This is a genomic window from Dermatophilus congolensis (genome assembly GCF_900447215.1).
GTDB lineage: Bacteria > Actinomycetota > Actinomycetes > Actinomycetales > Dermatophilaceae > Dermatophilus > Dermatophilus congolensis_A.
Genome location: NZ_UFYA01000001.1, coordinates 1611316 through 1668986 on the forward strand (window position 1 = coordinate 1611316; position 57671 = coordinate 1668986).

The following is a 57671-nucleotide window of genomic DNA, read 5'->3' on the forward strand; positions in this document are numbered from 1 at the left end:
TGACCGCCATAAGGGTGTCCATTGTTTCGCCGGACTGGCTGATGGACACCACCAGGGTGTGTTCGTCAATGATGGGTTCGCTGTACCGGAATTCGTGGGCTAGTTCCACGGCGACGGGGATGCGGGTCCAGTGCTCGATTGCGTATTTGGCGGTGAGGCCGGAGTAGAAAGCGGTACCGCAAGCCACGATGACGACACGGTCCACGGCTGCGAGTTTTTCGGCAGCGACGTGCATTTCGTCCAGCGTGAGGGCGCCGTGTTCGTCGGTGCGACCGCGGAGAGTATCGGCGATGGCACGTGGCTGCTCTTCGATTTCTTTGAGCATGTAGGAGTCGTAGCCACCTTTTTCGGCCTGGGCTGCGTCCCACGTGACTTCGAAGCGTTTACCTTCGGCGGGTTGTCCGGAGAAGTCGATGACTTCGACCTTTTCTGGGGTGATAGTGACGATCTGGTCTTGGTCAACTTCCATTGCGAGCTTTGTGTGGCCCACGAAGGCAGCGACGTCAGAGCCGAGGAAGTTTTCGCCCTCGCCCAGACCGATCACTAGTGGAGAGTTGCGGCGGGCTGCGACGATCACGCCAGGGACGTCAGCGTGCTCAGCCAGCAGGGTGAATGCACCTTCTAGACGGTTGACGACCTGTTGCATCGCGGCGGTGAGGTCGTGGGTGTTCTCGTAGGCGCGGGCCAGGAGGTGCGCGGCGACCTCCGTGTCCGTTTCGGAGGCGAATTCGACACCTTCTTCGAGAAGTTCAGCTTTAAGGGAGTGGAAGTTCTCGATGATGCCGTTGTGGATGAGGGCGAGTTTTCCCTCTTTGCCACCCAGGTGGGGGTGGGCGTTTTCGTCGGTGGGGGCCCCGTGGGTTGCCCACCGTGTGTGCCCGATCGCCGTCGCAGAGGGAGGCAATGGGCTAGCTTCCAGTTCGGCTCGCAGGTTAGCGAGCTTTCCTGCTTTCTTCGCGGAGCTGATCACACCGTCGGTGACGAATGCCACCCCAGCCGAGTCATATCCGCGGTACTCGAGTCGGGCGAGTCCTTCCAAAACGACGTCGAGAGCTTTGCCATCGACGTCACGGCCCACATAGCCAACGATTCCACACATAGGGTCCAGCGTAGAGTGCGGGGGCGCCCACTGTTCGCAGGTCCATGATGTGCCTCGTGATCACCTCGCCAGTGGTTCACCACTTTGGTGGTGAAGAATGTTCGGGTGTCAACGCAAGTACCTGGCTCCAGGCCTGTCCCTTCCCCTTTCGTGGAAATCGCACGCGAGGACTGGGCACGCCTGTCGAGTACGTATTCCCTAGGCAGCCTCACTGATGAGGATGTGCGGCGTCTTCGTGGTGTCGGTGACCGGTTGGATCTGGCTGAAGTCGAAGAGATCTACCTACCGTTGTCGCGGCTGCTCAGTTTCTACGCCGAGGGAGCTGGAAACCTTCACCGAATCATGCAGGGGTTCCTCGGCCATAAGCCGGCACGAAACCCGTTCGTGATCGGTGTGGCTGGTTCTGTTGCTGTGGGCAAGTCAACGACAGCGCGGATTCTGCGCGAATTGCTGTCACGGTGGCCGAGCACCCCCAATGTCGAACTGGTCACCACCGATGGGTTTTTATACCCCAACGCGGTTCTACAAGAAAAAGGGCTCATGGACCGTAAGGGGTTCCCTGAGTCATACAATCAGGCCGCTCTCGTTCAATTCCTTGACCAGGTGAAATCGGGAGTAGAGACAGTACGCGCCCCGGTTTATTCACACCTGACTTACGACATCGTGGAAGACACGCATGTAGAAGTGCACCGGCCAGATGTCCTCATCGTGGAAGGACTCAATGTCCTGGCCCCACCAACAGCAGAAACACGTGTAGTGGTATCTGACTATTTCGATTTCTCCTTGTACGTAGACGCAGAGATCCCGCATTTAAAGAGCTGGTACATCAACCGCTTCTTGCGGCTTCGCGACACAGCATTCACCGACCCTGATTCCTTCTTCCGCCGGTACGCCAACCTGTCCAACGCTGAAGCGATCGCCACAGCCGGATCGATCTGGGACAGCATCAACGAACCAAATTTACGCGAAAACGTTCTGGGCACCCGCGAGCGCGCCACCCTCATCCTCACCAAAGGCGCTGACCACAAGGTAGAGCGGGTCCGGCTGCGCAAACTTTAGGTGCCTGCACAAGCTGCAGTCACAGTGGTTTCGGGTGCGCTAGCGCTGCTGCGAGCGCGCGTCCGCGGTGGTGGTTACCCGACTTTTTGGTTTTGCTCGATGTGAGCGTGACGGTGTTGACCGGCTAGGCGGGCACGAAGGTTAGCGGGCAGGGGAAGGACACCGCGGGCGCGCATGCGCAGCACGAGTGCGGCAACGAGGGTGACCGCGATGGTGATGGACCCGTTGCCCAGGGCTGAGTCGAAAGCGGCGTACACACCTAGGACGGCGATCACCCACATCGCGACGGTGTAGGTGCGCTCGCTGAACGGCACCAGGCCGAGCAGCACGAACACGGGGATCATGTACCAGGCGTGGACGACCGAGCCGCAGGCAACGAAGATGACGAATGCGGTGACGACGGACAAGGTTGGGCGCCGAGGGGCCAGCCACAGCGTGGTCCAGATCAGCCCGATCGCCATGATGGCCATGCCGCAGGCGCGTGCGGTATCTAGTGGTATTTGGGCTGTTTCTGCCGAACTTCCCAGGCCGAGCATGATGATCTGCCCGACGCTGCCAACGACGGTCGAAGGCGACAGGATTGATCGGGCCATAAGTGGCACTGACAGGCTTTCGACCCATCCCCATCCCAGGCCACACACGAAAGTGATGAGGGCAAACAAACCAATCGAAGCAGTGCCCACAGCGGCGGCAACTCGAATGTATTCGACCATGCCTGGTGCACCTGGGTCATGGGGGGCGCCACGCACTGGGCCGGTAGGTTCGTGGCGGTCTGCTTCGATGGCGGTGCGTTCCTCGCAGCTGGGTGTTCCGCCAGAGATTTCGTGAATACGTCGTGCCACTACTGCCCGACGGGCCAGGTATCCAGCCAACGCGACCATGGCCAGCAAAGCTGTCTGTTTATATCCGGCGGCCGCAGCGATCGTCAATGAGGAGATCCAGAACCGCCCATCAAATGCCAGCAGCATCGCGGCCACGATCAACGCGACCGCCATCGCGTCATTGTGGGCGCCTCCCACCAGGTGAATAAGGATGAGCGGGTTGGCGATGCCAATCCATCTGGCTGGCTCAACCGAGACTCCTACTCGCTCGGTCATACGCGGCAGCAGCGACGCGATCAACGCCATTGACATGAACGCGGGAACACGCATCGCGACCGCAGCGAAGTAGGCGTTGTCAAAAGAGAGCTCTACAACGAGTTGCTGGGTGCGTAGTGCTAGCGGACCGTAGGGCGCTGAGGTGAACAGCCACATCGGATCAACCTGGTCAGCAAACGGCCCAGGAACAGAGATGGGGCCGGTGCTGTACGGATCCATCCCTCGTGAGACCAATAAACCTTGCGCCGCATACGAATACGCATCCCTACTGAATAGCGGCGGCGCCACCAGCATCGGCAAAGACCACAGCCACCAGGTAGCTCGCGGCACCCCACCACGCACACCGTGACGTCCTGGACGCATCGCCACCCACGCCAACAGCAGTGAAGCCATCCCCAGCAGGACAGCTGCGGCAGCGACCGCGCGGCCCACACCGGTCTGCAACAGCCCCAAACCGATGAAGTACGGCAACTCAGAATCTGGTGGCAGTGACGCTGGTGTGAACGATCCCACCACGATAAGAACCGAGCCGAAAAGCCCCAGCCACACGGCGGGTACCGCGAATGCAGCCCGCGCATCGCTAACGAGGGCGCGCATGCTGCCACGCACACGCGTGCTCATTCCTCGGCGGGGCTGCTGTGTCTGCCCGTGGGCTTGAGTGGTTTGGCCCTGGCTCAACGGTTCATTCTTGGTCACCTGCAGATTCTCCCCACGTCCTGGCCGGGACGTTACGCCCCGAACCGGCGCTCGCGTTCGGCGTAGGAACGCAGTGCGCGCAGAAAATCGACTCGCCGGAAGTCGGGCCAGTACGCCTCACAGAAATAGAACTCGCTGTGGGTGCTCTGCCAGAGCAGGAACCCGCTGACTCGTTGTTCGCCAGACGTGCGGATAACGAGGTCTGGGTCGGGTTGGCCTGTGGTGTACAGGTGGTCGGCAATGTCTTCGGCCGAGACTGTTTGGGCGACGTCGTCGATCGTTCGTCCTTGTTCTGCTGCCTCTTTGAGCAGCGAACGAACTGCATCGGAGATTTCACGTTTACCGCCGTAGCCAACAGCAACGTTGACGAACATGCCCTCCACGTTGTCGGTGCGAGAAGCTGCGGTGGATAAGCGTTCCACGGTGGCTGGTGGCAGTACGTCTTTAGCGCCAACGATTTTGATGCGCCACCGCCCTGAATCAGCCAGCGTGTCTACGGCGTCTTCGATGATCCCCAGCAGTGGTTCCAGCTCTTCTGGGGAGCGATTCAGGTTGTCTGTGGATAGCAGCCATAAAGTCACGATCTCCACGCCAGCTTCTTCGCTCCATTGCAAGAACGGCGCGATGTTTTCTGCTCCGGCGCGGTGCCCGATGAAAGCTTCGGCGCCTTTAGCGCGGGCCCAGCGGCGATTACCGTCGAGCATGACTCCCACGTGCCTGGGCACCGTGGCGTTAGCTAGTTCACGCAACAGTCGTTTCTCGTACAAGCCGTACAGGAATGACGACAATCCCATCTCAACCTCGTGACTCTCGAGGACACTTTGTTGACGGTTTCACTGGGATCGCCCGTCCTTGCTCGGCTGGCTCTGCTCGGCAGCCGCATCTGAACCGTTTCCGTCCGTGTCCGCAAATGTCTTCGTCGTGACAGTGATAGCAGATTGCTGGGTGTCCTCTTCAAAGACCGCGTGATCAGCGTTGCGTAGATGCTTCAGCATGCTCCGCATCAAAACCCACAAAGCAACAGACATCAGGAACAGCGCAAAGAACCCGCCCAGACCGGCGGAGATGGATTGATTGGCGCCCTGCATCAGCGCTCCTTCACATCGTCGATGAGAGGAGCCGACGGGCGGCGCGAGGAGTCAGAGCCCATCGCGTCAGCCTGCGCCGGTTCCGGAAGCCCAGCGAATACATCGTCCTCAACCTCCGGAAGCACCGTGGTGTGAACGTATGAGATCGCCATTTCGAAATCTTCCCACGGCCACACCTCCCGCTCGATCTCTTGCGGTATCCCGAACCAAAAACCGTCAGGGTCGACCTGGGTGGCATGGGCTCGGAGGGCTTCATCACGTGCATCGAACCAGTCAGCAACGGGCACCCGAGTAGTGACGGCGCGGAACGCATCATCACCACGAGCAGCTCGTTTTTCTATCCATTCCTCGAACGGTGACTGACCTGTGTGTTCTTTCATCGCCGTGTGCAGGGCCTGCAACCGATCCATGCTCAGGGTTTGGTTGTAGTACAGCTTCAGCGGCTGCCATGGCGGCCCTGCCTGCGGGAACTGTTCTGGATCCCCTGCGGCACGGAACGCAGCCACTGACACATCGTGAGTACGCACGTGGTCCGGATGCGGGTAGCCACCGTTTTCGTCATAGGTGGTCACCACGTGCGGGCGATGCTGCCGAATCAACCGCACCAGCGCCTCCACGCACACCTGCATAGGCATGGTGGCAAAGCAGCCTTCAGGCAGCGGGGGCAGCGGGTCACCTTCAGGCAGACCTGAGTCAATAAACCCAAGCCAGGCATGATCCACCCCTAATGCTTCTTGTGCTTTTGCCATCTCGGTGCGCCGCAACCCCACCAGGTCACGTTCCACCTCGGGGTCGCCTTGTAGCCGAGGGTTAAGCACTGACCCTCTCTCACCACCAGTACATGAAACAACCAGCACGTTCGCGCCCTCATGGGCATACATGGCCGTAGCTGCGGCGCCTTTACTCGACTCGTCGTCGGGGTGAGCGTGTACCGCCATCAGCCGATAGCCGTGCCGGTCGCCCGTCGATCCTGTTCTAGCGTTCGATCCCATCCGATTGCCCGCCTGCCTTACGTACTTGGTCATGTTCCCACCCGTGACAGCGTGAACACCCACGCCACCTGGCCACACATGCATTGCCGCACCGTGATAGTGCCCAACGTCACACGAACCATCATTATCCGCCACTTGGCATGCGTTCACCCGCGGCCCGCCGGGGCCAGGGGACTAGGCTGGGCTTGTGGTAGAACAACCCGACTCCTCCCTGGCAGCACACACACGTGAGGTCAACGACGCCGCCGAGGCAGAAGCCGAACGTGGCCGCTCCGTCGGCCAGTACTGGAAGTCGATCTCCCCTATCCGACGGAAAGTGGTTGCCGGGGCGGCAGCTGCTGTTGTTGTGGGATCTGCTGTCGCGACATGGTTTGGGTTAGCAGCCTCTACCGACTGGCCACTACAGCGCGACTTGGCCTATGACGTTCACGACGCCAGTTCTGTCACCGTCCGTTTCGAAGTCACAAAGCCACCAGAAATGACCGCGGTATGTGAAGTTGTGGCCCAAGAAGTCGGTAAGGCCGTGGTCGGGCGCGAAAACGTCACCATCCCCGCAGCTGAAGAACGCACCACGCAACACCAAACCACCGTACGTACCACCACTACCGCGGTCATCGGTTTGGTTAAAACATGTCGGCCAGTCGACCGGTAACTACGCCCCTTTTCTCACACGTGAACTGGACAAAATATCTCGATTCCGAAACAGTACTCGTCTATACTTGCTGTCTCGACGCCCACCGAGGGTGTCTCGGGCCGCACGACGAAGCCGACTCAGCACTGCAGTAACAGGCATCACCCAACCGGCCCTATGCCCTTCCGAACCTGGCGCCTCCCGACGCGTCCGGGCGTACGCGCCGGTCGATATCGACGCCACGGATGACAGGCCCCGCCTCACACCGGGGACGGCATCACAGACCACTCTCGGAAGGGCTTTTTCGCACACGAAGGTCCCGCACCGCGCAGCCACGGCACTGCCGAACAAGCCTGGGCGGGCCCTGACACAGAACGTCCACCAATGCACACCGATCGCACAGCGATCGACGACCACAGCGGCACCGGCCCCGCCGGTACTGCGCACGAGGAGTATTCGTGTCCGACATCAACCAGTCTTCGTCTCCGTTCCTCACACAGGACGCCTACGACCGTCTCCAGGCGGAGCTGGAAGAGCTCTCCACGACAGGCCGTTCCGAAATCTCCAAGCGGATCGAAGCCGCCCGCGACGAAGGCGACCTGAAAGAAAACGGCGGCTACCACGCGGCTAAAGAAGAACAGGGCAAGATGGAAGCCCGCATCCGCCAGCTCACCTCCCTTCTCGAAAACGCCACGGTCGGGGCTCCCCCAGCCGACGACGGCATCGTCGAACCAGGCATGATCGTTGTCGTTGACATGTTTGGCGACGAGGTGGAGTTCCTCCTAGGCAACCGCGAAATCGCAGACTCAGCCCTGGAATACGACGTCTACTCCGACCGCTCCCCCCTCGGAGCAGCCATCATCGGTAAGAAGGTCGGCGATGAGGCCTCCTACACCGCCCCCAACGGCAAAGAAATTTCCGTCAAAATCCTCAAAGCCACCCCATTCACTGGCTGAACCAAGTACCCCCAGTGAGGGGCTGTCCCGGCGCCCATCAAGGCCGCCGAGACAGCCCTTCACTCTTTCCCACCCAAAAACATTCAGTGACAACAACCCTGGGCACCTCTTTTACCTGCCGCACCTACATGGCAGACTCCCTGCATGTTCGAGTCTTTCTTCGCCCGTCCAGTGACTGTCGTCTCTGCTGAACACGCCCTACCCGGACGCACCAGCCCACTGCCTGACATCCCCGAACACAACGTAGTTACCGGCACCTCAATGCACGCGTTCCCCGCCGGAGCCGAAGTGATCTACCTAGCAATGGGGTGTTTCTGGGGCGTAGAACGAATTTTCTGGAAACTCCCCGGAGTCATCACCACAGCTGTCGGGTACGCCGGAGGCTACACACCCAACCCCACCTACGAAGAAACCTGCACTGGGCGCACCGGCCATACAGAAACAGTCCTCGTGGCCTACGACCCCACAGCTACAACACCGATAGAACTCCTCACGGTGTTCTGGGAAAACCACAACCCCACCACTGCCAACCGGCAAGGTAACGACGTCGGAACCCAATACCGATCCGCTATCTACTGGACCACCGAAGAACAACGCAACGCCGCCCTACGCACCCGCGCAGCCTTCCAGCACGAGCTAGACCGCGCAGACGCCGGCCTAGCCACCACCGAAATCCGCCCCTTTGCTTCCGCCAACAATGGCAACGCCCCCGCACCTATCGACGACCCTCACGACTACCCAGACACCGGTTTCGATGGCCCAGCAGGCCCCTTCTACTACGCCGAGGAATACCACCAGCAGTACCTGCACAAAAACCCTGCGGGCTACTGCAACCACGGCCCTAACGGATTCACCTGCCGCGTCGAAGACTAAACCCCACCAACACCCGTGAGGGGGCAGCCAAGCTATTGGCCTACCCCCTCACCCAACACACACAGCCTTCAGCGAGAAACCGGCAGCGCCTCGTGCGCTACCCCCCAGTCCTTCACCGCTTGCGCTTCAGCAGCCCAATCCCGGCAGCCAGGCACCTCCCCCACCTCCAAATGCGCCGCCCGATCTGGAACCACCGCAAACAAATAATGCGGAGTCTGCTGCTTACGGGCACGCGCATTCATCAAAAACCGGAACGGAAGCAACACCGCCGCACGCAACACCCCACGGATCCCCGGCACAAAATCCTTCCCCAACCCGAACACGAACTCCCGCCCGTGGTACGGCACCACACCCTGACTGATCAGACACAACTCGTGGTCCAAAAAACGGTTCCGGAACGGCCGCATCGCCAGCTCGTGAATATCCCGATCAGCACGCAACACCCCCACCCGCGCCGCAAACGTGCTGGTAGTTGACATCACGTTCACCCACAAGTCCTCCCCCACCTGCTCATCTGGCTGAGCCCTCCACGCACGCGGCATCGCATACCGAGCCCGCGCAGCCGCATCCGTTGCCACCGGCGGACGCTTACCCGTCAACGCAAACGACGACACCTTCGGCAACTCCTCTGCCGCTCGCGCCAACACCACAAACGCATCCTGCGTCAACAGGTAGTCATCCTCAATAAAAGCGATCACATCCCCATCGGACAACGCCAACCGGTCCGGCAAATCCAAAGCAAACCGGTAACTGCCCAACAACCCCACCGGACCACCGTCAGTGAACATAACCCGCCCATGGCGTTCCATCACCTCTAGCCGCGGCTGAGGAATAGGCCCATCGTTAGCGAACACGACCTCAACATCCACACCCGCGTCCCGCGCGAACGACGCCGCCCGCACAAACGAAGCAACCACCACATCCTTACTGAAATAGCTCGGACGCTCCTTATCGTTCTCGCCGCCATATGACCGCAGAACCAGGCATAACCTCATCGAAAGCTCCCTTACACACACGCCCTCGTCCATCCGATAAGCGCCAATCACCGGAAGGCTACGTCCTGTGCCTGCGCTCAAGCTCGACACATACCCTTACCCAGGCCTGACTTCAGTCAGAATTCAGTCAACAAACCCCTGCAACCACGCAGACTCATTCGTCAACCGATCGAGCAACCCAGTCAAAGCAACCGACAACCGGTTCTCCCCCGCCTCACGACCATCACGATCCCAATGCGCCGAAGCCGTAGCCGCCTGAGCTTGCCTAGCCAACGCTGTTTCTCCAGCCAACCTCACCGCAAACAGCCCGACTCGCCCATCCAACGACTCCCTACCAGCCGCAGCGATCTCGGCAGCGGCGGTACGCACCGCAGCCCGAGTGCCAGCCGGGTCCTCCTCCAAAGCCTGTACAAACGCAGCCCTATCCAACGCGACACGTCGCCGCGCTACCCCCACCACATCACGGCCTTGAATATCTGCCTCATCAAAAGCGACCACGCCGCTAGGTGGTACAGAAACCCCCGGGATAGCAGCAAGGCCAGCCGAAATCGCCTGAACAAGCTCACTGACCTTCGGGTTATCAGCGAAAGCAGACAGCGATTTGGCCGCCGAGTCGCTCGAGGCAGTACTACGTCCCAGCACTGCCTCTACCTCTGCCTCAGGAACAGCGGAAGTACCTACTGCCACAGCAGCTGCACCCACCGCCTCCGGCTGTACGGGAACCACGCTGAAGAACCCTACCGGTGGATCTGCCCCATACGCCGCCGCCAATTTCCCTGCCTGCCGGGCCTGCATCCGAACGGCATCAATAACAGATGCCTCCCCCATCGGCGCTAGCTCCTCCTGCACAGGAGCCTGTCCAACAACAGGTTGAGGCACCTCTACATCTGGCGTAATCGCCACACCCGCCGTGCCATACATCCCCGCCTGCACCACTCCATCAACCTTGCTGACAAGATGCTCCATCGCATCAGCAGCGGCCTCCAAGTCAGGAGAAAGGAGTAGCGTGACCCGTTCACCAGCTGCAGTTCGACTCAAGCTCATGGTGAGCCCCGGCACCGGCCCCTGCACCGTTGAAGTATTCGACACCGCGCTCCACGCAAGCCCCGGCGTATTCGACATCACCAAGGTTTCTGTGCGCGGGGCAAACCAGTCGAGCCCACCCAAGGCCTCACTACCTGGACCAGCACCAGCCGACAATGAGACGCGCGGCATCCCCGCCGCCGACTCGACCACCAAATGCACGTATCCATCCGCGACAGTGCGAGCCGAGGTCTCCACCGGCAGTCCGGCAGCATCAGCTAGACCGTTCATCACCCCAGCCAGATTCTCAATAGTCACCGGTGGTGGAACCGTTGCTGAAACCTGACCTGAATTCTGCGCACCAGTGGCATCACCTTGCCCACCAGGCATGGTCATACCAACCGTCAACGGTTGCCCACCAGAAAGATCAAACGACGCGGGCACTCCCATGCGGCTAATCGCCACCTCCCCCCGCGCAACCTCAATAACGTTGAGCTCCAGCGACAACGGCGTGGTCAAAATGTCAAGGTCAGGCCATGTTGAAGAAATTCCGCCCTCGGCAACTGGACCAGTAGGCCCTGAAGAGCCTTCCGGCACCGGCTCAGCAGGCCACGGCGTGTTCACCCGCACCAACGCCGGATCTGATGAGGCCACATGCACCGGAATGAACGGGGCAGTAGCCAACGAAGCTGCTGAATCTGTTGCCGCCTGCACCTGGCTCTGCAAAGCCTGCAAATCACTCACCCCGGTCTGCGACGCCTCAGCAATAAGCTGCGCTGGACCAGTCACCCCCGAAGCTGATGCTGTAGCCATGACCGCTGCATAGAACGATGCCGGCGGCCCAGCAGTAATCGCTGTTACTGCTGTGGCGACTTCATGCTGCAGAGCCATCTCTCGAGCGTTCTGCTTCACAGATGCCGCGACATGTTCGAGGAGGTCAGCTGCCCTCGGGATCGACGTGCTGGCCGATACATCAAGGTCAGACAATTCCTGGGGCAGTGCCGGAATAGCTGTATCTCCCAGGTACGCCTCAGCACTCGCAACCGTAGCGATCGCGGTAATCGTGCGCGTCACCTCAGGCAAAGTTTTCGAAACTGCTTCTAGGTGCCCAGCAACCGTCCCACCGATGTGGGCCTGCCGCCCGGAAGGCCAGACAATTTTCGGCACAGGCTGGGGTGATTCTTCGCCTGCATCAGGCTGTTCCGAAGCTTCACCAGGAACAAGAGCCAGGGCAGAGCTTCTGTTACGTTCCACAACGCTGTGCCCATCCAGCTCCACGTAAACGGTGCCATCTGGCTGAATTCGACTAATCGCCCCTGTTGTTCGTGTCAGCGTGGTCATCGAATCAAGTGTTTCTTGGGTGAGGTCAACGCCTGGGCGTGCTGTGGCGTTGGCTGCTGCGATAGTGCGGGCTGCCAAATTCGCTAAATCGATATCCGACACAGCAGCGTCAACTTCTAAAGCACGAGAAGCAGCCAATCCCGTTCGAATGGCATCAAGGCGTTCCATGAGGACTGCACGTTCAGCCCTCTGGGCCTGGTCGTTCAAGAGTGCGCGCCGACGATTGCTGCTTTCCTCATTTCGGCTCCGGGCCGCTACGGCGTCAGCATTTTCTGTTTCCTGCGCTGCCGCAGAGTTGCCCGTCTCATCGATCACCGAGGCGACGCCTTCATAGGTCGCCCGATTAACAGCGGCGCGAGCCTGCGCGGCGCGGGCAGCAGCGGTGCGTTCATCATCAGGGCCGCTACGTGTGGAGTCTGGGACACGATCGGCGCGATCAGCAGCGTGTCGGCGCTCGTCTCGACGCGCCGCAACTGAAGGCATCTTCTCGATTGCTTCAGCCACCGATACTCCCTGCATATTGCGAACCCGGGCGCGAGCGAGATCGATATCAGAAGCACTTGGCCCCTCGCCCATACGACGTGGGTATCCACCGAGATAGGTGTCCGCTGAAGGCGGGAGGGCTGCTGAAGTCGTCATCGCACTCATCCATGAGTTGTCGTGGCCGGGATCAGATTCAGACGCGAAGCGACGAACTTATCCCCTCTACAGCTTCCTCATCGACCAAGGTAGGGCGTGCTGTAGCTGATCTACCGATTAGCTACAGCACGCCCTACCTTGGTAAGCACAGTTGGCGTGGACAAGATTCAGTAAGAGCTCACTGCCCCAGCGGCAGCATGTTGCTCGGTAATCCACTACGCAGCTCGCTCAATTGAGCGCATATCTGGCTGGCTGCTTGATCGCGTGCATCTTTGTCAGTGTGAGCTGCGCATTGGTCATAAATCACCGCGGTGAGCACCTGCATCACTGCTGCCGGAGTAACTGCGCAAGACTCTTCTAGCGCTGGCACTGTGTCACGGTGTGTTGGGTCGCTGGCAGCCACGCTCGTCGCCAACTCCCACACATCCTGCACACAGGCGAGCGCCTGATCGTAGGGCAAGGATGCCCAGCGTGTGATCAGGCGCTCGAGTTCACCGCGCACGGACTCCGGAACGGGGTCGTGGGGTGGATGGTTCATGTCAGTCGCGGCTTTGCAGCTGAGCGATCAGGCGCAGCAGTTCGAGGTAGAGCCAGATCACCGTGACCATGAGGCCGTGTGCCAAGAGCCAGGAGTACTTCTGCGGCACCTGGGCTGCGACGGCGCGGTCGATGGAGTCGAAATCCATGGCCAGCGAGTACGCAGCCAGCCCCACGGCGATCAGGGAAACCCCGATCGCGATTGGGGAGCCGAAGGTGAGTAGACCTGCACCTCCGTTAGCTTTGAATGCCCAGGCTGCGATGAGGTTGATGACCCCGAAGATCATGTAGCCGAGAATGGCCATGCCGAAGATGCGGCGGGCGCGGTCAGTGACCTTCACAAAACCGGTTTTCCAGCCGATGAACATCGCTGCGAATACGGCCAGAGTGGCGACGATCGCGGTCGAGACGACCCCGCTATAGGCGAAAGCGAAGGTGCGAGTGACGACACCGACGAGAAGCCCTTCAAAGGCTGCGTAGGCGATGATGAGCGGGACGCTAACGTTCTGCTTCATCGCGATAATGATGCCTAGAACGAGAGTGACCACGATAGAACCAAGCATCGCGACGCCGCTGAGCTTGACTGGCAGCAGGAAGAACGCCGCTGCGCCGACCGACAGCAGAATGCCGAACAGCAGCAACGACTTCATCACTACGTCGTCAACGGTGAGTTTGTGGCTGGCGGCCGGGGATGCCGCGGGCGTGTCGTACAACGTCTGAAGATCATCAGGCGTCATTTGCCCGTACTGTGGCTGGCTGCCGAATTGTCCGAACGAGCTCGGGGATGCGGGTCCGCGGTTACCGAAGCCGGCGTACCCGCCTCGGCTCACATCCTTGTCGATGCGGTCGAAGATCGGGTTACTCATGTAAAGGGTCCCTTCGTATGAGGTGCGTGGGTGAGGGGCGCAAGGACTGCTCCGGTCTTGTCTGTGATGCGCCGGGCAACTCCTTGTGTTGTGTCAACGTCTTTATTGGATGTTGTGTTCCCTGACATAAGCAGCGATTGAACGAGGTTTTGTGCGTATGTCTTTGGGTGCGAAACGAGGCTCTTCCGGTAGTGGAAGAGCCTCGCGACGATGTACCCCCGGCGGGACTCGAACCCGCACTGAAGCCATTTTAAGTGGCCTGCCTCTGCCGTTGGGCTACGGGGGCGTTTGCGTGTCCTCAGATGACCTTAACTGGAGTTGGCACTTCCGTCTCGTGTCATCGCAGAAGACTGGCAGCGATTCCGTCAAGAATGTCGTGTTCGCTGGTGATCACGTGGCTGATCCCGGACCGCTCACTGATTCGTTCCACGATGCGGGACCACTCAAGTGCACCAGCGACGATGACATCGACACGGCCAGGGTGCATGAATGGCATCATAGCGCGCTCTTCCCGGGTAGCGGTGATGAGGGCATGGCAAGAAGCCAGGGTTTGTTCGACGCTCAGACTGTGCAAGTGGATAGCTTCGGAATCGTATTTTGTTAGCCCGAGAGCATGAGCTGTGACGGTGGTGATGGTGCCAGCCAGCCCAATGACAGAGCCAATACCTTCGAGCCCTACCTCATCGTCGACTGTGTCCAGCAGCGCATCGACATCTTTCGTCGCAGCAGCTATCTCTTCGGATGTTGTTGCGACAGAACGGAAATGACGTTCGGTCATGCGGACACAGCCCATGTTGACGCTGGTCTGCTTCACGGCGCGGGTGGCATTTTCGCCCTCGCCACCGCGAACAAATTCCGTTGATCCCCCACCCAGATCCACCACGAGGAAAGGTGCTCGCGCTCCAGTCGCTGCCACTTCACCGGTAGACCCGAGGAAAGAAAGAGCGGCTTCTTCAGTGCCGCTAAGCACCTCAGGAGTGACATTTCGTTCGCCGAAAGCTTCATGGACCCCGGCAACAAATTCAGCGGCATTGCTAGCATCCCGGGTAGCTGAAGTCGCCACAAAGCGGATTGCCTCAACCCCGAGAACCTCACACTGCCGGGCATACTCATGCACCATCGTCAAGGTTCGCTGCATCGCCTCAGGCGCAATCATTCCTGTGGCATCCACGCCATGCCCTAGGCGCACCACTTCCATCCGGCGCACCACGTCAGTCATGTTGACGCTGTCGTCTTCACCGATGCTGCCATCAGCGACCAGCAGACGGATTGAGTTAGTTCCGCAGTCGATTCCCGCAACACGCATGGCTTCCTCCTCGGAGCTTGGTCACTGCTGCTGATCTTCAGCGACAGGTACGCAAGGCCCTGTCGGCCACATGTCCTTCAATGCATCGATTGCTTCATCTCCGAACGGGTTTACCCCTGGCCCGGCACTCAATGAATGCCCCACCAACACATGAAGACACTTCACACGTTCAGGCATTCCACCAGCAGCGATCCCTTCAATTTCAGGAACGTGCCCCAGCCGAGAACGCCGAGCGAGGTAATCCTCATAAGCAGCCCGGTACGCCGCTGCCAGTTCAGGATCTTCGCCCAGGCGCTCGGTCATCTCAGCCATGACACCGTTGGCCTCAAGGGTGCCAATTGCGCCAGTAAGAGTGGGGCAGGTGGCATAGAAGGTAGTGGGGAAAGGCGTACCATCAGGCAGTCGCGGCATGGTCGCCACTACATTCGGGTGTCCGCAGGGGCAGCGAGAAGCTACCCCCACAACACCACGCGGCAACCTGCCCAACTGAGACTCAATCGCGGCGATGTCTTCAGGGCTAGCCTGCTCCACACCAAGCTCGGCAAGCACCTGCGCACTGGGGGTGGGCAGTCCAGGCGCATGTGACAAAGAAACATCGGGGGTGGTTGGGTCGCTGGTGTTCACGCTACTCCGGTTCAAAATCGTGGAACGCCGCCACGCGGCTGGTAAGGCTTTACGGCCTCCGAGAGCCTACCGTGAGTGGCTGCGACCTCAGTAGCCATGGTTAGCGTTCTCACGTCCTGGATCTCGAACCGTGCTGCTCGAAGACCCGGTCCCTGCCTTACCTGTCGGGGTTCCAGCCGGGTCAGTGCGAGTGGCCACCCCGGGAGAAATCGGCGCTAGCGGCGCATTTGCGTCCTTAGGTGAGAGCGAATCACTGGCATCCATGGATGCCCAGACTCGGTCGTACCAGCTACCGCCACCTGATTCATCTGGCCGCACAACAGCGCCAGCACCTGTGGTCTCTTTCGTAGTCAGCCCCTCAGCACCAAGCACGATGTAACGCGTCTCTCCTGGCTTCACAAACTTGAGGCGTTCACGTGCCTGTTGTTCTACGTATGTCTGGTCATCCCAACGCTTGAGCTCTCCCTGCAGAGTATTGATGTTCTTCTGCCGGTCAGAGGCTTCCTGCTGTAGAGAAGCTAACTGTGCTTTCTGCGCAACGTATGCCCGGACAGTAGGCACCAGCATGAGCAAAAGCATCACAACCGTCGCAGCCAGCACAGCCACTCGTTTGGTTGATGAGCGGCCCAGCCGTCGCGTGGAAGAAACGTAGGTGCTCGGCCCTGCTCCTGCGGCGCGTGGGCGTGAAGGGTCACGGTGCCCTGCTGCGGGACCGCTTCGCCCCATCGGACGCCGGGAGGAGGACACGCCAGAGGCGCGACGGGCAGAGGAGCCCGACGCGCCTCTGGGACGACGAGTCGCAGATGCCATAGGGGCAGGCTAATCGCCTAGGAAATGTCCGTCATCCCTTGAAACGCGGGAAAGCGCCGGCACCTGCGTAGACAGCAGCGTCATCGAGCAGCTCTTCAATGCGCAGCAACTGGTTGTATTTAGCAACTCGCTCCGAGCGTGCCGGTGCGCCAGTCTTGATCTGACCGCAGTTCGTTGCCACTGCAAGATCGGCGATGGTGGTGTCTTCGGTCTCACCAGAACGGTGACTCATCATGCAGCGGTAGCCGTTGCTCTGCGCCATTGCGACAGCGTCAAGGGTTTCGGTGAGCGATCCGATCTGGTTCACCTTAACCAGCAGGGCGTTAGCCGTGTTGGTGGCGATGCCTTTGGCAAGGCGTTCGGGGTTGGTGACGAACAGGTCATCACCAACGAGCTGGACCTTGTCGCCAAGCTCGTCAGTCATGTGTTTCCAGCCGTCCCAGTCTTCTTCGTTTAGCGGGTCCTCGATGGAAACCAGTGGGTAGTTGGCAACCAGGTCCGCGTAGTAGGCGACCATTTCTTCGGCGGACTTGCTGCCGCCTTCGAACTGGTATGTGCCGTCCTTGTAGAACTCGCTGGAGGCAACATCCAAGGCCAGAGCGATGTCGCTACCTGGGGTGTACCCAGCCTTCTTGATCGCCTCGACGATCAGGTCAAGCGCGGCAGCGTTGCTTTCGAGATTGGGGGCGAAGCCACCTTCGTCGCCAAGGCCAGTGGCCAGACCACGCTCTTTGAGGACGCTCTTAAGGGAGTGGTACACCTCAGCGCCCCAGCGCAAAGCTTCTTTGAAGCTGGAGGCGCCGATTGGGGCGATCATGAACTCCTGGATGTCGACGTTGGAGTCTGCGTGGGATCCGCCGTTGAGGATGTTCATCATCGGGACGGGAAGAACGTGGGCGTTGGGGCCGCCGACGTAACGGAACAGCGGTAGGCCAGCGGAGTCGGCGGCAGCACGTGCCACGGCCAGTGAGACGCCAAGGATGGCGTTGGCGCCGAGCTTGCCTTTGTTGTCGGTGCCGTCGAGGGCAATCATTTCGGCGTCGACGAGGCGCTGGTCAGAAGCGTCGTGGCCGAGCAAGCGAGGGGTGATGTCTTCGAGAACCGCGTCAACGGCTTCTTCGACACCTTTGCCCAGGTACCGGCTCTTGTCGCCGTCGCGGCGTTCCACTGCCTCGAAAGCTCCGGTGGAGGCGCCGCTAGGAACGGCTGCGCGGGAGGTGGTGCCGTCGTCGAGGAGGACCTCGACCTCGACCGTGGGGTTGCCGCGGGAGTCCAGAATCTCGCGTGCGCCGATTTCCTCGATGGTTGCCACAATCTCTCCTTCGATGGATGTTCGATTTGGCTGTAGATGATGTGCGGCCGCTGCGTCCGGGCCGTGTTGTGGTTCGCCACGGGTTTCCGGTTGTGTGGGCCGTTCTTTACTGACCCTAGTCGGTATCGGTGGATTCCAACGGGTCGGTTGGTCCCTGTTCCTGCCTGTCGCGCAACGATGTGGTGACGCGATTCACAGTAGCCAGCAGGGCTGTTCCTGGGTCCACACCAGCGTCGACCGCTTCGAGAACCAAGGCGAATAGGCGAGTGCCGTAATCGTCTTCGGGCTGGTCAGCTAGGGCAGATCGTACTGTGTTGAGGTGACCTGCCCTGCGGTGCCGGTTGGCGATCTTGGCTGCTCGTTCCAACGGTGCGAGGGATGCGGGGATGCCGTCAAGTGGTGAACGTCTCTCCGGTTTTTCGGCTGCTTTGATCGCATCCCAGTTCGCTTCGATGCGTGCTGGGTCATCGGTGTCGACATCGCCGAACACGTGAGGGTGACGGCGGCGAAGTTTGGTGATGGTGCGCTCGGCGATGTCGTCAATGGTGAATGGCTGATCGTGTTCATGGCCTAGGCGGGCATGAAAAACCACTTGGAAGAGCACGTCACCAAGTTCGTCGACAAGTTCTTCTCGGTCACCACTGTCAATGGCGTCGGCGAGTTCGTAGGCTTCTTCAACAACAAACTTGGCCAGTGAATTGTGTGTTTGTGCGGCATCCCATGGGCAACCGCCAGGTGAGCGGAGCCGGTCCATGACTTCAATGAGTCCGGCAATGCCTGTGAGTTGCTCGGCGTCAGTGGGGTGCTGCCGGCTACTGCTGGTGGAACCCATATGTTTTATCGCGGCTGCGGCATTGCCTGCTGTGCAGGTTGGATCCAGGCTGGTTGAGCCGGGAGGAAGCCACGTTTGGGGTCATAGCCGCCATAGCGGGGGCTGACGGAGATATCGGCGCTGGCGAAGGCTTTTTGGAGTTCTTGATTGATGGCCCCGCCTTGCTTTCCTTGGTTTTGGCCGAGTTTGCGACCGATGGCCTGCACCTGTTGCATCTGGATCGTGGTTTGGGAGACGTCAGGAAGTTGTTTGGCAAGGGCGGTGCGGATGACGTCTTCGCCAATCACTGCGCCGTGTTTTTTACCGACCTCAAGGACCATGGGTCGAAGGGCCAAGATTTGGACGATGTCGGCGCGTTTGATTTGGGCGCCAGCTCCGGCCTTAGTGAGGTCGGTCATGACATCGTCGATGTTTTTTTCACTGATCACGGTGCCGTTGGCGACTGCTGCCACGCCGGGTGATCCTGCGGTGTCGCAGCCGGCTAGCCCTAGGGCAGCAAGGCCTAGGGCGATAACCGCGGCGGCCTTGCCGCCACGCAGGCGGGCGGCGCGCATGAACGACGATGTGCTCTTCACGGTCTAACCTCTTTTGCTTTCGTGACTGGATTCGGCTGGGAGCTCCCGGAGTCCGTCGACAGTGGGCGGTGGTGCCCATGGTGTGGCGCGGACGTGTTGCCGGTTGCATGGTCGATCCGTTTCGCTCGTTACATCATGCCCTGAGACAGCGGCTTGTATCGAGGCGACTCCCGCATTGGTACGGCGGATTCTGCGCACAGGGCCTGGTTAGAAAAAGCGCTTTGGGTGTTTTTTATTGCTACGCAGACGGTGCCCTAGGTGACGGGCCACGTATACGCCTGCGATAGCCCCGGATAGGTGTGCCTGCCAGGAGACGCCCATCTGACTTGGTAGGAGGCCCCAGGCCAGCCCTCCGTAGATGCAGGCGACGATGATCCCCACGATTGTGGGAGCAAGTCGACGAGCTGAGAAACCGAAAACAATTAGGAAAGCGGCATAGCCGTAGATGAGACCGCTGGCGCCGACGTGGACTGTTCCAGCAGGCCCGAAGAGCCATACGCCTGCTCCGCCGAGAACGATGATGGAAGCGGTCACAGCGAAGAATTCGCTGGTGATGAGTGCCACAAGGATCCCGAGAGTGAGCAGGATGCCGGTGTTGGTTATGAGGTGGGCGAACCCAGCATGCAGGAATGGGCTCAGAAGAATGCCATACCAGTGGCTAAGACTGCGCGGCTGGATACCAAATTGGTCTAGGTCAGCTGCCGCAACCTGGTCAACGATTTCGCAGGCCCACATGAGCCCAACGAGAAGGCAGAGCTGTAGTAGCCGGGTGGCTAAGCAGGCAGGTGTGCGTTTGGGGCGCGTGGTAACGGCGCGGCTCATACCTTCCAGCCTGCCGTACGTGGTGGGGACGGCTAGGCGTTGTGGTTCTGGGTGCTGCGTTGGTCGGCTCGGCGCCATTCGCGACGGGCACGCCACATAACTAGGGCGGCGTCATGAGGGTTGAGCTGACGTTGGACGGTGTCGATGATGTCTTGCTGCATGGCATGGGTCCATGCGGTTTCTTCCGGGGTGAGCGGGGTGCGCCCCAAGGCGGAAGCGAAAACAGCGCGCCAGCCTTCTTGTCGGTGACCGAGGGTGTAATCCAGCAGGCTCCCGTATGCGGTGAACATAGGGGAATCGGGGTCAGGGTTACTCCAAGGACTGGTTGCGGTGACTTGTTCATCGTGGCGGCGGTATTTGAGTCCGGGCACAGCGGTGCGGACTAGGCGGTATCCGTTGGCGGCGGCGCGCAGCCAGAGTTCATAGTCTTCGGCGGGCACATCGGTGTATCCGCCGAGTGCGTCGAAGGCGCTGCGGCGCATTGTCACCGAGGGATGGACGAGCATGGATCCCAAGAGAAGGTGGAAGGGGGTGGCAGCGGCGGAGAACCGACCGGGCTGGTCTACGCCGGTGATATTTCCGGTGGCGTTGATGTGCAGGGAGGTAGTGAAAACGAAGTCAGCGTTTCGTAGGGCCAGGCGGCTGAGGCTCCATCGGCCCACCATGACGATGTCGTCGGCGTCCATGCGGGCGATGTACTCGCTGTCGCTGGCGCGGGCGAGTTCATTCAGGCTGTTAGCTACGCCGTGGCCGTGGTCGTGACGGTGAATGATGAAGCGGCTGTCGCGTTCAGCGGCGGCGGCGAGCAAGGCGGGCGTGGAGTCGCTGGATCCATCGTCCATGATGCGCACGTGTGCGTCGCGAGGCAGGGTGGCGGCCAGGCTGGAGAGCGCTGTGGGCAGGTAACGCTGACCGTTGCGGACTGGCATAAGGACTGTCAGACGAGGCATGTTCTTCGCATTCAGGTGAAGGGACGGTCGGCGAGCTAGGTGTACTCACTCACAACCCTACGATTTGAAAAAGCTTCTTACATAAGAACATTCACAACTGGTAGGGCAATTGCTGTACAGGAAACCGCGACCATCACGGGCAACGCGGCACCCTTAATACGCGACAACGCATACGTGACCAGCAAAACCAAAAGCTCTTTACCAACAACAACATAAGCTGCAGCCTCAATCGATTCGAGAGCAACCCAACCAATAAGGGGCGCACACGCCAACGCCATCACAGCCGGAACGATAGAGGCCCGCGGACGCTCGTAATAAATAGCCATGATCTGCAACGCCAACGAAATCGAATACGGAATAGTAGCCACCGCCAACGTGGGCACCGCAGCAAGAGTGACATTCCACGCATCGCCAAGAATGGGATCAAGAACCCAATCCACCAGCGCAAGAACCACGCCCACCGCTGCCGTAGTAGCCAGCACAGCCAGCAACGTAATCCGCCGAATAAGCGCCGGATGCTTAGCAGTATCCTTCTCCGCAGATATGCGCGCCCGTAGAAAGTTCGACGTCGCAGACGACAACGCTTCACCCGGGCTACGACCCATCGTCACAGCAGTGGAATACGTACCGAGGTTGCCGACCCCAGCGAAACCACCCACGAACACCCGCTCCAACTGGCCTTGCCCCCACCCCAAAGCACTGAGCGTAACCAGAGAACGCATTCCCTTACGGGGATGGCGCCCACCTTCCTGCGGAGTAATGTCGACCCGTGCGTGCGCACGATGCACCAAAAACAAGAACGTCGACTCTGTGGCAAGCAAATGCACCGCCATCGCCACCGAAGAACGCGTCAGCCACACCACCACGAACGACAAGGAAAGCCCCGCCACGGCAGCTAAGAGCTGATAGCGAGCAAGCTTGTGCCATTCCTGCAAGTACTGCAGCCGGGCAACCGGAACAATCCCAGCAGTAGTGATAAACGGCACCACCAAAAAAGGAACAAGCCCCAAAATGTAGCCACCCAGGTCTTGACCATTGGTGAACCACAAACCGACAAGCACCACAAGGATCGCGAACGACCCCAATAACGCCGAGCTATGGGCAGTGCGCCGAACAGAACGGACATGCCGCGGGTTAGAAACAGAAACGACAGCCTGATTACGCAAAGCACTCTCAGCGACAGCCTGATAAAGCGTGTAGGTGAGAGCAACCCAGCTGTACACACCGACAGCACCCGGATCAGTGAACGCAGCAAAAGCCACAATCACCACTGCGGAAGCAACACGCGGGAAAACCCGCTCCAGAGTTGCCCACGCCAGCTGGATCACCGTGTTCATGAGCGTGAAACAGCCTTATCGGTGCCTTCACTGGACTGGGTAGCCTGCGCAGATGCATCAGCATCTACCGCCGCTACATCAGCCTGATCGCTAAGCCTCACTCCAGCAACACTGGCGAGATACTGCATGATGCCCCGCACTGCTGCCCCCTCCCCCAAGTGCGACTGAGCAAACTCTCGCCCTGCCACGCCGAGCTCTGCAGCCCGCGCAGGGTCTGCAACAAGACCTTCGGCGGCCTCCAAAAGATCTGCAGCAGCACCCGGGACAACCACCACACCAGCGCCTGCCCGTTCAACAAGACCAGCAGCCGTCCCCAACGCATACACAGCCGCAACAACCGGCTTACCCGCATTGAAATACGTAGAAAGTTTGCTAGGTACAGCCATCTCGGCTACGCCTGGCTTCTCATTAAGAACAAGGACATCCGCAGCCGCCAAAGCCGCCCGGAAGTCCTCATCAGGCAACGGATCCACAAAAGAAATATTCGCGCAGTCCCCCGCCAGCTCTTCCAGCCGAGCCCGCTCACTACCATCACCAGTCAGCACAAACAACGCCCGCGACTGACGCGACTGAGCAACCTTGGCTGCCTCAACCACCACCTCCAGCCCCTGCTTGTTCCCCATCGCCCCCGAGTGCATAAACACTGGCCGATCACCCCAGCCCATCCGCTCCCGGAACCGCTGACCATCCTGGCTACTAGCGGCCTGCACATGTGACCAGTTCCCATGCACCGAAACCCGCTCAGCAGGCACACCCAACTCTGAAACCGCGAACGTACGGAACCGCTCCCCGATAGCCACCACACCATCAGCTGCCCGATACACCGCCCCCTCCAAGCCCTTAGCCACCCGCACCTTCCACGAACCCGCCGCATCTAGCTCAGCCATTCCCCGCGTGTACAGGTCCTGACTCCACAGCGCACTCGGCACACCCAACAGCTTGGCCTTGGCCACCACCGCCGCCGAAGCAAGCAGCGGCGGAGAAACCGTCAACACCACATCCGGGCGCCCCCACGAAGACCCCAACACCCCGGCAGCAAAGGACAGCTCCAACAAGATCCGCCCCACGCCAATACCCCCAGCTGGAACCACATGCCGCACCCGACGCACAGGCACGCCATCAATCACCTCATCCCGACGCCACCGACGAAACCCGGTGTAGTTACGCCACTGGGGGTAGTGCGGAATACCCGTGATCACTCGCGCATCATGCCCCTGGGCCCGCAACCCACGCGCCAACCCAGCCACATACGGCGCAATACCGGTCGGTTCGGGGTCATAGTTAACCGCGACCACGAGAATCTTCATGAACACTCCAGACGATGGATCTACATACTCAACAAACAGGAAAAAGGCAGCTCAGAGCGCTATATCTTCTACAGGACGCCGAAGAACATCCCGCTCCACGAGCAACGACTGCACCGCGTCAAACACAACCTGACGGCTCGTCTGCGCGAACAAGCTGTGATCAATCCGCTCATCAACCTGCAACCGGAATCGCCCATCTAACCGCGGTGTCCGCATAAACATCGGGCCACCCTTAGCCCGGAAAACAGCAGCCTCCGACAGCCCCAGAGCCAACACCGTGACCGTGCGACGATCCACCGGAGTCAACAACGCCGCCACCCGGTCCGTACGCCTATCTCCTCGCAGCAAACCCCGCAAACGAGGAAAACGAATCGCCATGTCATGCAAGAACTCGTGGAACCACATACGCATCCCACCACGAGAGCTAGCCGTATCCGAGGACTGCGCGTCATCTTCTTCTTCCGCGCCGTCTCCCGCCGCCGACAACACCTGCGAAAACGCGCCCTCTGAACGGTATGTCTTGGCATAAAACGCCTCGTCATAATTCGACGAATCCGGATCCCAATGCACCGGATTAACCGCAACCACCCCGTTAAAAGCCCCCTCCGAGGCGGCCGCGCGCAACACCGACCACGCCCCCGAACAGGCCCCCACACCAAACACATCAACCCCACCACGCTGACGCAGCCACGCAGCACCGTGAAGAACATCCTCCACACTCGTATCCGTGTACGGGAACGGCTCCCCCGGATACCTCACATCCGTGGTTTCCCCCAACTCACGACGATCCATCCGCAAACCAAGAACACCATGCGGCGCCAACGCTCGCGCCGCAGCCGTCCACGCATTGCCCGGCCCCCCGCGCAACTCACTGCCAATCGCCGTGTACAACACGGCACCATGCACCCCAGCCTCCGGCGAAGACGTCAACACACCCGGCAACAAATCCGGCCCGACCAGCACAATCGATTCCTCCACCACCCGACCCGAAGCATCCTCCCACCGCGCATCCCGCACCTGAGGAACCGGCAAAAACGGCCCCTCAACCCCCGAAGCCAACCGCCCCACCAACGCATCAGCATCCTCAACCCGCGTCTGCACAAAATGCGGAGAGCCCAGCGTCAACTGCAGCACAGCCTTCGGATCTGACTCCCGCACAATCTCAAAGCCATCACCCTCACCAGCACGACGAGGAGCCTTCAGCCCCTTCAACGAGGCCGCATGCCCCGCCAAGAAGTGATACCCACACAACTCCACACCCTCATCCACCACCTCCACCGGCGAAGCAAACTTCCGCAAATTCTGGTGCTGCCGCAAAAACGACGCCCCCGACACCGGCTCCCACAACACCACCGACCCCGTAACCGGCGTGACCACAACACCCTCTTCAGCAGCAGCAACCGCCTGCACATGGGCAAACGCCAACGCCCCACCCAAACGCCACCCCACCACACTCACCGGACGATCAGGCACCGCAGCCCCCGCCGCAGCTACCGCAGCCTCAACCTCCTCACCCCACACCGACACCAAATCCAAATCCGCAGGAACATCAGGGGATTCACCATCCCCACCCAAAAACAACGACACCGCCACAAACCCCGCATCCGCAGCACGCACCGCCAACGCCCGCAACCGCCGGAAAGGCACCGTCGTCTCACGACCAACCGAAGGAACCACCACCACTGCGCCCCGAGCCTGCCCCCCAGCTGGCTCATCCACCCGCGCTAACACCGGACGCCCCGACGTCGTCGTCAACCACGTCAACCGTGACGTACTGGACACCCGCCCATCATCGCCCACACTGTTCTCCCGAATCACCGCAGACTCCGGCACCACCGGTGAACCCGCGCGTACATCGACCACAGGGTCACACCCCTGAAGGAACGTGCTCATTGGTCTCCCCCTCTAAAAGGACACAATCACGACTGACACAGCACCCCAAGGCTCCCCCACCAGACCGCCGGGCACATGCCCCACAACACCGCAACACCCAGTCACAGCCCCAACGCAACACCCCACGTATGGACGTTCGACTTGGACAACACTAACAACGCCTCCCTCTCCCCCCGCCGACCGATGCACAGAACCACGAACCCACTCCCCACACGACGCGCCCCCGAGCAGCCCCCACGCACCCTGCCACTATGCAAGCCACAACGCCCTTAGCCTTGCCGTGGGCAGCGCTGCAACCAAGAATCAACACAACACAAAACACATCCGCCAGGCCCGCCGCACCACCCAGAACGGAGAGCCCCCATGACCACACAGTCGGTGCCCGCCCCCGACCACGACCCCACCATCTACCCCGAAGGCCTCCAACGCACCGCCCACACACGCACACCCGGCTGCCTCCGCAACCGCATCATCGCCCTAGGCACCCACATAGCCTGGAACTTCTGGGTGAACTGCCTATCCGCCTCCCCCCTCGTACCAGGGCGTCTACGCCGCATCATGCTCAACAAAGCAGGCATGAACATCAACACCAACGGCATCAGCCCCCACTGCCGCTTCACCAACTCCAACGTCTACGTAGGCCGCTACACCTACATCAACGAAGGCTTCTACGCAGACGCCCGCGGCGGCATCCACATCGGAGAACGCGTCGGCATCGGCCCACGCGTCATGATCATCACCTCCACCCATAAAATCGGCCCCGCCGAACAACGCACCGGATCCCACACCACCCGCAAAGTCATCATCGGCGACGGCGCCGCCATCGCCTCCGGTGCCCAAATCCACGCCGGCGTACGCATGGGACGCGGATCCATCGCCTCCGCAGGCGCCGTCCTCATGCGCCCCTGCCGCAACGGCGCCGTCGTCTCCGGCGTACCAGCCAAAGAAATCTACAACTACAACGACTAAGCACCACACCCCCGCAAACACCCAAAACCTATCCTGGACCCAAACCCCTCAACCACAACCCAAGGAGACCCCATGACCAAAAAAGCCCTCATCACCGGCATCACCGGCCAAGACGGCTCCTACCTCGCCGAACTCCTCCTATCCAAAGGCTACGAAGTCCACGGACTCATCCGCCGCGCATCCACCTTCAACACCGACCGCATCGACCACCTCTACCAAGACCCACACGAAGACTCAGCGCGCCTCAAACTCCACTACGCCGACCTCTCCGACGGCTCCCGACTCGTCACCCTCCTGGACACCATCCGCCCCCACGAGGTCTACAACCTCGCCGCCCAATCCCACGTCCGCGTCTCCTTCGACGAACCCGAATACACCGGAGACGTCACCGGAATCGGCACTACCCGCCTCCTCGAAGCCATCCGCATGATCGGCCTAGACTGCCGCTACTACCAAGCCTCCACCTCCGAAATGTTCGGAGCCACACCCCCACCCCAAAACGAAGAAACCGCCTTCTACCCCCGCTCCCCCTACGGCGCCGCCAAGGTCTACTCCTACTGGATGACCCGCAACTACCGCGAGGGCTACGGCATGTTCGCCACCAACGGCATCCTCTTCAACCACGAATCCCCTCGCCGCGGCGAAACCTTCGTCACCCGAAAAATCACCCGCGCCGTCGCCGCCATCACCCTCGGACTGCAAAAAGACCTCTACATGGGCAACATCGACGCTATCCGCGACTGGGGATACGCACCCGAATACGTCGAAGGCATGTGGCGCATGCTCCAAGCAGACCAGCCCGACGACTACGTCCTCGCCACCGGCACCCCCTGCACCGTCCGCGAATTCCTCGCCGCCGCCTTCACTCACGTCAACCTCGACTGGGAAAAATACGTCAAATTCGACGAACGCTACCTACGCCCCACCGAAGTCGACTCCCTCATCGGCGACGCCAGCAAAGCCCACAAAAACCTCGGATGGAAAGCCACCACACACGCCCACGACCTCGCCAAAATCATGGTCGACGCCGACATCGAACTCCTCAAACGCCCCCACGGCCACACCGGACCCATCGACGCCGGAAAGGCCAACTTCGGCGCATGAACACCCCCACAACCACCCGCAAACTCTCCACCTTCACAGGACGCGGCTACGACAAAGGCGCACACCCCCTCAAAATCGCCGCCTGGGTCACCATCGGCGACACCATCACCCGATCAATACTCTGCCCACCCAAACTCCGCGCCACCATCCTGCGCGCCTTCGGCGCCACCATCGCCCCCCACGTACTCATCCGCCACAACGTCCGCATCCACTGGCCCTGGAAACTCACCATCGGCGAACACACCTGGATCGGCGTCGGCGCCTGGATCCTCAACCTCGAACCCGTCACCATCGGCTCCAACGTCGTCATCAGCCAAGAAGCCATGCTCTGCACCGGCAGCCACCACGCCAACGACCCCGCCTTCGAATTCGACAACGCCCCCATCACCATCGAAAACGGCGCCTGGATCGCCACCCGCGCCACCATCCTGCGCGGCGTCACCATCGGCACCGACGCCACCATCGGCGCCACCACACTCGTCACCAAAAACGTCCCACCCAACACCCGCGTCCTGGCCCCACTACCAACCCACCACACACCACACACCACAGAAGAGAGCACCCGATGAAAATCATCCACGTCGTCGGACTCATCTCACCCCAAGGCGAATATGGCGGCCCCACCCGCGTAGCCATCGAACACGCAACCGCACTCACACACCTGGGCCACGAGGTCACCATCGCCGCCGGAACCCGCGGCTACGACACACCCCCCAACAACATCAACGGCGTCCCCACCAAACTCTTCCGCGCCCACACCCCCAGCCGACGCGGCTCCCTACGCGCACTAGCCGCCCCCGAACTCGCCATCTGGCTACACACTGCAGCCCAAAACGCCGACATCGTCCACATCCACCTCGGCCGCGACTTCGTCACCATGCCCGCAGCCCTGGCCATGCGCGGCACCAAAACGCCCTACGTCCTCCAAACCCACGGCATGGTCATGCCCACCCACAAAACCCCCATCCACGCCCTCGACAAAATCTCCACCCTCCCCGCCCTACGCCACGCCGCCCGCATCCTCTACCTCACCCCAGAAGAACGCGACGGCCTCATCAACCTCGACGCCAACATCAACATCGAATTCCTCCGAAACGGCATCCACACCCCCAAAACCCCTCCACCCCCACGCACAACCCCCCAAGAAGTCCTCTTCCTCGCCCGCATCCACGAACGCAAACGCCCCCTGGACTTCATCGAGGCCGCACGCCGACTCGCACCCCAATTCCCCCACATCACCTTCCGACTCATCGGACCAGACGAAGGACAAGGCACCGCAGTCCGCGACGCCATAGCCACATCCGGCCACTCCGACCGCATCATCTGGGACGGCCCCATACCCCCTGAAAACACCCGCGACGCCCTCACCAACGCCGACATCTACGTCCTACCCAGCGTCAACGAGCCCTACCCCATGAGCGTCCTGGAAGCCCTCGCCCTAGGCACCCCCACCATCATCACCAACACATGCGGCCTGGCCGAAACCATCACCAAAGGCAACGCCGGAACCGTCATCCATCCCGGCCCCGATCACCTCACCACCGCCCTACACCACCTCCTCACCGACACCACTGCTCGCACAAACGCAGCCGCCAGCGCACACGCAACCGCCCGCAACCACCTCGACATCACCACCGTCGCCACCCACCTCGAAAAGCTCTACACCACCATCACCCAGCCATAACACCCATCCCCAGCACCCATCACACCCCCGGTTGGCGACCACAACCACTCGTCATGGAGAATCAACCTCACCCCCCACCCACGACGACGGCCACGGAAACGGAGCCCACCCTTGTTCGTCCGCGAATACTTGAGCCTCCTCACACGCCGACCCCTCCTACACACCATCATCGGCGCCCTCGTGTTCGCCGCCGTCATGGCCCAAGGACTCATCACCCAACCCACTTACGGCGCAACCACCTCATTGCTGTTCGCAGCAACCGGCGGCAACTCAGCCACAGAACTCAACCAAGCCGCCACCTACCTCCAACGCGAAATGGCCTCCTACGTACGCGTCGCCACCTCGCCCAACGTCCTCAACCCCGTCATCCAACAACTCCACCTCACCGGCGAAACACCCGCCACCCTCGCCAAAAGCATCAACGTCACCAACCCCACCATGACCGTGATCCTCGACATCACTGTCACCCGCGAAAACCCCACCGAAGCAGCCAACATCGCCAACACCCTCACCCGACAACTAGCTGCCACCGTCCAAAAAACCGCCCCCACACAAAGTGACGGCCACCGCACCCAACAAACCATCTCCGCATCCCCCCTCGCCGAAGCTCAAGCCCCCGAAAAACCCACCGGCCTCACCTGGCCCCTGCGCACCGCCATCGCCATCGCCGCCGCGCTCATCACCGCATTCATCACCGCAATCCTCTTCGGCGGCCTCGACCAACGCATCCGCGTCACCAACGACCTACGCCGCATCCCCCACACCCGCCTCCTGAGCACCATCCCCCACCGCTCACTACGCAGCCTCCTACGCCGCACCCCCCAACTAGCCACACCCGAAACAACCAACCCCGCCTACGAACGCACCGCCGGCCTCCTCATCGGCGAACACACCACCAACCACGCCCCCATCACCCTCATCACCAGCCCCAACCCCACCACCAACACCTACCCCGCCGCCCTCGCCCTCGCCCAAGCTGCCCACCGCATCGGCGCCACCTCCGCCATCATCGACACCACCGCCCTGCCCCCAGCCACCATCACCACCCTCACCGCCACCGGCGATAACAACACCACACCCGAAATCACCATCACCACCCTCACCGCCACCGGCGAAACCACAACCACCACACCAGCAAAACTCACCGAACTGACCAACAACTACGAACTCATCCTCCTGGCCACACCCCCACACCCAGCCAGTGCACACAGCCAGCTCCTTGCCCCCACCGCCACCACCACCCTGCTCGTCGTCCCCCTCACCACCCACAAAAACGACCTCAACGCCACCCTCGCCGCACTCCACCCCAGCGACGAAAACCCCATCTACATCCTCGCTACCGACACCCCCGACCACCACTGACCCCCCACCCCACCGTGACGCCCGGCCCTATCAACCTCATCCACCTCGCCCTAACCGTCCTGACCCTCACAGGCATCGCCTCCATCCTCATCGCCACGCACCTACACAAACGCGGCCACGACGGACTCCACCTACGCACCTGGCTCGTCATCGACTTCGCCATCACCTACGTCATCTCCGGCCTCATCCACCTCACCGGCACTCTGTCCACCTCACGTGGCTTCTACGAAGCCGTACCCAACAATCCCTACAGCAACGACACCGGCCTCCTCCAAGCAGCCCTGACCACTCCCCTAGCCCTGACCGCACTGACCATCGGTCTGCTCATCCGCTGGCGCCGCACCGACACCCCCACCAACAGCGCCACCTACTCCATGGCCACATCCCACCCCGTCCTCACCCTCACCGCCGGACTCACCCTCACCGCCGCCGCAGCAGTCGGCAGCATCCGCATCCGCGGCCACCTGGCCAACAGCGCCGGAGAACGCGTCATCGGCGTCGACGGCGGCATGGCCCGCTACGCCTTCCTCGCCTCCTGGATGCCCTGGGGTGTTCTTCTCCTAGCGCTCTGGAGCATCACCCGACGCAAAAATCCCGCCGCAGACATGCACAACGCCCTCATCATGGCCGCCTGCACCGGCGTCATCGCCGTCAACTCCAGTTGGACCGGAGGCCGCGTCGACATCGTCGTCTTCTCCCTCCCCCTGCTCATCCTCGTCCTTCCCTGGATCCGAGGACTACGCACCCCACTACTCATCGCCGGAGCAGGCGGGGCTCTAGCCGTCATCTACAACCAAACCATCAGCCGAGCTGGCGTCACCAGCTTCGACATCCCCGCGCTCCTGGACTGGCAATGGGGCAGGTTCTCCATGGTGGCTTGGGCAGCCCGCTTCGCCACCGAACACAACTACCTCAACGGCGAAACCCTCATGTCCGGGTTCCTCACCGTGCCCGCAGCACTCCTACACTTCGCTGGCGTCCCCACCCAAACATGGCGCTCCATCGTCCAATACAGCGGCTGGTGGTTCTCCGGCAGCGAAGAACTCATCTTCACCGTGCCCGGCATGACCGCCGAACTATTCATCAACCACGGCTACATCGGTGTCGCCGCCGGTTACCTCATCCTCGGCCTAGTCACCTCACTCATTGCCGACACCTACCGGCACTGCCGCACCGAATTAGGCCGCGCCCTACTCATTTACATCGCCGCCATCCTGCTCTTCCAAACCGTCACTGCCCAGTCAGGAGCGACCACTCCCCTGGTCATCATGACCGGTGCTCCCCTCATCGGCCTGGCTATCCTCGAAACGTTCTGCCGCTGGTACGACACCACCCACATGCGCCTAGTCACCGACACTTATATCCCTGCTTCTGCTCTACCCCAGCGGGCACCGAACCAACCAGACGGAAACCATGGCTCACCCCACACGCACCCGAATCACGATCGCCATACTCCTGATCACGGCACTCATCGCCGCGATCACGATCTGGTACGCCCACCACGAACCACCCAACCCCACCCCGACACCTCCCAGTAACACCACACCCGGGGCAGGGAAACTCTCCGGAATCGCGATCCCCGGAAGCGAATTAGCCTACGTCCCCTCCGAACGCCTCGCCGCTGACCTCGACACCGTCAAAAACTCCGGCGCCACCTGGATCCGATTCGACATTCCCTGGACCCACGTCCAATGGGAACCCGAGGACTACCACTGGGACCCTTACGACCGCGTCGTTAACGAAGCCAATAGCCGTGGACTACGCATCCTCGCAGTTCTAGGAACCGTTGCTCCCCACCAAAGGCCACCTGGCAGTTCCTGGACAGCTGGCCTGACCACACCTGACCAACTCACTGGGTTCACCAACTACGCCGCCACTGCAGCTACCCGCTACGCAGGCAAAGTCCATGCCTGGGAAATCTGGAACGAACCCAACGTCGACCGCTCATGGGCTCCCCACCCTGACCCGGCAGCATACGCACCCGTACTCACCAAAACTGCTGACACACTCAGAGCTACCTGCCCTACATGCGTGATCATCGCCGGCGGCACCGGCGGAGCAGCACCAAGCTCACCAGATGTACCCACCATGGACTGGTGGCGTGCCCTGGCCACCTCCCCAGCCCTCACCCATGTCGATGGTGTCGCGCTGCACCCCTACTCAGATATGCGTAACGGCGCCTCCGGCGAGATGGAGTACGTCAAACCACTGCGGGAACTACTCGACACTCACGGACACACCAAACTCCAGATCTGGGGCACTGAAGTCGGTGTACCTACTGGCGAAGGACATGTCACCGACGACGAAGCCGCCCGGCTAATGCGCGAAGGCGCTCACGCCTGGAATGAATTGGCGTACGCCAATAAACTCGGCCCGCTGTTTTGGTACACCCTCCGCGACCGCCACAACGCTGGCCGCGAAGGAGCATTCGGTCTACTCACGCACGACGGAAATCCCAAAGGAACCCGCCAAACTTTCGAAGAGCTGCTCACGAAACACCTCTAGCCCCCCACTACGAGGTCACTTACTAGAGCGCACCAACTCAGCTAAAGCCTTCCCCGCCTGCGCGTGCCCCTGGGCGTTGGGATGCAACGGGCCATATTGCGTGAAGGGATCATTCACCCACGGTTCCTGGCTGCACACACCGTGGAAAGACTCTGCGGATTCGAACCCTAAAGCAGTGTTCATATCGACATATCCGATCGTCACGCCATTGTGAGACAACGCCGCCTGCGCTTTTTCTGCTGCTTTGTGAATTCCGGTATTCAGCTCTGTGATGGTCTCCCGCACACGTTTCATCGACTCGGGGGGCATGCCATTGCAGCTGCCAGCTGTGGCGTACAAGCCAGGTATTTTGTTCCAGCGTTGCGCCAGTGAGCTGCGGCTCGGGTCAGTGATGATCTGCGGGTACCCCATGATGAGGATCCGCCCTCCAGGTTTGACGAATCGTGCTAGCGCAGAAAGAAGCGGTTCCACTTCTCCCTGGTCGGGGTTCGCTGACCACAGCGGCACTTGCCCAGCAGGTAGGGGTACCGATGCGTTGCCTTGGGTGAGAGTGTCGAGAATCTTTGTGGCTTGTTCGGGTGGAACATCGCAGCTTCCCCAGCCTGGCGAATCCCAATCCAGGGATTCGCCTTGGACATTTTTAGTGTCCATGCATAGTTCGCCCAGTGCCCCCAAGGCAGCGTTGTTCGCGCCGAAAGTCATGGTTATCAGATCGAATCGGTTACCGCTGGCGGCGATACTGTCGAGTTCTTTAACCAGCGAGGAGGTGCGGGTAGGGGTGCCTGGTTCGATGGGCGTGTTGATTTTCACACCGAGCTGGCGGTACGCCTCCGCGAGCTGGATCGCCCAATCGTCGGTGGTGGCGCCAGCGCAGGCGGTGAAGGCTTGCCGATAACTGATGCCTGAAGACGCCAACTGTTTTTGAGCGATGACTGGCATCGCTGCCTCGTTGCTTGTTGCTCCGTCGGCGCGACCACACTGTGCCCCCCATGCCGAAGGGTTGGGGCTGACGCTGGTGATGCCGTAGCCGCTGCTGATGCTGTCACCAAGGGCAGCCCAGGTGGATTCACCGTTAGTGGGTTTTGCTGAGGCAGTTGGCGCGGCGGTGAGGCAGGTCAGAAGGGCTGCGCTGATCAGCGCAGCGGCGGCGGTGCGGTGTGTGTGTCGGGGCATCAGTTCTCTCCCGTGCGAGCTGTGGTGTCAAGGCGGGCGCGTAGGAGGGCCAGGGCGTTGTGTGCTGCTTGGGGTGATGGTGGGTTTCCTGCGGAGCAGCGGCTGAGATAGGTGCCGATGTGGGTGCGGGCGGCAAGGGTGAGGGAGCGCAGGTCGGGGTCGTTGAGGGTGACTGCGGCGGTGAGGAGTTCTTGTGGTGTTGCTGCCTTATCGATGAGGTCGGCGGCGTCGCGGCATTGGTCGGCTTGGAGTGGGTTGGGGGTGATGAGGGCGCGTTGTGCCGCGTCGGCGAAGGCGGTGATGGTGTGACGTGCTTTGGTGTTTTTTTCGTTGCTGTTGGCTGGAGGTGGGGGTAGTTGAGCGATAGTGCTGGCTGCAGCGGAGCTGAGGGCGCTGGGCAGTGGTGGGACGGGGTCTGCCTCGTGGGGGGCGGCGGTGCAGGCAGTGGTAAGCAGGAGCGTGGCTGCGGCGATGGCCAGTGGTGTTTTGCTCTGGTGGGGCCTGGTGTGTGGGGTCATGGGGGTTGTCACCGTTCCTCGTCGTGGTCGAGGTGGTGTGCACCGAGTCTCGACGGGTGTGGTGTTCTGACGCTACTGGTTTGTGGGTGTCCCACTGTTGCGGTGATCCACGCAACGATCGCCGGATTCGGTTGTGGCGCTGACTACATGTGAGGTGGGCACAGTGTGCTAGGACGCTCTAGGCAGATCAGGTTGGATCGAGAGTGTCCTTAACTTCTCTCACGTGGGGAGTCAGCCTTGTCCTGGCATTAGCTGTCCGGTGAGGTGGTCGCGGGCGCATTCGACCATGAGTTTGACGCCTGTGGCGAGGGTGGCGTCGTCGGCGTAGAAGCGGGGGTTGTGGTTGGGGACGCCGCCGCGGCCGTCTTCGGGGATGTATAGCTCGCCGTTTTCGGTGAATGCGGTGTCTTGTACGCCGAGGCCGATGTAGAGGCCGCCGAATTCTTTGACGAACTCGGAGACGTCGTCGTATCCGAGGGTGGGGGGCGCGGGGATGAGGTTCTGGCTGCCGATGACACGCTCGATGGTCGGCCGGGCCGCTGCTACCCATTCGGGCGTGTTCGTCACCGCTGGGACATCTTGCAGGTACTCGACGTTGACCTGGCAGTTGTTGGCTTTGGCCGCGCCGGCTGCGAGAGTCCGCACCCGTTCCTGCACGTCGCTCATCGTGGCCTCACGGTGCGACCGGATCGTGCCCCACAGCGTCACTCGTTGACCGATGATGTTGAACCGCCCTACGTCCTCGATGTGGCCGATGGTGACGGTGAACGGGTCGAATGCGTCGACTTGGCGGTAGATCTGCCCGATGCCGGTGAGGATTGCTCCGACCGCGGGCATCGGGTCGATTCCTGCCCATGGTGTTGAGCCGTGTACTTGCTCTCCGGTGAGGGTGATTTTCACCAGGCATGATGCACCGAACTGGTTGCCTTCACGCATGGCCACGACTCCCTTGGGGAAGGGCTGCACGTGCATTCCGAAGGCCATGGTCGGTGAATATTTTTCGAAGATGCCTGACTCGAGCATGCTGCGAGCGCCGCCTTCTTCGTCGATGGGTGGGCCTTCTTCGGCTGGCTGGAAGACGAATAGGACGCGGCCGGGTAGCTGGTCGCGGTGTTTGGCCAGAACTGATGCTGCGCCCATGAGCATTGCGGTGTGGCAGTCGTGTCCGCAGGCGTGGGAGACGGGGAATGGTCCGCCTGGGTAGTGCTCGTCGATGACGGTGGAGGCGAAGTCGACACCGGATTCGTCGGGGACGGGTAGTGCGTCGATGTCGGCTCTCAGCAGGATGGTGCGTTCCCCTTCTTGTCCGCCGTTGAGTACGCCGACGATGCCGTGTCCAGCGATGTCGGTGTGAATCTCATCTAAGTCCAGGGTCTGCAGGTGGTCGACGATGTACTTGGCTGTGTTTACTTCACGGTTCGATAGTTCTGGGTTGGCGTGAATGTGGTGGCGCCATGCGATGACGTCTTCAGCGATGGCGTCGACTGCTGCGCTTAGATCCGACGGTGTCTTCATGAGTCTCCTTGGGGGCAAGTTCAGCGGCGCGTATACGCTGTTGCTGAACGGTTTGAGGCCGCAAGACCGAGACGGAGCCGCGGGCTCCTACGTGTGCCGCATGAGCCACGGCGTCGATCGTTCTCTCAGGATGCCACCGGGGTTTTCCGTTTCTGACTGGGGAAGGATCTAAGTCAATTATTCCGGTCTCTACCTGCGCTTTTTATGAGCGATTGATGTGGACATTGCCTTTTCAGATGGGGGTAGCTCATGGGTGTCTTAGTTTTTGGTGAGCCAGCACTTAGGTAGCGCATCGGGGTGAGTAGCTCAGTTTGGGTGTTTGTTGCTGTTTCAGGTGTCACTTTTGCTGTCAGTACGGGCAGCAGTTTTATTGCGGTCTTTTAGGACGATGACTACTCAAGTCAGCGCGACGGCTGCGAGGCATCTACATTCGATACCCGTTGGGGTACTTTGCAGTGGTACTGGTGTCACTTCTATTGCATCTGTTAGGGGTTGTTTTGATCCTCGAACCTGCTGAATTGGACCCTGCTCTTAAGCGCCTGCGTCGGGCTCATGGTCAGCTCGCTGCGGTGATCCGCATGATTGAAGAGGGTCGAGACTGCAAAGACATCGTGACTCAGTTGTCTGCATGCAGTAGCGCTCTTGACCGGGCAGGGTTCACCATCATCACCACTGGGTTACAGAAATGTATGAGCCAAGAAAACCCTGACCGTGAAGCTGATTTCGCCGCCTTAGAGAAGCTTTTCCTCTCCCTGGCCTGACTGTTTCGTTGTTTTGTTGGTGGCGTTGCTTTTTGCTCAGGTGCTCAGATCAAGCCTGTGTAATTTCGGTGATGAATGCGGGTACGCGGTCTTTGGGGCGTCCGATGATTGCTCGGTTAGCGGCAATGAGGACGGGTCGTTGCATGAGGGCGGGGTGTTTGGCGATGAGGGCGGCGACTTTTTGGGCAGTGTCGATGTCATTGTCGGTTAGACCGAGTTGGGTGAAGGTGTTGTCGCGGCGGATGAGGTCGGCGGGTGCGTCTTCGAGTTTGTTGAGGAGGTCTAGGGCGTCTTGCTCGTTGAGTGGTGTGTCGAGGTAGCAGATGATGTCGTGTTTGATGCTAGCGTTTTCTAGTTCTGTGAGTGCGGCGCGGGATGTGGAGCAGCGGGGGTTGTGCAGGATCGTGATTTCCATAGTCACGTCTTTACCTTGATGTTGTTGATTGGTTCAAGGATGTGTTTGGCGGTTGGCGGTAGTAAAGACCAAACGTGAGGTTGGGTATCGCCTATTTTTGTCCAGGCTGGGTGCGTGGGCTGTATGTTGTGTGGTTTTGCTGCCCTGTGAGGTTGCCTGGGTTGTTTTCACAGGGCAGCGGTGGTTTAGCGGCTGGTGGGGGCGTCGAGGAAGATTTGCTGGATGAGTTCGGTGGTCCAGGCGAGGATTTCTTTGTTTTTGAGGGGTGTTCCTCCGATGGGTGCGGTCATGGGGCGTCGGACGAGGATTTGTCGGACGGCTGCTTTGATGGTGGTGCCTTTGTACATGCGGGTGAGGCGGAGTTGTTGGCTGTCTTTGAGGTCGACAGGGCCGAATCGGATCATGTTGCCTTGGATGCCGATGTCGCTGATTCCGGCGCGTTTGGCGACGGTGCGGAGTTTGGCGACTTCGATGAGGTTGGCTACGGGTTCGGGGTAGGGGCCGTAGCGGTCGACGATTTCTTCGATGAGTGCGGTGAGTTCGGCATCGTCGGTGACGGCGGCGAGGCGTTTGTAGGCTTCGAGGCGTAGGCGTTCTTCGGCGACGTAGTTGTGGGGTATGTGGGCGTCGACGGGTAGTTCGATTTTGACTTCGCGGGGGGCTTCGTCCATTTCGCCGGTTTTGAATTCGGCGACTGCTTCGCCGACGAGTCTGACGTAGAGGTCGAATCCGACGCCGTCGATGTGTCCGGCTTGTTCGCCGCCGAGGAGGTTTCCGGCTCCTCGCATTTCGAGGTCTTTCATGGCTACTTGCATGCCGGCGCCGAGGTCGGTGTTTGCGGCGATGGTGGCGAGTCGGTCGTGGGCGGTTTCGGTGAGGGGTTTGCCGGTGGGGTACATGAAGTAGGCGTAGGCGCGTTCGCGGCCTCGTCCGACGCGTCCGCGGAGTTGGTGAAGTTGGGAGAGTCCGAAGTTGTCGGCGCGGTCAAGGATGAGTGTGTTGGCGTTGGAGATGTCGAGTCCGGTTTCGACGATGGTGGTGCAGACGAGGACGTCGAATTCTTTTTCCCAGAAGTCGACGACAACTTTTTCTAGTCGTGTTTCGCCCATTTGGCCGTGGGCGGTTTCGACTCTGGCTTCGGGGACGAGTTCGCGGATGTGGGCTGCGACTTTTTCGATGTCGGAGACTTTGTTGTGGACGTAGAAGACTTGGCCTTCTCGGAGGAGTTCACGGCGGATGGCTGCGGCGACTTGTTTGTCGTTGTAGGGGCCGACGAAGGTGAGCACGGGGTGGCGTTCTTCGGGTGGGGTGGCGAGGGTGCTCATTTCGCGGATTCCGGTGACGGCCATTTCGAGGGTGCGTGGGATAGGGGTGGCGGACATGGCTAGGACGTCGACGTTGGTGCGCATGGCTTTGAGTTGTTCTTTGTGTTCGACGCCGAAGCGTTGTTCTTCGTCGATGATGACGAGGCCGAGGTCTTTGAAGCGCACGGTGGAGGACAGGAGGCGGTGGGTGCCGATGACGAGGTCGACTTTTCCGTCGGCGAGTCCGGCGATGGTTTCGTCGGACTCTTTTTTGTTTTGGAACCGGGAGAGCGCTTTGACGTTGACGGGGAATTGGGCGTAGCGCTCGGTGAAGGTTTGGAAGTGTTGTTGGACTAGGAGTGTGGTGGGGACGAGGACGGCGACTTGTTTGCCGTCCTGGATAGCTTTGAAGGCGGCGCGGACTGCGATTTCGGTTTTTCCGTAGCCGACGTCGCCGGAGATGAGACGGTCCATGGGTATTTCTTTTTCCATGTCGTCTTTGACTTCGTCGATGCTGGAGAGTTGGTCGGGGGTTTCGACGTAGGCGAAGGCGTCTTCGAGTTCGCGTTGCCAGGGGGTGTCTGGGCCGAAGGCGTGGCCTTTGGTTGCCATGCGGGCGCTGTAGAGGCGGACGAGTTCTCCGGCGATTTGTTTGACGTGTTTTTTGGCGCGGGTTTTGGTTTTGTTCCAGTCTGAGCCGCCGAGTTTGTTGAGGTTGGGAGCGTCGTTACCGACGTAGGCGGTGACTTGGTCGAGTTGGTCGGTGGGGACGAAGAGTCGGTCTGCGGGGCCGCCGCGTTTGCTGGGTGCGTATTCGATGAGGAGGTATTCGCGAGTTGCGCCTTGGACGGTGCGTTGGGTCATTTCGATGAATCGTCCGACGCCGTGTTGTTCGTGGACGACGTGGTCTCCGGGTTTGAGGGAGAGGGGGTCGACTTGGCGGCGGCGTCGGGAGGGCATTTTGCGCATGTCTTTGGTGGTGCCGCCGGTGGTGCGGCGCCCTTTGCCGCTGATGAGGTCGGCTTCGCTGACAATGGCGATGCCGGCGCTGGGGGCGATGAATCCTTCGGTGATGTCTGCTTTGGTGACGTGGACCAGGCCGGTGCGGTTGTCGGTGCCGGAGGCGTCAGTGTGGGCGGGGATGTCTGCGTTGGTAAGGACTTCGGAGAGCCGTTCGGCCAGGCCTTTGCCTGCGGTGGTGACGACGACGAGTTTGTTTTCGTGGGTCCAGGTGGCGAGGTCGGTTGTGGCTTTGGGGATGTCGCCGTGGTAGTCGGGGGTTTCGTGGGTGTCGATGCGTAGGTAGGTGGTGTTGGCGTCGTCGCCGAAGTTGTCGTCGGGGTGAGTGGTGGCGGTGTCGGGGTCGGCGGTGAAGGAGGTGAGGGTCCACCAGGGGATTCCGGCGTGGTCTGCTGCGGATCGGGTTTCGCCCAGGGAGTGGTAGCTGGCTTGGTTGAGAACGCCGCGTAGATCGATGGGTGCCTCAGCTCCTCCGGATGCTGATGACCAGCTGGCGTCGAGGAATTCTTCGCTGGTGGCGACGAGGTCGTGGGCGCGGGTGCGTATTTTTTCGGGGTCGAGGAGGAGTATGTGGGCGCCGCCGACGCGGTGGAGGACGTCGAGGAATGTTTCCATGCCGTCGACGAGGGCGGGGGTGAGGGATTCCATGCCTTCGACGCCGATGCCCTGGGAGATTTTTTCGACCATGTCGGTGATGCCGGGAAGTTTGTTGGCTAGGTCTAGGGCGCGTTGTTTGACGGTGTCGGTTAGGAGGAGTTCGCGGCAGGGTGGTGCCCACAGGTGGGCGGGGACCATGCCTGCTTTGATGGCGGCGGGGCGGGCTGCGTGGCTGACGGCGGGGAAGCTGCGTTGGTCGGCGACTTTGAAGTAGCGCAGGTCTTCGATTTCGTCGCCGAAGAATTCGATGCGGATGGGGTGTTGTTCGGTGGGTGGGAAGACGTCGAGGACGCCTCCGCGGACTGCGAATTCGCCGCGTCGTTCGACGAGGTCGGTGCGGGTGTAGGCGGCAGAGGTGAGGGCGTCAACGACGTCAGTGAGGGAGCGTTCTTCTCCCCACTGGAGGTAGACGGGGGCGAGGTTGGCTAGGCCGGTGGCGATGGGTTGCAGAAGAGATCGGATGGGAACGATGACGATGTCGATGGGGCCGTGGGGGCCGTCGGGATCGGGGTTTTCGAGGCGGCGCAGTACGGATAGTCGGGTGCCTACAGTGTCGCTGCGGGGGCTGAGTCGTTCATGGGGAAGGGGTTCCCAGCTGGGGAATTGGGTGATGGATGCGTTGGGCAGGTAGGCGTGGAGGGCGTCGTTGAGGTCGTTGGCTGCGCGGGTGGTTGCAGTGACGGCTACGAGTGGACCGGTGCGCTCGGGCGTGCGTGCGAGGGCGGCGAGGAAGGCGGGGCGGGCGCCGGGGGCGATGGTGATGTCAACGAAGGGTTCACCTTGGGTGAGCGCTTCGAGTGCTTGGGTGACTCCTCGGTCTCGGCGGAGGTGGTCTACGACGGCGGTGAGGGTCATGTGTGGGGGCTCCATCGCGGTGGTGTGGTGGCGTGGGGGCGGTTTGTGTTGTCTTTAACGATAGGTCGCTCGGGTGTGGGGTTCGAGGCGGTGGCTTGTGTTGGTCAGGATGTGGGGGTGGGGTGGGGTGTTTGCGTGGCTGATTTTTGTAGCTTTCCCCTCTCTCATATGTCACATGTATTTACATTTTTCCTTGCGTGTCAGAGTTACCCATAAGTAGCGTGTTTTTCCGACCACCCACACTCATATGCCGCCAACTTTTCAGTGGATACAGTTGAAGGAACAACGGAACGCAACCCGTTGCTTTTCTGGGGGGAACATCATGGGACTCATGCGGGAAGATACGGCTACACCGGTACGCCACACTGAGGCGGAAATATCGATGGCGCTATCCAACTATGCCCGCGAATTCACCACAGGCGGCTCGGTTTTGGTGCGCCCTATTGAGGCTTACGAGGGGCTAGAACGCGTGACGAACTGCCTGCGAAGCCAATCTCAAAAACCCCTTTTTATTACAGATCTTTCTTCTCATCAGCAGCACTTAGATTCGACGGTGGGCTCACCTGAAAAGGGCGAGCAGGCATTGCCACCCCTGGAGTCTCTGGTGGCGTTTCACACATCCGGTTCAACGGGCTCCCCCTCTTGCGTGGTGTACAAGAAGGAAACTCTCATTGAGCATGCCCGCACGATCGCTTCTTCTTTAGCTTTGAGTGATTCACAGATTTACGTGGCCTTGCCTCCGCCACGGTTCGCTTACGGCCTGTCAATCGTTGATTCGCATTTGGTCTCTGGCGTTCCGGTGACATTCACAGATGCGACGTGGGGACTCCCTGGCCTGAAGGATGCGGTAGCGCAGGCTGACGCTGAGGTACCGGATCAGGTGCGAGACATCGCGATTTATGCACTGCCTCAGCACATGCCGTTGTTACTTTCGGCAGATGTGGATCCGCAGCGTGTAACGCGAGTTTTTGTTGCTGGTGGTCGCATTTCAGGGACAAGCGTGGCCCGCCTTGCGGAGCATTTTCCGCGAATGCGGCTGACCAATATGTATGGGCAGGCCGAGATGGGGCCACGGATTTCTATGTGGGAAGGCAACCCTGCTGATTTTGTTGAGGGCATGGTGGGCTCGGCGTTGCCGGGCGTGAGAATGCGCGTGGCTTTTAAAGAGCACGAGGATGCTGGCGAGGTAGGGCGCTTGGTGGTCGCGAGCAAGTTCGCGATGGATAGGGTTCTGCGAGCGCCGTATAGGTCGGTGGTTGCTGGTCCTGGCGCTGAAGAGGTGGTGACTTCGGATGTGGCGGTGGTGGCTGCAGATGGGTCGGTGCGGCATGCAGGGCGGGCCGATTCGGTTTTGAATGTGGCGGGGACAAAGGTGGATCTTCGGCGGGTGTCTGAGATTGTCACTGCGGTGGCGCAGCCGCTGGTTCTGAAAATTCGTAGCAGGCCGGGCACGGCTTCAGGAGATGACATTCCTGTCGTCGAGATTGTTCCTGGTCCTGAGACTCCTGAGCGGGCGGGTCCGATCCGTCGCGCTCTTCATTCCGAATTCGGCAAGCTTGCGGGCTTGTTCGATATCAGGTTCGTTCGCGAACTGACGCTCAAGGAGAGTGGCAAGTGAGTTCCAATCTGCAGGATCGCCTCGACTGGATCGTGGGGCAGCTCGGTGAGATGAGTAAAAAGGGTGCCCTGGTGCAGTTGTCTGGTGGAGTGGATTCCAGCACAGTGCTGCATTTGGCTGCGCGGGCTTTGGGTGCAGATCGGGTGAAGGCGTTGTATCTGCCAGATCGTGCAACTGGCCCAGAGACGAAGCGGTATGTGCAGGAGGCTGCGCAGAGCGCGGGGGTGGAGCTTATTGAGCGTTCTATCGCTGAGACGATTGAGGCGCAGTTCAGTCAGGATGAGGTCGCGGACATTATCCGCAAGTATGAGCCGGATTATGACCCGCAGACGCAGGCATATGCGGTGAATGCCTCGCCGACGATGGCGCGCCGTCTGGGTGCTTTGGTTTACCAGGTGGTGATTGGTCCGCGTAATGGTAAGGCGGAGAAGACGCTGCGGATGAGCGCGGATGATTTGCGCGCGATTATTGCGTATCAGAACCGTAAGCAGCGTACTCGTATGTTGTTTGCGTATGCGGAGGCTGAGCGGCTCAACTATGCGGTTGTTGGTGCCAGTAATGGTGATGAGCTGCGTAGTGGTTTTGTGGTCAAGTACGGGGACGACGCTGCCGATATTTGCGCGATTGGTGACTGCACGAAGGAAGAGGTGTACGAGCTGGCGCGTGAGTTGGGTGTGCCGCAGTCAATTATTGACCGCACTCCCACGACGGATACGTACGCGTTGGAGCAGTCTCAGGAGGATTACTACTACGCGCTGCCGGCTGGGGTTTTGACAGCTGTTGTGACCATGTCTGATGCGGATTTGGCTGATGATGCGTCGTTGCAGCCGTTGGTGGACGAGTTGCCGGGGTGGTCGGTGGCTTCACTGCGTCAGGCTGCTGTGGGACTGCGTGCTTCGTTGCGTTACCTGCAGATTCGTAGTCGGGTGTGGGATCACTCCTGATCGGCTGAGTTTTCCCTAGGGCTGGGTTCTGGCTCTGGGGGTTTTGATCGATGTTTTCGGTTTGCGTAAAAGAAAGTGATTGATTGATGAGCGAGAAGAAGCCCTGGAGCGAGGTCGAGGCCGACCTCATGGACAACGTTTTTTATGCACACGATGAGCAGGCTGTTCGTGACTCGAGTGATCTTGCTGAGGATGGCTTGCTCGATTCGTTGTCCATTGTGGTGATTTTGGAGACGTTCGCAGATGCGGGCGTGGACGAAGAGGCTCTTGAGCAGGCGCAGGCCACAGACTTCCGTAATTTGGAGGTCATGAAGGCTGCTTACGAGCGGCTCTGACGTATGTGCGGTTTTGCATTGGCCGTCCGCGACGCGGCTGCTGAAGTGGTTCCAAGCCCTGGTGTTGATGCAGCGTTGTCGCGCCGGGGTCCGGACACGACGGCACGTCACGTCGAGGGCGGCCTGGCTGCTGTGAGCACGCGTTTGATCCACTGGGAGGAGGGCGCATCGCAGCAGCCGTTGCTCACTGAAGACGGCGGGATGGCTGTTTTTAATGGTGAGTTGTTTAACTTGTCTGAGTTGCAGGATGTGCTTGGACTGCCTGGCGCCAGTGAGATCGAGGTGTTGCTGGCGGGGATTCGAGCTGAGGGTCCGGAGTTCGCTCGGCGTATTGATGGCCAGTTCGCGGCTGTGGTACGAGTGGGGGCTGGCGCTCCGGTGTTGGCGTTGCGGGACCGGTTTGGGATTTCGCCGTTGTATGTGATGCGGCGGGATGGTGCGACGTACTTGGCATCTGCTCTGGAGGCGTTGTCAGAGATTTCTGGCGGCTTTTCCGGTGGTGTAGATGGTTTGGATGTGTCGGGGGTTGCTTCGATTCTTCATGATTGGGCGCCGACGCATGGTCGTACTCCGTTCGCTGGTGTTGATCAGGTGATGCCGGGGCAGGTTGTGCAGTTGCAGGGTGATGCGCCTGTGCGTCGGTGGATGTGGGCTGATCACCGTGCGGCAGCTGTGCCTTCGGCGCGTATCGGGGCAGTGCATGAGGCGGTGACTGCTCAGGGGCAGGAACTTGATGCTTCGCCTTTGTCTGAGGCTGATCTTGCTGAATTTGAGCAATTGATGCGGAATTCGGTGGCTGCTCGGATGAGGTCCACGAGTGAGATCGTGGCGCTTATTTCCGGTGGTATTGACTCCACGATCATTGCCACGCTTGCTCATGATGAGGGGGCGCGTACTGGGTTGGCTTTGTTCTTGGAGGGCGATGAGGTTGTGCGCGGCCGCCAGGTCGAGGTTGCCGAGGCTATTGGCTACGACCTGGTTCATCACATGCTGCGTCCTCGTGCTGCGGTGACATTGCTTGAGGAGTATGTGCGTACTCGTCGGGTTCCGTTGGTGCGGATGGGCCCGATAGGCATGATGAGTTTGGCTCGTAGGGCGGCAAGTGAGGGTATCCGCGGGGTGCTTTCTGGTGAGGGTGCTGATGAGTTGTTCGCAGGCTACGACTCTTACCGCATCTTGGCTGCTCGGGCGGGTGCTTTTGGTGATCCGAAACGCTTGCCGTGGGATGAGTTTGGTGAGCCTGAGTTTGGTGGCGATCGTGGTCCGCGCTGGGCGAGGTCATATTGGCGTGCAGTGATCGCACTGTCGAGCAGTGCGGGTAGTCGTCGCGCTGACATTATGAAACCGGTGGCGGAGTTGTTTGCCCCGCAGTTGCGGACGGCTTTTGATGCTGCTGCCGCGTTGCCGGAGGGTTTTGGGTTAGAGGATCGTCGTCAGATTGATCTGCGGGATTTGCTTGGCTCGTATCTTTTAAGTGTCCAGGGTGATCACGCCTGGATGGAGGAGGGTGTGGAGCTTCGCCCTGCGTATTTGGCGACACCGGTTGCGCGGTATGCGTTGCGTCGGGATCCAGCTTCGTTTGTGTCAATCCGAGATGGGAAGCTGCCGGTTCGATCTTTGTTGCGTCGTCTTGCGGTGCAGCGCCCCGCGATAGCTGGGTTGGGTTTCCCAAAGTCTGCTTTCCGAGTGGATGCCTCGTTTGTGTTACGTGATGCTGAGGCGACTGCGCATATGCGTCGTTTGGTGACGCAGTGTCCGGATGCATTGCTTAATACCGATGGGGTTGTTGATCGGTTTGATCGTGCGGTGGGTGCTGGCACGTGTTCGGAGTCGGAGTCAATGGTGTTTTTGTTGGCTGCGAGTTTGGGTGTGCTTGACGCGGATTGAACGCGGTGTACGCACAAAGATGTGGCCTTTCTCGTATCTACGAGAAAGGCCACATCTTTTACGGATGAGACTGTTCTCAGTGCTCGTCGTAGTGGTCTTCGTGCTCGGCGTGCTTGTGGCCGTCGTGAAGGTAGTCCACGTGGTCGTCGTGTTTGACGGCTTCGTGGCCGCAGTCTTCACCGTGCTTGTGCTCGGCGATGGTGTGGTGAACCTGGTGCTTCTGGTCGTCGGTCATGGCTGCCTCCTGGTGGGGGTGATCACTCTTCTTGGACGTGCTCGAGCGCGTCGGCAAGGACATGCCCGATATGTTCATCGCTCACGGAATAGATCACCTCGCGCCCCTCTCGCGCGGCTGTGACGAGACCCGCTTCTCGCAGGGTGCGCAGGTGCTGTGAGGCCATCGGCTGGGACAGATCTACTGCCTCGGTAATTTCCCCGACGGAGCGGGGCTTTTCCAGGAGGACGACCATGATGTGGAGTCTTGCCTGGTGACCGAGTGCTTTGAATAAGTCCGCGGCACGATCGATGTGCTTCATTCCGTGTTGCCTTTCCAGCCTGACACACATATTTAAATATTGCAATGTATCTATCCGTTGCTGTTGGTTCAGCTCTGACGCGATCTAGTCCGCCATCGATGCGTGAACGCAAAGCCTGCAGAGATCCACGGCGACACCCATATAAGGAATGTTTCTACCCCGCAGAGGCATTCGTATTCCGCATCCGCAGGCAGCTCAACCTGCCAAGGTTGCGCAGGTGGACCCCACCCACATCGAATCGTCGTGACATCTGAGATACATGTCATGCATTCACATCAATCCGGACCCACAGAATGCAGCCATGTCTTCATCAGAACATGCTTGTTCCACGAAGTAGCAGCACAATAGCTGGCTGCTTAAAAACCAGGGCAACCGGGATAGACCGCCGAGTACCTGTCACCACGCCGTGACCACAACCGACGACATACAGGATGCCTCGTGCCGCCCGAACCACGCCGCTAACGCGGCTACAAGCGCACAGAAGCTCCTGCCACCAAGCTAGTAAGCGCCGCTGCTGGTAAACACCGCTGAAAAGGTGCGGAACAAGATATGCAAGTCACCCATCGGTGACCAGTTATCGACGTACCGAAGATCAAGCCGCAATGACTCTTCCCAAGACAGGTCAGAACGGCCGCTTACCTGCCACAACCCTGTCATTCCAGGCTTAACATGCAGTCGTCGCAACGCATCGGGTTCATACTGCTCTACCTCGCGAGCCAATGGCGGCCGCGGCCCTACCAGCGACATATCGCCAATAAGAACGTTAATGAGCTGCGGTAACTCATCAAGGGAGTATCGGCGAAGGAAATGACCAATCTTCGTGATGCGAGGGTCATCCTTCATCTTGAACAGCACACCATTGCCGTCGCTACGCGCTTCCAGGGCTTCGAGCCGTTTCTCAGCATCGACGACCATCGTGCGGAATTTGAAAATCCAAAAGAACTTGCCCCGCACTCCCACTCGCTGTTGCCGGAAAAACACCGGCCCAGGGTCACTGACTTTGATCGCAACCGCAATCGCAACCATCAACGGAGACAGCAGGAACAGCAAAAGAGCCGCCAAACTGCAGTCCATAAGCCCTTTAAGAATTGCTGAGCGTCGCGCAGCCGCCGGACGTTCAATATGAAGCAAGGAAAGGTTTGTCGAGGGCCGGATAGACAAACGCGGGCCAGCAACATCGAGCAATCCAGGCGAGACAATCAGCTCAATGCCGCGTTCTTCCAGTGCCCACGCCAACCGCCGCAAGGATTTTCCAGCCAAATCTGGGTGGCTTGCCACTACCACCACCTCAGCGTCATACAAATCAGCAGCAGCAAGTGCATCACGTGGACGCCCCATCACCGGGACACCTTCCAATGAAGTTGTCGTGTCCCACTCAGCGTCGAATCCAGTAGCACATACTGCAACCGGCCGAAGTCCTTGCCCCGGCTCAGATTTAATAGAGCGAATGAGATTAGCTGCAGCGTCAGCGCGCCCCACAACAATCGTGCGCTGCATCAGTTCACCAACGCGTCGATGACGTACAAGCCAACGACGCATCACCCAACGAGCAGCTAATCCACCAGCAAACAACAGCGGCAACATAAGGAAAACCCACATGCGTGCCAATGGATAGTTGCTCGCGAATGCACCGATTGCCAGCACCGACAGCAAGCCGACCGTGGCGCGCCCCACCGACCGATACTCTTCGGTACTCACCCCGAGGAACCGCCGCTCGTATGCGTTTGCCATCACCAATGCGAGTACCCATACGAACGGAATCGCAACAGTCGCCATCCAATAGCCAGTTGTGACTTCCGAGCCAAACCGCGTGACCGATGCTGCCACTGCGCCAGCAGCACCAATCACGAAGTCACCTGCAACCAAGCGCAATAAATACGCACGAGCCCACTCGCCACCGGGAGCATGTGCGGGGGTATTAACCGGGCCTAAAGACGGCGCAAACGGGATGTCGGATTCGTCGCGCAGTACGAGGCGAGCGGTCTCGCCCTCGGCCTTCGCCGAAGTCCGGCGACCGGACCGATGCCACCCCCTGGTTGATCGGTTCTCGACAGTCACTTCTTGTTCTCTCCACATGTTGAGGAACTGGGTTCGAAAAATAGGCACACAGCTGTGCGCACACGATCCGACACTGCCCCCGACGTCATGTGCGTCTCCCCTGACAGCCCCGCAGGCCGATAGTGCGATATCGCATCATCGACCATTGCTCCCCCAGAGCTTTGTAGCGCCAATTTTCTCATGCGGTGTGGGGCCGTGTCCCTGTTGAAAGAATTCGGCTACCACTTCCACGGTAATCTCCTCGGCAACTCAATTGCCTACTCTTGTGCCACCTTTGCAGAATTCTTGAGTTTCGCGCAGCAGACTCTCCGCGAGCAGATAAAGCATCCATACAAATTACTGATCCTCGACACCTTGCTCAGATGCCGAGGACCTGCGTTACGAAGCGGCGTGAAAAACCTGCTGAGTTGCTACAACTCCGCGTTCAGCGAGCATTTCCACGGCATCTGCAGCACGCGCAACCATGACTTCTGCCTCAACTTGTTCTGAAGAACTGAAGTTCTTCAGAACATAGTCAGCCGGATCCTGCCTGCCTGGAGGGCGCCCCACACCTACTCGCACACGCACGTAATCCTTACTACCTACCGCAGCACTAATAGATCGCAAGCCATTGTGTCCCCCCTCTCCCCCACCCTTTTTGATGCGCACGTCACCGAAAGGAATATCCAGTTCGTCATGCACGACGATCAAGTGCTCAAGCGGGATGGAGTAGTACTGCAGCAAGGCACTGACTGGCCCACCCGAGAGGTTCATAAATGACATTGGTTGACCCAAAACAGCCTTAGGCCCCGGTGCTCCACCTGCCGCCACCCCTAAACGCACATCCGCCACATGCGCACGAGCTTTGTGCCGCTTGAGGTTCGCGTGCGAACGCGCAGCTAATTCTGCTATCACCATTGCACCGGCATTGTGCCGATTGCCGGCATATTGCGTACCCGGATTACCGAGTCCCACCACAAGAAAAGCGTCCATTCTCACAGGCTACGGGCCCACCTCTGAGAGAAAGAAAGCGCGGGGGTGAAGCACCTTGGTGCCTCACCCCCGCGCTCGATATGAAGCGCATGCACGCTAGAACGCTGACAACAGGGTCACTCCTGCTTGTCGTCCTCAGCGGCTTCGGGCTCGTCTTTCTCGATACCAGCTTCGGCTTCGGCCTCTTCGAGCTCGGCCTCGAGCTGCTCAGCGGTGGTGGCAGCGGTGACGTTGACAACGAGGGTCTCAGCGTCGGTCTCAAGCTCAACGCCTGCGGGAAGCTTGATGTCCTTAGCGAAGATCTGGGTGCCAACGGCAGCGTCAGTCACGTCGATCTCCACGTTTTCGGGGATGTCCGTGGCCGGAGCGAGAACGGTGAGGGTGTTGGCGTCAAGGTCAACGTAGGTCTCCGGTGCAGCTTCACCGGTGACAGTGATGGACACGTCAACGGAAACCTTCTCACCCTTCTTTACGCGAACGAGGTCAACGTGAACGATCTCGGGACGGATCGGGAAACGCTGGATGTCCTTGACCAGGCAGAGGTGCTCCTGGCCGTCAAGCACAACGGTCAACAAAGCGTTAGCGGTCTTGGTGGCCATCATGGTGTCGTGCCCGGGGAGGACAACGTGCACCGGGGCTTCGCCGCCGCCGTAGATCACGGCGGGGATTTTGCTAGCACGACGGATGGAACGGGCAGCGCCTTTACCGAACTGGCTGCGAGCTTCAGCCTCAATACGAATGCTGTCGGACATGGTGTCTCCTGACTGTGGTCAATGATGGACAGATCTCGACAAGACACGGGAAAGTCCACACATACAGCAGGGACACCGCGTCGATAACGGCCAGCCAGGACGCACCTCTCCGATCCCGCGCCGTTCTGCCCAATGTGTTGGGTGGACGGTGGGAGATCGGAGCTGCACGTCACCAGCGGCCCTCGCCGAGGTAACTACACGAGTTTAGGGGTTCTCAGCCCTCTACCTCAAACAGGCTGGTAACTGACCCATCCTCAAAAACTTCACGGATAGCTTGGCTGACCAGCGGCGCAATAGACAACACTGTGAGCTTGTCGAAACGACGTTCTGCAGGAATGGGCAAGGTGTTGGTCACAATCACCTCGCGTGCCACGCTCGCCTTGAGACGTTCAATGGCCGGGTCCGAGAAAATACCATGTGTAGCAGCAATAACCACACCCGCCGCGCCGTGCTCCATCAGCACCGCAGCGGCCTGACAGATCGTGCCACCGGAATCGATCATGTCATCGACAAGAATGCACAGACGTCCCTCAACCTCACCAACAACGCGGTTGGCATGTGACTGGTTCGGGCGCGTGATGTCGCGTGTTTTGTGAATGAACGCCAACGGTGCACCACCGAGCTTCTTACTCCACTGTTCAGCAACCTTGATACGCCCAGCATCGGGGCTGACAATCGCAAGGTTCTCGTGCCCGTAACGCTCAAAAACATAGTCAGACAGCATCGGCATAGCCTGCAGGTGGTCGACCGGACCATTGAAGAAACCCTGCGTCTGCGCGGTGTGCAAATCAACACAAATAAGGCGGTCAGCACCCGCAGCTTTAAACAGGTCTGCCATCAGACGAGCCGAAATAGGTTCACGGCCACGGTGCTTCTTGTCTTGACGGGCGTAGCCATAGAACGGCACCACCGCAGTGATGCGTTTAGCCGAAGCGCGCTTCAACGCATCGATCATGATGAGGTGCTCCATGATCCATTTGTTGATAGGAGCGGTGTGGCTCTGCACAACAAAAGCATCCGAGCCACGGACTGACTCATCAAACCGAACGTAGATTTCCGAGTTGGCGAACTCGTACGCGGTAGTTGGCACGAGATCGATGTCCAGGCAGTCAGCAATCTCTTCAGCGAGCTCGGGGTGAGATCGCCCCGACATCACCAACAGGTTTTTCTGGTTGGGACGCGTCATCGCGTTCATCGACAATTCTCCTGCTGATCTGTGATGTGTGGGTGGGTGGTGAAAGAAGTGATGGCTGTGCCGTCCGGGATGTCACTGCCTGCACGAATCTGGACATAAGGCCCAACTGTCACGGCAGAACCAATGGTGGCAGCGTCGATCTCGCAACGGCGCACGTGGGTACCGTCACCGACTGCCGAGTCACTGATGGTTGCTTCTGGACCGACGGTTGCATCTGCCCCGATGGTTGTTTCCCCTAGCAGTTGCACATTCGGGCGAATGATCGTGTCCACGCCGATAACGACATCAACATCGATCCATGTGCTGGCGGGGTCAATGATGGTCACGCCCTGACGCATCCACTTTTCGCAGACACGTCGGTTGAGCTCTGCACCCATGCGTGCGAGCTGCACCCGGTCGTTGACCCCTTCGGTCTGCCACAAATCATCAATGACATGGGCTGCGACGCGACGACCACGGTCCCTGGCAATGGCGAGCACGTCGGTGAGGTATTTCTCGCCTTGCGCGTTATCTGTGCCTACCTGACTCAAAGCAGAGCGCAATAGCTCACCGTCAAAGGCATAAATGCCGGAGTTGATTTCCGTGATGAGTGCTTGCTCAGCGGTGGCATCTTTTTGCTCGACGATGCCGGTGACAGCCCCGGTCTCATCACGCAGAATCCGTCCATAACCGTGCGGGTCAGGAACATGAGCTGTCATCACCGTGACGCCGTTACCGTTCGTCTCATGCTCAGCAACGAGCGCAGCGAGGGTTTCGCTGGCCAGCATCGGCACATCCCCGTAGGTGACAACGACTGTGCCTGATAGGTCAGCCGGAAGTTTTTCCAGACCGCATTCAGCGGCCCGACCGGTGCCTTTAACCTCATCCTGATCAGCAACAACAGCCTGCGGAGCCACCTGCGATACGTGCGCAGCCACAAGCTCACGCTTGTGGCGAACAACTACAGCAAGATGCTCAGGTTCAAGCCCCTCAGCTGCCTTAATCGCGTGACCGAGGAGCGTACGCCCACCGATGGCATGCAAGACCTTGGGGACTGCGGACTTCATACGGGTGCCCTCGCCCGCAGCGAGGACAACAACAGCGGCGGGCCGGTGGATGGTCACGATCAGTTCGTCTCCGGGAGGCTGAAGCGGCTTGTGGGCAGTGCCATAGCGAGCAAAAGATCAACGCTGCACGCATATAGCGTCCACGACCGTGCACGCATCGAGCGATCTGCTGCGGCCGTGATCCGATCGCAACAATACTCGTCCGTACGTGTCTGCGGTGTCCTGAGAACCTCCACACGACTTCCGACAGCGAAATATCGCGAGCGAACACTAAGAAATTCGTTCACAAATGCGTGGGCACCTGTGACACGCCAGTGGGGCCCTGCATACACCATGCAAGACCCCACTCAGACGCCAGTCACATCAGCGACTACGGCGCTGCTGCTGCTTTTGCTTAGCGCGGCGACGGCGTTCCTCACGCTCGTCCGCTTCACGGTGTAGACGCCGCTCCAGAGCAAGCTGACGTCCAAACCGCTCACGCTCACGCAGATCCAGATAAATCACATCGCGCTGAAGTCCCTTAACAATCGCGAACATCAACCCCACGATCACAAACAGGAAGGGGGTCGAGGCCACAATCGTGACGCTCTGCACGCTGTTAAGCGCATCGTCACCACCAGCAAGAAGCAAGGTGATTCCAACCAATGCAGTGAGCAGGCCCCACAGTGCAGAAAGCCAGGGCGATGCATCGCCACGACCGTTCTGGGACATCGACCCCATCACTGTGGACGCAGAATCAGCCGACGTGATGAAGAACGTGGCAAGCAGCAAAATCGCAACAAACCCAGCCGCAGTACCCCCAGGGAACTGGTGCAGAAGATTGAACAACTGCTGCTCAGCATTCCCATCGCCGTAGATCGACTTTCCGGTCTGCTCCATGACGATGGCTGTGCCACCAAAAATCGCGAACCAGACTGTTGAAAGTCCCGCAGGAACAAGCATCACACCCAAGCAGAACTCTTTAATGGTTCGACCACGCGAAATACGCGCAAGGAACATACCAACGAAAGGTGACCAGCTAATCCACCACGCCCAGTAAAAGATTGACCACGAGGACAGCCATTTACCGGCGGTGCCATTTGCAGAAGCTGCTGTTCGACTTGCCATCTCGAAAAATTGGCTCAAATACGAACCAATCGACCCTGGCAGCAAGTTGAGTTGGGTCACTGTCGGCCCAAAAGCGAAAACAAAGAGGGCAAGCACAGCAGCAAGAATCATGTTGATGTTCGAGAGGATTTGAATCCCCCGCCCCACGCCGGAAAACGCAGACATCATGAACGCCAAAGTGAGAATCGCCACGATCGTGACAATGAGGCCATTACCCGGGTTGTGAACCAACCCTGAGGCCTCAAGACCAGCACGAATCTGCAATGCTCCCAATCCAAGCGAACAAGCAGTACCGAACACCGTCGCAAAGATCGACAGAATGTCGATGCAGCGACCAAACAGCCCGTTTGCGTGCTTCTCCCCCACTAGCGGAGTAAAAGCCGCTGAGATGAGCTGCTTACGCCCCACTCGGTACGTGGAGTAAGCGATGGCCAAACCAACAATCGCGTAGACCGCCCACGGATGCAGCGTCCAGTGGAACATCGCCGTGGCCATAGCGGTCCCGACCTCTTGCTTAGCGTGCCCTGGGACGCCATCGCGATAGAAAGACAACGGTTCAGAAGCTCCGTAGAACATCAGACCGATACCCATACCCGCCGCGAACATCATCGCGATCCATGAACTCGTGCGGAATTCCGGCTGTTCATCCATCGACCCAAGACGAATGTTACCGAAACGCCCAAAGGCAATGGTGAGCACGAAAGCCACGAACACCGTGCCGAAGAACACGAGAAGGCCCATCCCAGGTTGTCTAGAACCCAAGAAAACGCAACCTTCGCAGCAGCCGAGAACGTATCACCTGACAACAAACCCCACGCAACCACGATCGCAATAAGCACCGAGGCAGGGATGATCACGCTGTAGTCAATTGGTGCATCAGCACGCTCAGACTCAAGCTCGACCGGCTTTTCACGCAGGTCTTCTGGTGTTAATTCACGGTCGCTCGAGAGAATTGTGGCGAGTTCCTGCATAGCACTCGTCGTCGGCCCCACGAACTGGCCTTTATCTTCGCCGACGGGATCCGGGGCATCAGCTGATGGCGGATTTTCTTTATCGGTCATACAAGTGAAACTACCGAGGAAAACGCACCACACCCAACAAGCGAGTACGGATAACACATATTTCGCGTCGCCTGATTCAGTGAAAATAAATAACTTCGCAGAGACGAATACCGCTGACGCACATACACGTCACCGGCGGAAACACAACCATTCCAGAAGAACAGAAGTTAATGCGCAATAAATGGTTCCCCGGGTAGGAATCGAACCTACGTCGCTTGTCCTGATTCAAAGTCAGGCGGGCCCTACCAGCAGACCAACCGGGGAGCGGTCTCGTGTGAAACCGCCCCTAGCCTACGCCACATCTGAGCATGCGCGAACCAACATGGGCACCACGGCTCGTCAAGGACCACGCATCACCAGCAAATTGGCACAATAAGATCCGTGCCTCCTGAACGCCCCACACGCCCCTTCCGTAACCGCATGACCGGCAAAGAACGCCGTGAACAGCTCATCGGCATCGGTCGCGCCCTCTTCGCCGACCACGGATTCGAAGGCACCACAGTCGAAGAAATTGCTTCTCGCGCAAACGTCAGCAAACCTGTCGTCTACGAACACTTCGGCGGAAAAGAAGGACTTTACGCCGTCGTCGTCGACCGAGAAATCCGCGCCCTCCTCGACGCCATCACCACCGCCCTCACCACCCCCGACATGGGTTCCCGCGCCCTCATCGAACTCGCTGCCCTGGCCCTGCTCGACTACATCGATACCTCAACCGACGGGTTCCGCATCCTCGTCCGCGACTCCCCCACCGGACAATCCACCGGATCCTTCGCCTCACTCATCTCCGATGTCGCCAGCCAAGTCGAACATCTCCTCGCAGCAAAATTCCGCTCCGCAAGTCTAGACCCCCGCATGGCCCCCATGTACGCCCAAATGCTCGTCGGCATGGTTGCCCTCACAGGCCAATGGTGGCTCGACAACGGAAAATTCAAAAAAGAAGACGTCGCCACCCACATCATCAACCTTGCCTGGAACGGCATGACCGGACTCGAACCCGACCCCACCTTGACCGTCCACGTCCGAGAACACCGACGCACCCCCGACACCACGGACCACCAATCGTGACCCCCCAAGACCCCCCATCTGCCCACTACGACGAAGTCGACCGCATCGTCGCAGCATGGGAACGAGAACTACCCAACCTCGACGCCACCCCTTTGCACGTCCTCTCACGAATCTCACGCTTAAGCCGACACCTAGAATTCGCGCGCCGCAGCGCATTCGAAGCCAACAACCTCGAACCTTGGGAATTCGACGTCCTCTCCGCACTACGCCGCGCAGGATCCCCCTTTGAAATGTCCCCGGGAGAACTCGTCCACGACACCCTTTCCACCAGCGGCACCATGACAAACCGCATCGCCCGACTAGAAAAACGCGGACTCGTCACCCGCCACCGCGACCCTCACGACGGCCGAAGCATGCGCATCCGCCTGACCACCGCCGGCAAAAACGCAGCCGAAAACACCCTCACCGCCCTCATCGACCGCGAAAACGACCTCCTAGCCGCACTGGGCAACACCGAACGCAACGAACTCATCAACCACCTACGCCACATGCTGCTCAGCTTCGACTAACCCACTCACGTGCGGCGGCCACCCCACCCAGACAGCCGCCACACAACATCCTCACTGCACCAACTCAGAAACCTCCAACCACCGGTCCTCCAAACTCAACTCCTCGTCCTCCAACACACGCAGCGCTGACGCGAGCTCACCCAACGCCCCCATATCGGTAGCCTTCACCGCCATCTGGGCGTGAATCTTTTCCTTCTCCTGCGCAATACGCCCCAAACGACGCTCAATCTTGCTCATTTCCTTACGGATCTCCCGCGCTTGCGCACCCGAAACCGCAGGAACAGCCTCCGCCACCTCAACCGGAACAGCCGCACGCTGCGCACGCCCAGCCCCAGAACGCTCCATCTCCTCCCGACGACGCAGATACTCCTCCACACCACCAGGCAAATCCCTGATCTTTCCATCGCCGTACAGCGCCACCTGACTGTCGGTAACCCGCTCCAACAAATACCGGTCATGGCTCACCACAAGAAGCATCCCGACCCACCCATCAAGGAGATCTTCCAAACTGGTCAACGTCTCGATATCCAGATCATTCGTCGGCTCATCAAGAATCAGAACATTCGGATCCGTCATCAACAAGCGCGTCAACTGCAACCGCCGCCGCTCACCACCAGACAGCTCCCCCACCCGATCACGCTGCCGCGTAGGACTAAACCCAAGCCGCTGCGCAAGCTGACTAGCGCTGATCTCCTTATCACCCAACCGGATGTACTGCCGCACCTCAGCAACAGCCTCAACCACACGCGCATCAGCTAACCGATCCAGCTCACGTACCTCCTGGCTGAGATACCCGAACACCACCGTCTTACCCTGCTTACGCTTACCGCCATCAAGCGGCACATCCCCACTGACCACACGCATCAACGTGGACTTACCCGCACCATTAACCCCAACAATGCCGATACGCGCCCCCGGCGCTAACCGCCACGTGACGTTATCCAGAATCGGGCGACCACCAAACCCCAACGAGGCGTTCTCCAGATCAACCACGTCTTTACCCAGACGCGTAGTAGCAAAACGCGTCAACTTCACCTCATCACGAGGCGGCGGCTCATCAGCAATCAACTCCGAAGCCGCATCA

The 57671-nt window shown here is 59.8% G+C and carries 53 protein-coding genes and 2 tRNA genes (2 of these 55 only partly in view); 18 read left to right on the forward strand and 37 right to left on the reverse strand.

The window, feature by feature from the left end; genetic code table 11:
• On the reverse strand, positions 1-1099 hold the 5' portion of the coding sequence (glmS, locus tag DXZ77_RS07055) for a glutamine--fructose-6-phosphate transaminase (isomerizing) (protein WP_115030990.1). The gene continues 755 nt to the left of window position 1, outside the view; the window shows 1099 of its 1854 coding nt (coding positions 1-1099); the start codon lies at positions 1097-1099; its stop codon lies off the left edge, out of view.
• Positions 1100-1249: 150 nt separating this feature from the next.
• On the opposite strand from glmS, the gene coaA reads away from it, so the two are divergent.
• On the forward strand, positions 1250-2158 hold the full coding sequence (coaA, locus tag DXZ77_RS07060) for a type I pantothenate kinase (protein ID WP_306746875.1): 909 nt from the start codon (positions 1250-1252) through the stop codon (positions 2156-2158).
• 74 nt (positions 2159-2232) lie between these two features.
• On the opposite strand, the gene mptB is transcribed toward coaA, so the two are convergent.
• The 4 genes from mptB to mca are packed head-to-tail and all read right to left on the reverse strand — an operon-like array spanning position 2233 to position 5977.
• Entirely contained in the window at positions 2233-3951 is a 1719-nt protein-coding gene (mptB, locus tag DXZ77_RS07065) for a polyprenol phosphomannose-dependent alpha 1,6 mannosyltransferase MptB (protein ID WP_147279216.1), read from the reverse strand.
• A gap of 32 nt (positions 3952-3983) precedes the next feature.
• Positions 3984-4745 carry an isoprenyl transferase gene (locus DXZ77_RS07075; protein ID WP_115030998.1) on the reverse strand — a complete coding sequence of 254 codons (762 nt, stop codon included), beginning with the start codon at positions 4743-4745 and terminating at the stop codon, positions 3984-3986.
• A 39-nt stretch (positions 4746-4784) separates the two neighbouring features.
• Positions 4785-5039, reverse strand: a complete 255-nt coding sequence (locus tag DXZ77_RS07080) for a hypothetical protein (RefSeq protein ID WP_115031000.1) — start codon at positions 5037-5039, stop codon at positions 4785-4787.
• Entirely contained in the window at positions 5039-5977 is a 939-nt protein-coding gene (gene mca, locus DXZ77_RS07085; protein WP_115032715.1) for a mycothiol conjugate amidase Mca, read from the reverse strand. Before mca ends, DXZ77_RS07080 begins: the two co-directional genes overlap by 1 nt.
• A gap of 241 nt (positions 5978-6218) precedes the next feature.
• Between mca and DXZ77_RS07090 the strand changes: the two genes are divergently transcribed.
• From DXZ77_RS07090 to msrA, 3 genes are all read left to right on the forward strand, one after another.
• Positions 6219-6683 (forward strand): DUF4307 domain-containing protein, encoded by a 465-nt coding sequence (locus DXZ77_RS07090; protein WP_115031002.1) that lies wholly within the window; start codon positions 6219-6221, stop codon positions 6681-6683.
• Positions 6684-7120: 437 nt separating this feature from the next.
• The gene (greA, locus tag DXZ77_RS07095; RefSeq protein WP_028326615.1) at positions 7121-7618 is read left to right on the forward strand and encodes a transcription elongation factor GreA; all 498 of its coding nucleotides are present in this window, start codon (positions 7121-7123) and stop codon (positions 7616-7618) included.
• 144 nt (positions 7619-7762) lie between these two features.
• On the forward strand, positions 7763-8491 hold the full coding sequence (gene msrA / locus DXZ77_RS07100; protein ID WP_115031004.1) for a peptide-methionine (S)-S-oxide reductase MsrA: 729 nt from the start codon (positions 7763-7765) through the stop codon (positions 8489-8491).
• A 68-nt stretch (positions 8492-8559) separates the two neighbouring features.
• On the opposite strand, the gene DXZ77_RS07105 is transcribed toward msrA, so the two are convergent.
• The 16 genes from DXZ77_RS07105 to DXZ77_RS11785 all read right to left on the reverse strand — a co-directional run bounded on the left by DXZ77_RS07105 (position 8560) and on the right by DXZ77_RS11785 (position 25660).
• Complete coding sequence (locus DXZ77_RS07105; protein ID WP_147279217.1) at positions 8560-9486, reverse strand: hypothetical protein; 927 nt, start codon at positions 9484-9486, stop codon at positions 8560-8562.
• A gap of 123 nt (positions 9487-9609) precedes the next feature.
• Complete coding sequence (locus tag DXZ77_RS11780; protein WP_147279218.1) at positions 9610-12354, reverse strand: hypothetical protein; 2745 nt, start codon at positions 12352-12354, stop codon at positions 9610-9612.
• Positions 12355-12667: 313 nt separating this feature from the next.
• Entirely contained in the window at positions 12668-13027 is a 360-nt protein-coding gene (locus tag DXZ77_RS07130) for a hypothetical protein (RefSeq protein WP_115031016.1), read from the reverse strand.
• 1 nt (position 13028) lies between these two features.
• Entirely contained in the window at positions 13029-13892 is an 864-nt protein-coding gene (locus DXZ77_RS07135) for a Bax inhibitor-1/YccA family protein (protein ID WP_115031018.1), read from the reverse strand.
• A 213-nt stretch (positions 13893-14105) separates the two neighbouring features.
• Positions 14106-14178: transfer RNA gene (locus DXZ77_RS07140), tRNA-Leu, on the reverse strand.
• 51 nt (positions 14179-14229) lie between these two features.
• Positions 14230-15198, reverse strand: coding sequence for a Ppx/GppA phosphatase family protein (locus tag DXZ77_RS07145; RefSeq protein WP_115031020.1), 969 nt, complete (start codon positions 15196-15198; stop codon positions 14230-14232).
• Between the two features lie 21 nt (positions 15199-15219).
• Positions 15220-15768, reverse strand: a complete 549-nt coding sequence (locus tag DXZ77_RS07150) for a DUF501 domain-containing protein (protein ID WP_243889199.1) — start codon at positions 15766-15768, stop codon at positions 15220-15222.
• Between the two features lie 141 nt (positions 15769-15909).
• Positions 15910-16632, reverse strand: a complete 723-nt coding sequence (locus tag DXZ77_RS07155) for an FtsB family cell division protein (RefSeq protein ID WP_115031022.1) — start codon at positions 16630-16632, stop codon at positions 15910-15912.
• Between the two features lie 31 nt (positions 16633-16663).
• A complete protein-coding gene (gene eno, locus DXZ77_RS07160; protein WP_115031024.1) occupies positions 16664-17944 on the reverse strand; it encodes a phosphopyruvate hydratase in 1281 nt (426 codons plus the stop codon).
• A 115-nt stretch (positions 17945-18059) separates the two neighbouring features.
• On the reverse strand, positions 18060-18776 hold the full coding sequence (locus tag DXZ77_RS07165) for a MazG family protein (protein ID WP_115031026.1): 717 nt from the start codon (positions 18774-18776) through the stop codon (positions 18060-18062).
• 5 nt (positions 18777-18781) lie between these two features.
• A complete protein-coding gene (locus tag DXZ77_RS07170) occupies positions 18782-19351 on the reverse strand; it encodes a hypothetical protein (RefSeq protein ID WP_147279219.1) in 570 nt (189 codons plus the stop codon).
• Between the two features lie 207 nt (positions 19352-19558).
• Entirely contained in the window at positions 19559-20173 is a 615-nt protein-coding gene (locus tag DXZ77_RS07175; RefSeq protein WP_115031030.1) for a rhomboid family intramembrane serine protease, read from the reverse strand.
• Positions 20174-20205: 32 nt separating this feature from the next.
• A complete protein-coding gene (locus DXZ77_RS07180) occupies positions 20206-21123 on the reverse strand; it encodes a glycosyltransferase family 2 protein (protein WP_115031032.1) in 918 nt (305 codons plus the stop codon).
• A 77-nt stretch (positions 21124-21200) separates the two neighbouring features.
• Positions 21201-22460: a lipopolysaccharide biosynthesis protein gene (locus DXZ77_RS07185; RefSeq protein WP_115031034.1), complete on the reverse strand. Its 1260-nt coding sequence runs from the start codon at positions 22458-22460 to the stop codon at positions 21201-21203.
• Positions 22457-23767: a glycosyltransferase family 4 protein gene (locus DXZ77_RS07190; protein WP_115031036.1), complete on the reverse strand. Its 1311-nt coding sequence runs from the start codon at positions 23765-23767 to the stop codon at positions 22457-22459. The genes DXZ77_RS07185 and DXZ77_RS07190 overlap by 4 nt, the downstream gene beginning before the upstream one ends.
• A gap of 51 nt (positions 23768-23818) precedes the next feature.
• Positions 23819-25660: an alpha/beta hydrolase family protein gene (locus DXZ77_RS11785; protein ID WP_147279220.1), complete on the reverse strand. Its 1842-nt coding sequence runs from the start codon at positions 25658-25660 to the stop codon at positions 23819-23821.
• A 363-nt stretch (positions 25661-26023) separates the two neighbouring features.
• Here DXZ77_RS11785 and DXZ77_RS07215 point away from each other — a divergent pair, with 363 nt between their 5' ends.
• The 7 genes from DXZ77_RS07215 (at position 26024) to DXZ77_RS07240 (ending at position 33284) form a co-directional block, all read left to right on the forward strand.
• Entirely contained in the window at positions 26024-26629 is a 606-nt protein-coding gene (locus DXZ77_RS07215; RefSeq protein WP_115031045.1) for an acyltransferase, read from the forward strand.
• Positions 26630-26701: 72 nt separating this feature from the next.
• Complete coding sequence (gmd, locus tag DXZ77_RS07220) at positions 26702-27733, forward strand: GDP-mannose 4,6-dehydratase (RefSeq protein WP_028326630.1); 1032 nt, start codon at positions 26702-26704, stop codon at positions 27731-27733.
• A complete protein-coding gene (locus DXZ77_RS07225; RefSeq protein ID WP_115031047.1) occupies positions 27730-28302 on the forward strand; it encodes a DapH/DapD/GlmU-related protein in 573 nt (190 codons plus the stop codon). The genes gmd and DXZ77_RS07225 overlap by 4 nt, the downstream gene beginning before the upstream one ends.
• Complete coding sequence (locus DXZ77_RS07230) at positions 28299-29417, forward strand: glycosyltransferase (RefSeq protein ID WP_115031049.1); 1119 nt, start codon at positions 28299-28301, stop codon at positions 29415-29417. The genes DXZ77_RS07225 and DXZ77_RS07230 overlap by 4 nt, the downstream gene beginning before the upstream one ends.
• Positions 29418-29528: 111 nt before the next feature.
• Positions 29529-30779 carry a YveK family protein gene (locus DXZ77_RS07235; RefSeq protein WP_115031051.1) on the forward strand — a complete coding sequence of 417 codons (1251 nt, stop codon included), beginning with the start codon at positions 29529-29531 and terminating at the stop codon, positions 30777-30779.
• A gap of 14 nt (positions 30780-30793) precedes the next feature.
• A complete protein-coding gene (locus tag DXZ77_RS12415; protein WP_258553188.1) occupies positions 30794-32317 on the forward strand; it encodes a hypothetical protein in 1524 nt (507 codons plus the stop codon).
• A 37-nt stretch (positions 32318-32354) separates the two neighbouring features.
• Entirely contained in the window at positions 32355-33284 is a 930-nt protein-coding gene (locus DXZ77_RS07240) for a cellulase family glycosylhydrolase (protein ID WP_258553317.1), read from the forward strand.
• Between the two features lie 15 nt (positions 33285-33299).
• On the opposite strand, the gene DXZ77_RS07245 is transcribed toward DXZ77_RS07240, so the two are convergent.
• The 3 genes from DXZ77_RS07245 to DXZ77_RS07255 all read right to left on the reverse strand — a co-directional run bounded on the left by DXZ77_RS07245 (position 33300) and on the right by DXZ77_RS07255 (position 36490).
• Positions 33300-34457 carry an SGNH/GDSL hydrolase family protein gene (locus tag DXZ77_RS07245; RefSeq protein ID WP_115031053.1) on the reverse strand — a complete coding sequence of 386 codons (1158 nt, stop codon included), beginning with the start codon at positions 34455-34457 and terminating at the stop codon, positions 33300-33302.
• On the reverse strand, positions 34457-34987 hold the full coding sequence (locus DXZ77_RS07250) for a hypothetical protein (protein WP_115031055.1): 531 nt from the start codon (positions 34985-34987) through the stop codon (positions 34457-34459). The genes DXZ77_RS07245 and DXZ77_RS07250 overlap by 1 nt, the downstream gene beginning before the upstream one ends.
• Before the next feature lie 219 nt (positions 34988-35206).
• Positions 35207-36490, reverse strand: a complete 1284-nt coding sequence (locus DXZ77_RS07255; RefSeq protein WP_115031056.1) for a M20 metallopeptidase family protein — start codon at positions 36488-36490, stop codon at positions 35207-35209.
• Positions 36491-36987: 497 nt separating this feature from the next.
• Here DXZ77_RS07255 and DXZ77_RS07260 point away from each other — a divergent pair, with 497 nt between their 5' ends.
• Entirely contained in the window at positions 36988-37251 is a 264-nt protein-coding gene (locus DXZ77_RS07260) for a metal-sensitive transcriptional regulator (protein ID WP_028326638.1), read from the forward strand.
• Positions 37252-37300: 49 nt separating this feature from the next.
• Here the strand turns inward: DXZ77_RS07260 and DXZ77_RS07265 are convergent, their stop codons facing one another.
• On the reverse strand, positions 37301-37666 hold the full coding sequence (locus DXZ77_RS07265) for an ArsC/Spx/MgsR family protein (protein WP_115031058.1): 366 nt from the start codon (positions 37664-37666) through the stop codon (positions 37301-37303).
• A gap of 185 nt (positions 37667-37851) precedes the next feature.
• Positions 37852-41502: a transcription-repair coupling factor gene (gene mfd, locus DXZ77_RS07270; RefSeq protein WP_115031060.1), complete on the reverse strand. Its 3651-nt coding sequence runs from the start codon at positions 41500-41502 to the stop codon at positions 37852-37854.
• 331 nt (positions 41503-41833) lie between these two features.
• Here mfd and DXZ77_RS07275 point away from each other — a divergent pair, with 331 nt between their 5' ends.
• From DXZ77_RS07275 to DXZ77_RS07290, 4 genes are all read left to right on the forward strand, one after another.
• On the forward strand, positions 41834-43120 hold the full coding sequence (locus DXZ77_RS07275) for an AMP-binding protein (protein WP_181816062.1): 1287 nt from the start codon (positions 41834-41836) through the stop codon (positions 43118-43120).
• Positions 43117-44064 (forward strand): NAD(+) synthase, encoded by a 948-nt coding sequence (gene nadE, locus DXZ77_RS07280; protein WP_258553190.1) that lies wholly within the window; start codon positions 43117-43119, stop codon positions 44062-44064. The genes DXZ77_RS07275 and nadE overlap by 4 nt, the downstream gene beginning before the upstream one ends.
• A gap of 86 nt (positions 44065-44150) precedes the next feature.
• Positions 44151-44399 (forward strand): hypothetical protein, encoded by a 249-nt coding sequence (locus DXZ77_RS07285; protein WP_034400432.1) that lies wholly within the window; start codon positions 44151-44153, stop codon positions 44397-44399.
• Between the two features lie 3 nt (positions 44400-44402).
• Positions 44403-46286, forward strand: coding sequence for an asparagine synthase-related protein (locus DXZ77_RS07290; protein WP_115031064.1), 1884 nt, complete (start codon positions 44403-44405; stop codon positions 46284-46286).
• 76 nt (positions 46287-46362) lie between these two features.
• Here the strand turns inward: DXZ77_RS07290 and DXZ77_RS07295 are convergent, their stop codons facing one another.
• From DXZ77_RS07295 to DXZ77_RS07335, 10 genes are all read right to left on the reverse strand, one after another.
• A complete protein-coding gene (locus DXZ77_RS07295; RefSeq protein WP_115031066.1) occupies positions 46363-46521 on the reverse strand; it encodes a zinc transporter permease in 159 nt (52 codons plus the stop codon).
• Between the two features lie 22 nt (positions 46522-46543).
• Positions 46544-46822, reverse strand: coding sequence for an ArsR/SmtB family transcription factor (locus DXZ77_RS07300; protein WP_034400434.1), 279 nt, complete (start codon positions 46820-46822; stop codon positions 46544-46546).
• Positions 46823-47320: 498 nt separating this feature from the next.
• Positions 47321-48880, reverse strand: a complete 1560-nt coding sequence (locus DXZ77_RS07305; RefSeq protein WP_258553193.1) for a sugar transferase — start codon at positions 48878-48880, stop codon at positions 47321-47323.
• 378 nt (positions 48881-49258) lie between these two features.
• A complete protein-coding gene (gene pth / locus DXZ77_RS07310; protein ID WP_115031068.1) occupies positions 49259-49852 on the reverse strand; it encodes an aminoacyl-tRNA hydrolase in 594 nt (197 codons plus the stop codon).
• Between the two features lie 116 nt (positions 49853-49968).
• Complete coding sequence (locus DXZ77_RS07315; RefSeq protein ID WP_028326650.1) at positions 49969-50604, reverse strand: 50S ribosomal protein L25/general stress protein Ctc; 636 nt, start codon at positions 50602-50604, stop codon at positions 49969-49971.
• A 214-nt stretch (positions 50605-50818) separates the two neighbouring features.
• The gene (locus DXZ77_RS07320; RefSeq protein WP_115031070.1) at positions 50819-51799 is read right to left on the reverse strand and encodes a ribose-phosphate diphosphokinase; all 981 of its coding nucleotides are present in this window, start codon (positions 51797-51799) and stop codon (positions 50819-50821) included.
• On the reverse strand, positions 51796-52902 hold the full coding sequence (gene glmU / locus DXZ77_RS07325) for a bifunctional UDP-N-acetylglucosamine diphosphorylase/glucosamine-1-phosphate N-acetyltransferase GlmU (protein ID WP_115031072.1): 1107 nt from the start codon (positions 52900-52902) through the stop codon (positions 51796-51798). The genes DXZ77_RS07320 and glmU overlap by 4 nt, the downstream gene beginning before the upstream one ends.
• Before the next feature lie 306 nt (positions 52903-53208).
• Positions 53209-54666, reverse strand: a complete 1458-nt coding sequence (locus DXZ77_RS07330; RefSeq protein ID WP_306747305.1) for a BCCT family transporter — start codon at positions 54664-54666, stop codon at positions 53209-53211.
• Positions 54558-55013 (reverse strand): hypothetical protein, encoded by a 456-nt coding sequence (locus DXZ77_RS12595; RefSeq protein ID WP_306747319.1) that lies wholly within the window; start codon positions 55011-55013, stop codon positions 54558-54560. Before DXZ77_RS12595 ends, DXZ77_RS07330 begins: the two co-directional genes overlap by 109 nt.
• Before the next feature lie 182 nt (positions 55014-55195).
• Positions 55196-55277 (reverse strand) — tRNA-Gln (locus DXZ77_RS07335).
• 156 nt (positions 55278-55433) lie between these two features.
• Here DXZ77_RS07335 and DXZ77_RS07340 point away from each other — a divergent pair.
• Together DXZ77_RS07340 and DXZ77_RS07345 are read left to right on the forward strand one after the other, a co-directional pair.
• On the forward strand, positions 55434-56078 hold the full coding sequence (locus tag DXZ77_RS07340) for a TetR/AcrR family transcriptional regulator (protein ID WP_115032725.1): 645 nt from the start codon (positions 55434-55436) through the stop codon (positions 56076-56078).
• Positions 56075-56587, forward strand: coding sequence for a MarR family winged helix-turn-helix transcriptional regulator (locus DXZ77_RS07345; RefSeq protein WP_115031074.1), 513 nt, complete (start codon positions 56075-56077; stop codon positions 56585-56587). The genes DXZ77_RS07340 and DXZ77_RS07345 overlap by 4 nt, the downstream gene beginning before the upstream one ends.
• A gap of 51 nt (positions 56588-56638) precedes the next feature.
• Here the strand turns inward: DXZ77_RS07345 and DXZ77_RS07350 are convergent, their stop codons facing one another.
• Positions 56639-57671, reverse strand: partial view of an ABC-F family ATP-binding cassette domain-containing protein gene (locus DXZ77_RS07350; RefSeq protein WP_115032727.1) — the 3' portion only. Its footprint extends 791 nt past the window's final position; the window shows 1033 of its 1824 coding nt (coding positions 792-1824); its start codon lies beyond the right edge, outside the window; its stop codon occupies positions 56639-56641.

Excerpts from the sequence above, each read along its gene's own strand:
- DXZ77_RS07075 (WP_115030998.1), bottom strand. The coding sequence starts at position 4,745 with ATGGGATTGTCGTCATTCCTGTACGGCTTGTACGAGAAACGACTGTTG.
- DXZ77_RS07080 (WP_115031000.1), bottom strand. The coding sequence starts at position 5,039 with ATGCAGGGCGCCAATCAATCCATCTCCGCCGGTCTGGGCGGGTTCTTT.
- mca (WP_115032715.1), bottom strand. The coding sequence starts at position 5,977 with ATGGCGGTACACGCTCACCCCGACGACGAGTCGAGTAAAGGCGCCGCA.
- msrA (WP_115031004.1), top strand. The coding sequence starts at position 7,763 with ATGTTCGAGTCTTTCTTCGCCCGTCCAGTGACTGTCGTCTCTGCTGAA.
- DXZ77_RS07105 (WP_147279217.1), bottom strand. The coding sequence starts at position 9,486 with ATGAGGTTATGCCTGGTTCTGCGGTCATATGGCGGCGAGAACGATAAG.
- DXZ77_RS07130 (WP_115031016.1), bottom strand. The coding sequence starts at position 13,027 with ATGAACCATCCACCCCACGACCCCGTTCCGGAGTCCGTGCGCGGTGAA.
- DXZ77_RS07135 (WP_115031018.1), bottom strand. The coding sequence starts at position 13,892 with ATGAGTAACCCGATCTTCGACCGCATCGACAAGGATGTGAGCCGAGGC.
- DXZ77_RS07145 (WP_115031020.1), bottom strand. The coding sequence starts at position 15,198 with ATGCGTGTTGCGGGAATCGACTGCGGAACTAACTCAATCCGTCTGCTG.
- DXZ77_RS07155 (WP_115031022.1), bottom strand. The coding sequence starts at position 16,632 with ATGGCATCTGCGACTCGTCGTCCCAGAGGCGCGTCGGGCTCCTCTGCC.
- DXZ77_RS07165 (WP_115031026.1), bottom strand. The coding sequence starts at position 18,776 with ATGGGTTCCACCAGCAGTAGCCGGCAGCACCCCACTGACGCCGAGCAA.
- DXZ77_RS07175 (WP_115031030.1), bottom strand. The coding sequence starts at position 20,173 with ATGAGCCGCGCCGTTACCACGCGCCCCAAACGCACACCTGCCTGCTTA.
- DXZ77_RS07180 (WP_115031032.1), bottom strand. The coding sequence starts at position 21,123 with ATGCCTCGTCTGACAGTCCTTATGCCAGTCCGCAACGGTCAGCGTTAC.
- DXZ77_RS07185 (WP_115031034.1), bottom strand. The coding sequence starts at position 22,460 with ATGAACACGGTGATCCAGCTGGCGTGGGCAACTCTGGAGCGGGTTTTC.
- DXZ77_RS07190 (WP_115031036.1), bottom strand. The coding sequence starts at position 23,767 with ATGAAGATTCTCGTGGTCGCGGTTAACTATGACCCCGAACCGACCGGT.
- DXZ77_RS11785 (WP_147279220.1), bottom strand. The coding sequence starts at position 25,660 with ATGAGCACGTTCCTTCAGGGGTGTGACCCTGTGGTCGATGTACGCGCG.
- DXZ77_RS07215 (WP_115031045.1), top strand. The coding sequence starts at position 26,024 with ATGACCACACAGTCGGTGCCCGCCCCCGACCACGACCCCACCATCTAC.
- gmd (WP_028326630.1), top strand. The coding sequence starts at position 26,702 with ATGACCAAAAAAGCCCTCATCACCGGCATCACCGGCCAAGACGGCTCC.
- DXZ77_RS07225 (WP_115031047.1), top strand. The coding sequence starts at position 27,730 with ATGAACACCCCCACAACCACCCGCAAACTCTCCACCTTCACAGGACGC.
- DXZ77_RS07230 (WP_115031049.1), top strand. The coding sequence starts at position 28,299 with ATGAAAATCATCCACGTCGTCGGACTCATCTCACCCCAAGGCGAATAT.
- DXZ77_RS07245 (WP_115031053.1), bottom strand. The coding sequence starts at position 34,457 with ATGCCCCGACACACACACCGCACCGCCGCCGCTGCGCTGATCAGCGCA.
- DXZ77_RS07255 (WP_115031056.1), bottom strand. The coding sequence starts at position 36,490 with ATGAAGACACCGTCGGATCTAAGCGCAGCAGTCGACGCCATCGCTGAA.
- DXZ77_RS07265 (WP_115031058.1), bottom strand. The coding sequence starts at position 37,666 with ATGGAAATCACGATCCTGCACAACCCCCGCTGCTCCACATCCCGCGCC.
- mfd (WP_115031060.1), bottom strand. The coding sequence starts at position 41,502 with ATGACCCTCACCGCCGTCGTAGACCACCTCCGCCGAGACCGAGGAGTC.
- DXZ77_RS07275 (WP_181816062.1), top strand. The coding sequence starts at position 41,834 with ATGCGGGAAGATACGGCTACACCGGTACGCCACACTGAGGCGGAAATA.
- DXZ77_RS07285 (WP_034400432.1), top strand. The coding sequence starts at position 44,151 with ATGAGCGAGAAGAAGCCCTGGAGCGAGGTCGAGGCCGACCTCATGGAC.
- DXZ77_RS07290 (WP_115031064.1), top strand. The coding sequence starts at position 44,403 with ATGTGCGGTTTTGCATTGGCCGTCCGCGACGCGGCTGCTGAAGTGGTT.
- DXZ77_RS07295 (WP_115031066.1), bottom strand. The coding sequence starts at position 46,521 with ATGACCGACGACCAGAAGCACCAGGTTCACCACACCATCGCCGAGCAC.
- DXZ77_RS07300 (WP_034400434.1), bottom strand. The coding sequence starts at position 46,822 with ATGAAGCACATCGATCGTGCCGCGGACTTATTCAAAGCACTCGGTCAC.
- pth (WP_115031068.1), bottom strand. The coding sequence starts at position 49,852 with ATGGACGCTTTTCTTGTGGTGGGACTCGGTAATCCGGGTACGCAATAT.
- DXZ77_RS07315 (WP_028326650.1), bottom strand. The coding sequence starts at position 50,604 with ATGTCCGACAGCATTCGTATTGAGGCTGAAGCTCGCAGCCAGTTCGGT.
- DXZ77_RS07320 (WP_115031070.1), bottom strand. The coding sequence starts at position 51,799 with ATGAACGCGATGACGCGTCCCAACCAGAAAAACCTGTTGGTGATGTCG.
- DXZ77_RS12595 (WP_306747319.1), bottom strand. The coding sequence starts at position 55,013 with ATGACCGATAAAGAAAATCCGCCATCAGCTGATGCCCCGGATCCCGTC.
- DXZ77_RS07340 (WP_115032725.1), top strand. The coding sequence starts at position 55,434 with ATGACCGGCAAAGAACGCCGTGAACAGCTCATCGGCATCGGTCGCGCC.